40 protein-coding genes are annotated in these 52,527 nt (G+C 42.8%); 25 read left to right on the forward strand and 15 right to left on the reverse strand.

The window, feature by feature from the left end; genetic code table 11:
* Positions 1–220: 220 nt before the first annotated feature.
* The 4 genes from carB to glmS form a co-directional block, all read right to left on the reverse strand.
* Positions 221–3,454: a carbamoyl-phosphate synthase (glutamine-hydrolyzing) large subunit gene (carB, locus tag QVP90_RS09650; RefSeq protein ID WP_021936292.1), complete on the reverse strand. Its 3,234-nt coding sequence runs from the start codon at positions 3,452–3,454 to the stop codon at positions 221–223.
* A 9-nt stretch (positions 3,455–3,463) separates the two neighbouring features.
* A complete protein-coding gene (gene carA / locus QVP90_RS09655; RefSeq protein ID WP_021936293.1) occupies positions 3,464–4,627 on the reverse strand; it encodes a glutamine-hydrolyzing carbamoyl-phosphate synthase small subunit in 1,164 nt (387 codons plus the stop codon).
* A gap of 211 nt (positions 4,628–4,838) precedes the next feature.
* Positions 4,839–6,722, reverse strand: coding sequence for an amidophosphoribosyltransferase (locus QVP90_RS09660; RefSeq protein ID WP_264381103.1), 1,884 nt, complete (start codon positions 6,720–6,722; stop codon positions 4,839–4,841).
* Between the two features lie 147 nt (positions 6,723–6,869).
* Complete coding sequence (gene glmS / locus QVP90_RS09665; RefSeq protein WP_005923299.1) at positions 6,870–8,714, reverse strand: glutamine--fructose-6-phosphate transaminase (isomerizing); 1,845 nt, start codon at positions 8,712–8,714, stop codon at positions 6,870–6,872.
* A 365-nt stretch (positions 8,715–9,079) separates the two neighbouring features.
* Here glmS and gltB point away from each other — a divergent pair, with 365 nt between their 5' ends.
* The 4 genes from gltB to QVP90_RS09685 all read left to right on the forward strand — a co-directional run bounded on the left by gltB (position 9,080) and on the right by QVP90_RS09685 (position 18,298).
* Positions 9,080–13,696, forward strand: a complete 4,617-nt coding sequence (gene gltB, locus QVP90_RS09670) for a glutamate synthase large subunit (protein ID WP_021936295.1) — start codon at positions 9,080–9,082, stop codon at positions 13,694–13,696.
* 176 nt (positions 13,697–13,872) lie between these two features.
* Positions 13,873–15,204 (forward strand): glutamate synthase subunit beta, encoded by a 1,332-nt coding sequence (locus tag QVP90_RS09675; RefSeq protein WP_021936296.1) that lies wholly within the window; start codon positions 13,873–13,875, stop codon positions 15,202–15,204.
* A 138-nt stretch (positions 15,205–15,342) separates the two neighbouring features.
* Positions 15,343–17,121 (forward strand): asparagine synthase B, encoded by a 1,779-nt coding sequence (asnB, locus tag QVP90_RS09680; RefSeq protein ID WP_021936297.1) that lies wholly within the window; start codon positions 15,343–15,345, stop codon positions 17,119–17,121.
* Positions 17,122–17,536: 415 nt separating this feature from the next.
* A complete protein-coding gene (locus QVP90_RS09685) occupies positions 17,537–18,298 on the forward strand; it encodes a glycerophosphodiester phosphodiesterase family protein (protein WP_044094020.1) in 762 nt (253 codons plus the stop codon).
* Between the two features lie 117 nt (positions 18,299–18,415).
* Here the strand turns inward: QVP90_RS09685 and QVP90_RS09690 are convergent, their stop codons facing one another.
* Entirely contained in the window at positions 18,416–18,712 is a 297-nt protein-coding gene (locus QVP90_RS09690; RefSeq protein ID WP_007480512.1) for a thioredoxin family protein, read from the reverse strand.
* A 687-nt stretch (positions 18,713–19,399) separates the two neighbouring features.
* On the opposite strand from QVP90_RS09690, the gene dapF reads away from it, so the two are divergent.
* The 6 genes from dapF to QVP90_RS09720 all read left to right on the forward strand — a co-directional run bounded on the left by dapF (position 19,400) and on the right by QVP90_RS09720 (position 26,683).
* Positions 19,400–20,209 carry a diaminopimelate epimerase gene (gene dapF / locus QVP90_RS09695; protein ID WP_005923317.1) on the forward strand — a complete coding sequence of 270 codons (810 nt, stop codon included), beginning with the start codon at positions 19,400–19,402 and terminating at the stop codon, positions 20,207–20,209.
* 77 nt (positions 20,210–20,286) lie between these two features.
* Positions 20,287–21,519, forward strand: coding sequence for an LL-diaminopimelate aminotransferase (locus QVP90_RS09700; protein ID WP_005923319.1), 1,233 nt, complete (start codon positions 20,287–20,289; stop codon positions 21,517–21,519).
* 189 nt (positions 21,520–21,708) lie between these two features.
* Complete coding sequence (locus QVP90_RS09705; protein ID WP_005923322.1) at positions 21,709–22,422, forward strand: hypothetical protein; 714 nt, start codon at positions 21,709–21,711, stop codon at positions 22,420–22,422.
* A 37-nt stretch (positions 22,423–22,459) separates the two neighbouring features.
* Complete coding sequence (locus QVP90_RS09710) at positions 22,460–22,816, forward strand: P-II family nitrogen regulator (protein ID WP_005923325.1); 357 nt, start codon at positions 22,460–22,462, stop codon at positions 22,814–22,816.
* A gap of 84 nt (positions 22,817–22,900) precedes the next feature.
* The gene (locus tag QVP90_RS09715) at positions 22,901–24,352 is read left to right on the forward strand and encodes an ammonium transporter (protein WP_005923328.1); all 1,452 of its coding nucleotides are present in this window, start codon (positions 22,901–22,903) and stop codon (positions 24,350–24,352) included.
* Between the two features lie 141 nt (positions 24,353–24,493).
* The gene (locus tag QVP90_RS09720; RefSeq protein WP_005923331.1) at positions 24,494–26,683 is read left to right on the forward strand and encodes a glutamine synthetase III family protein; all 2,190 of its coding nucleotides are present in this window, start codon (positions 24,494–24,496) and stop codon (positions 26,681–26,683) included.
* A gap of 149 nt (positions 26,684–26,832) precedes the next feature.
* Here QVP90_RS09720 and QVP90_RS09725 read toward each other — a convergent pair whose 3' ends face one another.
* Positions 26,833–27,399 carry an HdeD family acid-resistance protein gene (locus QVP90_RS09725; protein WP_007480510.1) on the reverse strand — a complete coding sequence of 189 codons (567 nt, stop codon included), beginning with the start codon at positions 27,397–27,399 and terminating at the stop codon, positions 26,833–26,835.
* Positions 27,400–27,574: 175 nt separating this feature from the next.
* Between QVP90_RS09725 and QVP90_RS09730 the strand changes: the two genes are divergently transcribed.
* Positions 27,575–29,635, forward strand: a complete 2,061-nt coding sequence (locus QVP90_RS09730; RefSeq protein ID WP_021936298.1) for an RNA degradosome polyphosphate kinase — start codon at positions 27,575–27,577, stop codon at positions 29,633–29,635.
* On the forward strand, positions 29,635–30,540 hold the full coding sequence (locus QVP90_RS09735) for a Ppx/GppA phosphatase family protein (RefSeq protein ID WP_005923338.1): 906 nt from the start codon (positions 29,635–29,637) through the stop codon (positions 30,538–30,540). Before QVP90_RS09730 ends, QVP90_RS09735 begins: the two co-directional genes overlap by 1 nt.
* 336 nt (positions 30,541–30,876) lie before the next feature.
* Here QVP90_RS09735 and QVP90_RS09740 read toward each other — a convergent pair whose 3' ends face one another.
* From QVP90_RS09740 to QVP90_RS09750, 3 genes are all read right to left on the reverse strand, one after another.
* Positions 30,877–32,022 carry an iron-containing alcohol dehydrogenase gene (locus tag QVP90_RS09740; RefSeq protein ID WP_021936299.1) on the reverse strand — a complete coding sequence of 382 codons (1,146 nt, stop codon included), beginning with the start codon at positions 32,020–32,022 and terminating at the stop codon, positions 30,877–30,879.
* 627 nt (positions 32,023–32,649) lie between these two features.
* Positions 32,650–33,042, reverse strand: a complete 393-nt coding sequence (locus QVP90_RS09745) for a hypothetical protein (RefSeq protein ID WP_005923345.1) — start codon at positions 33,040–33,042, stop codon at positions 32,650–32,652.
* Positions 33,043–33,129: 87 nt separating this feature from the next.
* Positions 33,130–33,378: a hypothetical protein gene (locus QVP90_RS09750; protein WP_005923347.1), complete on the reverse strand. Its 249-nt coding sequence runs from the start codon at positions 33,376–33,378 to the stop codon at positions 33,130–33,132.
* 749 nt (positions 33,379–34,127) lie between these two features.
* Between QVP90_RS09750 and trpB the strand changes: the two genes are divergently transcribed.
* The 13 genes from trpB (at position 34,128) to QVP90_RS09815 (ending at position 48,210) form a co-directional block, all read left to right on the forward strand.
* On the forward strand, positions 34,128–35,300 hold the full coding sequence (trpB, locus tag QVP90_RS09755) for a tryptophan synthase subunit beta (RefSeq protein WP_007480507.1): 1,173 nt from the start codon (positions 34,128–34,130) through the stop codon (positions 35,298–35,300).
* A gap of 77 nt (positions 35,301–35,377) precedes the next feature.
* On the forward strand, positions 35,378–36,784 hold the full coding sequence (locus QVP90_RS09760) for an anthranilate synthase component I family protein (protein ID WP_021936300.1): 1,407 nt from the start codon (positions 35,378–35,380) through the stop codon (positions 36,782–36,784).
* Between the two features lie 5 nt (positions 36,785–36,789).
* Complete coding sequence (locus tag QVP90_RS09765) at positions 36,790–37,356, forward strand: anthranilate synthase component II (RefSeq protein WP_005923354.1); 567 nt, start codon at positions 36,790–36,792, stop codon at positions 37,354–37,356.
* Positions 37,357–37,360: 4 nt separating this feature from the next.
* Positions 37,361–38,356: an anthranilate phosphoribosyltransferase gene (gene trpD / locus QVP90_RS09770; protein WP_021936301.1), complete on the forward strand. Its 996-nt coding sequence runs from the start codon at positions 37,361–37,363 to the stop codon at positions 38,354–38,356.
* A gap of 12 nt (positions 38,357–38,368) precedes the next feature.
* Positions 38,369–39,157: an indole-3-glycerol phosphate synthase TrpC gene (trpC, locus tag QVP90_RS09775; RefSeq protein WP_021936302.1), complete on the forward strand. Its 789-nt coding sequence runs from the start codon at positions 38,369–38,371 to the stop codon at positions 39,155–39,157.
* 20 nt (positions 39,158–39,177) lie between these two features.
* Positions 39,178–39,801, forward strand: a complete 624-nt coding sequence (locus QVP90_RS09780) for a phosphoribosylanthranilate isomerase (protein WP_025819601.1) — start codon at positions 39,178–39,180, stop codon at positions 39,799–39,801.
* Positions 39,802–39,814: 13 nt separating this feature from the next.
* Entirely contained in the window at positions 39,815–40,585 is a 771-nt protein-coding gene (gene trpA / locus QVP90_RS09785) for a tryptophan synthase subunit alpha (RefSeq protein WP_021936303.1), read from the forward strand.
* Positions 40,586–40,734: 149 nt separating this feature from the next.
* Complete coding sequence (locus QVP90_RS09790) at positions 40,735–41,784, forward strand: asparaginase (protein ID WP_025819600.1); 1,050 nt, start codon at positions 40,735–40,737, stop codon at positions 41,782–41,784.
* Between the two features lie 823 nt (positions 41,785–42,607).
* A complete protein-coding gene (locus QVP90_RS09795; protein ID WP_005923366.1) occupies positions 42,608–44,908 on the forward strand; it encodes an LruC domain-containing protein in 2,301 nt (766 codons plus the stop codon).
* A gap of 223 nt (positions 44,909–45,131) precedes the next feature.
* Positions 45,132–45,497, forward strand: a complete 366-nt coding sequence (locus QVP90_RS09800) for a response regulator (RefSeq protein WP_005923369.1) — start codon at positions 45,132–45,134, stop codon at positions 45,495–45,497.
* A gap of 8 nt (positions 45,498–45,505) precedes the next feature.
* Positions 45,506–46,660, forward strand: a complete 1,155-nt coding sequence (locus QVP90_RS09805) for a sugar transferase (RefSeq protein WP_005923373.1) — start codon at positions 45,506–45,508, stop codon at positions 46,658–46,660.
* Positions 46,661–46,673: 13 nt separating this feature from the next.
* The gene (locus tag QVP90_RS09810) at positions 46,674–47,564 is read left to right on the forward strand and encodes a hypothetical protein (RefSeq protein WP_021936305.1); all 891 of its coding nucleotides are present in this window, start codon (positions 46,674–46,676) and stop codon (positions 47,562–47,564) included.
* A gap of 19 nt (positions 47,565–47,583) precedes the next feature.
* Positions 47,584–48,210, forward strand: a complete 627-nt coding sequence (locus QVP90_RS09815) for an acyltransferase (RefSeq protein ID WP_021936306.1) — start codon at positions 47,584–47,586, stop codon at positions 48,208–48,210.
* A gap of 183 nt (positions 48,211–48,393) precedes the next feature.
* On the opposite strand, the gene QVP90_RS09820 is transcribed toward QVP90_RS09815, so the two are convergent.
* From QVP90_RS09820 to QVP90_RS09845, 6 genes are all read right to left on the reverse strand, one after another.
* Positions 48,394–49,470: a hypothetical protein gene (locus QVP90_RS09820; RefSeq protein ID WP_021936307.1), complete on the reverse strand. Its 1,077-nt coding sequence runs from the start codon at positions 49,468–49,470 to the stop codon at positions 48,394–48,396.
* An 11-nt stretch (positions 49,471–49,481) separates the two neighbouring features.
* On the reverse strand, positions 49,482–49,880 hold the full coding sequence (locus tag QVP90_RS09825) for a hypothetical protein (RefSeq protein WP_021936308.1): 399 nt from the start codon (positions 49,878–49,880) through the stop codon (positions 49,482–49,484).
* Positions 49,877–50,440: an RNA polymerase sigma factor gene (locus QVP90_RS09830; protein WP_021936309.1), complete on the reverse strand. Its 564-nt coding sequence runs from the start codon at positions 50,438–50,440 to the stop codon at positions 49,877–49,879. Before QVP90_RS09830 ends, QVP90_RS09825 begins: the two co-directional genes overlap by 4 nt.
* 129 nt (positions 50,441–50,569) lie before the next feature.
* Entirely contained in the window at positions 50,570–50,833 is a 264-nt protein-coding gene (locus QVP90_RS09835; RefSeq protein ID WP_005923388.1) for a YtxH domain-containing protein, read from the reverse strand.
* Between the two features lie 48 nt (positions 50,834–50,881).
* Entirely contained in the window at positions 50,882–51,127 is a 246-nt protein-coding gene (locus QVP90_RS09840; RefSeq protein WP_007480498.1) for a GlsB/YeaQ/YmgE family stress response membrane protein, read from the reverse strand.
* A 159-nt stretch (positions 51,128–51,286) separates the two neighbouring features.
* On the reverse strand, positions 51,287–52,527 hold a 1,241-nt coding region (locus tag QVP90_RS09845; protein WP_288204228.1), incomplete at its 5' end, for an ABC-F family ATP-binding cassette domain-containing protein.

Raw genomic sequence — 52,527 nt, forward strand, 5'->3', positions numbered from 1 at the left:
GTTCCAACCTCTCTTATTCTCCTTTGGATGCTGTAGAGCTTTATGTTAAAGAAAATATTTCACTGAAAACTACTTTTCCTTCTATGGAGAGATACTTATTTTAGGAAGAAGTAACAATAATGAATTAAAGTTATGCCGACAGGATATGCCATAAAAAAAGCTGCGTGACAGTGGTCCGTCACGCAGCTTTTATTCAAAAGTATCTCAATCTCAATAAAGATTACTTATATTCTTCCCAGCTTTTTATAGCAATGTCATCGATGCTCATCGTACAAAAAGCATTGATAAATGCGCTTGCCAAACGAGCATTGGTAATTAACGGAATATTCAAATCAATAGCTGCACGACGGATTTTATATCCGTTGTCAAGTTCTCCGGCCGTAAGATTCTTCGGAATATTGACCACCATATCTATCTCCTTATTATGAAGCATTTCAAGAGCCTGCGGGTACTGATCCGTCTCGCTCGGCCAGTAAACAAGTGTACTTTCGATACCGTTTTCCGCAAGCGTACGATGTGTTCCTCCGGTAGCAAAGAGTTTATAACCCTTATCTACCAGCATCCGCGCAGCTCCCATCATATCTACTTTCTGCTTCGGAGTGCCGGTAGACAGAAGAATGTTCTTTTTTGGAATACGGTAACCCACGGAAAGCATCGCTTTCAAAATTGCACAGGAAGTATCACTTCCGATACAACCCACTTCACCGGTAGAAGCCATATCTACCCCCAGTACGGGATCAGCCTTCTGCAAACGGTTGAATGAGAACTGAGATGCCTTGATACCGACATAATCGAGTTCGAAAAGATTTTTCGAAGGTTTCTCTACCGGAAGACCGAGCATCACTTTTGTAGCCAGTTCGATAAAATTGATCTTCAACACCTTGCTGACAAACGGAAAACTACGCGAAGCGCGAAGATTACATTCGATCACCTTGATGTCATTCTCACGGGCCAGATACTGGATATTGAACGGACCGGAGATATTCAACGCCTTTGCAATCTCACGACTGATACGCTTGATACGGCGAACCGTTTCCACGTAGAGTTTTTGCGGTGGGAACTGAATGGTCGCATCACCGGAATGTACGCCGGCAAACTCGATATGTTCACTGATAGCATAAGCGATAATCTCGCCGTTTTGAGCCACAGCATCCATCTCCACTTCTTTGGCGTGCTCGATAAACTGGCTTACCACTACCGGATGTTTCTTTGATACATTGGCTGCCAGTTTGAGAAAACGTTCCAATTCTTCTTGGTTGGAACAGACGTTCATAGCCGCACCACTTAACACATAGGACGGCCGGACAAGCACCGGAAAACCGACTTCATCGACAAATTCATTGATATCGTCCATCGAAGTAAGTTCTCGCCAACGGGGCTGATCTACCCCGATGCGGTCGAGCATGGCAGAGAACTTCTCACGGTCTTCGGCATTGTCGATGCTCTTGGCAGAAGTGCCGAGTATATTGACCTTCTGCGCATCCAGCCGCAAAGCAAGATTATTCGGAATCTGACCACCGGTAGAGACAATGACTCCATGCGGATTTTCCAGTTCGAGAATATCCATCACACGCTCGAAGGTCAGCTCATCGAAGTAAAGACGGTCGCACATGTCGTAATCGGTAGATACTGTCTCCGGATTATAATTGATCATGACGCTGCGCCAGCCTTCCTTGCGGATCGTATTCAACGCCTGCACGCCACACCAGTCGAATTCAACGGAAGAACCGATGCGATAAGCACCGGAACCTAACACAACGATCGATTTACGATCGCCTAAATAGGTTACATCATTGGCCACACCACTATAAGTGAGATACAGATAATTAGTCTGTGCAGGATATTCGGCAGCTAAAGTATCGATCTGCTTCACAACCGGAAGCACACCTACACTTTTACGATGCTTGCGGATATAAAGAATACCCTCTTCCATATCGCCTTCATAGCCGATAGCACGGGCTATCTGAAAATCAGAGAAACCTTGCCGTTTGGCTTGCTTCAACAGTTCGAGAGGTAACTCTGCGATCTGTTTATGATTGTTTCCCCAGCTATGCAACTCTTCGGAAGTACGCATGATGTTCATCAACTTCTGAAGAAACCACTTATCTATTTTCGTCAGTTCGTGCACCTGATCGATCGTATAGCCGGCACGGAAGGCCTTAGAAATAACAAAGATACGTTTATCCGTAGGTTCCCGCAACGCTTTATCGATGTCGGCGATGACAAGTTCCTTGTTTTCTACAAAGCCGTGCATCCCCTGCCCTATCATGCGAAGCCCTTTCTGGATAGCTTCTTCAAAAGTACGGCCGATGGCCATCACCTCACCTACCGACTTCATGGAAGAACCCAACTCTTTATCGACGCCATGAAATTTACCTAAATCCCAACGGGGAATTTTGCAGACAACATAGTCCAATGCCGGTTCGAAGAAAGCACTGGTCGTTTTCGTTACAGAGTTCTTCAAATCGAACAATCCATAGCCGAGCCCTAATTTGGCGGCAACGAAAGCCAACGGATAACCTGTTGCCTTGGAAGCCAATGCGGATGAACGTGAAAGGCGGGCATTAACTTCGATCACGCGATAATCTTCCGATTCGGGATCGAATGCATACTGCACGTTACATTCACCCACGATGCCGATGTGGCGTATAATGCGAATGGCAAGCTCGCGCAATTTATGATATTCTTTATTCGTCAACGTCTGAGAGGGAGCTATAACGATAGACTCACCGGTATGGATCCCCAACGGATCGAAATTTTCCATATTACAAACCGTAATACAGTTATCGAACCGGTCGCGCACCACCTCATATTCCACCTCTTTCCATCCTCGCAACGATTTTTCTACCAGCACCTGCGGAGAGAAAGCAAAAGCTTTTTCCACAAGTACATTCAGTTCCTCTTCATTGTCGCAGAAACCGGAACCGAGTCCGCCAAGAGCATAGGCGGCACGGACAATCACCGGATAACCTAAAGCAGTAGCGGCACGACGGGCATCTTCCACATTCTCCACCGCTTCGCTCTTGATGGTTTTTACATCGATCTCATTCAGTTTTTCTACAAAGAGCTCCCGGTCTTCCGTGTCGATAATGGCCTGTACGGGTGTACCTAACACTTTCACATTGTATTTTTCAAGAGTGCCTTCCTTATAAAGAGCCACACCACAGTTGAGCGCGGTCTGTCCGCCGAAAGCGAGCATAATACCGTCCGGTTTCTCCTTCTGAATAACTTTCTCCACAAAATAGGGAGTGACGGGGAGAAAATAAATCTGATCGGCTACTCCTTCACTGGTCTGCACCGTAGCAATGTTCGGATTGATAAGAATCGTTTCTATCCCCTCTTCTTTCAAGGCTTTCAGCGCTTGCGATCCGGAATAATCGAATTCACCGGCTTCGCCGATTTTCAAAGCGCCGGAGCCGAGAAGCAACACTTTCTTTATATTTTGTTCTTTCATTATAGTCGGTTATTTTAGCAGATTTACAAATTCATCAAACAAGAACTCCGTATCCGTCGGCCCACTGGCAGCTTCGGGATGAAACTGTGCAGAGAACCAAGGATTTGTCTTATGCCGGATACCTTCGTTCGAACCATCGTTCATATTGATAAATAGGGGTTCCCAATCGGCACCCAATGTATTGTTGTCTACTGCATAACCATGATTCTGGCTGGTAATAAAACAACGTTCCGTCCCCACCATGCGTACCGGTTGGTTATGACTGCGATGTCCGTATTTCAATTTGTATATCCTGGCGCCCCCGGCTTTCGAAAGCAACTGGTTGCCCATACAGATACCGAAAATAGGTAGTTTCGTATTCTGCATCGCTTTACGGATGTTTTGTACGGCAGCATCGCAGGTATCAGGGTCGCCCGGCCCATTGGAGATAAACAGTCCATCAAATTCCAGTTCATTGAAATCATAATCCCAGGGAACACGGATCACCTCGACATCACGCTTCAACAAGCAACGGATAATATTCGTCTTTACACCACAATCTACAAGTACAACTTTCTTTAGTTGAAAGTTGAAAGTTGAAAGTTGACAATTAAGCTGCGCAATGGGGGTGGTTAATGGAAAAGAACGGGATGTTCCATCGGGAAGATAGGAGATTATTTCTTTGCAGGACACACGGTCTACATAATTCACGGTAGCGTAATTGTCCATTGTCAATTTCCCATTGTCAATTTCCCATTGTCCATTGTCGAAGACTATGCGCCCCATCATCACTCCATGTGCACGAAGAACTTTGGTCAGCTCCCGGGTATCAATCCCCGTAATGCCGGGCACTTGCTCACGCTTTAACCAATCGGCAAGGCTCTCCACTGCATTCCAGTGACTGTATTCCTCCGAATAATCACTTACAATAATGGCTTCCGCATGGATTTTTTCACTTTCCATAAAAGTAGCCAGTCCATTGGGCTCGACCGTAAAAGGAGGTACCCCGTAATTACCTACCAACGGATAAGTAAGAGTCATCAACTGGCCGGCATACGAAGGGTCGGTCAAACTCTCCGGATAACCTGTCATGGCGGTATTGAAAACCACTTCACCTGCCACCGGCTTTTCGTAGCCAAACGACTTGCCATGAAAACGGCTCCCGTCGTTGAGGATTAAAGTTACATTTCGCATCTTTTATATTTACGATTTGACGATTTACTATTTACGATTGAAATTACCTTTTGGATTTACGATTGGACGATTTACTATTTACGATTGAAATTACCATTTTATTTGTGACCGAAGTCCTTTTCTACTTGTTTATTTAAACAGTGACCTTAATCGTAATTCGTAAATCGTCTAATCGTAAATCTCCTCGATTGTATCTCCTCGATCATAAATCTCAAAATTGGTATACTTGTTCTATATAATTTATAAATGCTTCATTCAACAGCTTCACGCCACCCGGTGTAGGATAGTCCCCACTGAAATACCAATCTCCACTATGATTAGGGCAAGCCTCATGCAAACCGCTCAAAGGCTGATATACAATTTCCACTTTGGCTTTTGTGCCCTTCGGAGTAAGCAACTCCACCATCTTGGCAGAAATTTCTTCATCAGTGAACGGCGCATAAATTTCTTTCACATAGTTCACCATCTGCTCTTTCGGCAGTCCCGCCTGGTCTTTCGATTTACGGTAAGCAGCGGCGATCACATCTTTCATGTCCCGGTCTTTCAGTAATTCGACTGCCGCTTTAAAAGCAATAAACTCACTCATCTTTGCCATATCGATGCCGTAATAATCGGGATAACGTACTTGTGGAGAAGAACTCACAATAACAATCTTCTTCGGCCCCAGTCGATCGAGAATGCCGATGATACTTTGGCGGAGTGTTGTGCCCCGCACAATGCTGTCATCGATAATCACCAAATTATCAATACCGGCACGCAAACTACCGTAGGTAATATCATACACATGGGCCGCCAAGTCATTGCGACTGTTGCCTTCGGCAATAAAGGTGCGCAGTTTGATATCTTTGATAGCCACCTTTTCGCTACGGATACGCCGGGAAAGTATAAGTTCCAGTTCCTCCATGTTCGGATTATGCCCCAAAGAGGCTATCTGCCGTACTTTCTCTTCATTGAGATAGTTGTCCAGCCCTTCGAGCATTCCATAAAACGCCACTTCGGCCGTATTGGGGATAAAGGAAAAAACCGTATGGTCAAGGTCATTATTGATCGCCTTCAAAATACGCGGGATTAATTTCTCACCCAGCAGTTTGCGTTCCTTATAGATATCCACATCACCACCCCGGGAGAAATAAATACGCTCAAAAGAACATGCCCTTCTCTGACGGGACTTATTGATCTGAGTAGTACGGAGCTGGCCCGCCTTGTTGATAAGGAGTGCCTGCCCCGGCTGAAGTTCTTTAATCTCTCCGACAGGTACATTAAGGGCAGTTTGTATGACAGGCCTTTCGGAAGCCAAGACGGCAATTTCGTCATCCTGATACCAAAATGCAGGACGAATGCCCCACGGATCACGGATTGCAAATGATTCACCGCTTCCTGTCAATCCGCAAATGACATATCCCCCATCCCACTCTTTACTGGAAGAACGCAGCACGTTGGCAAGATCGATATGCTCTTCGATATAGTTGGTCACCCCCATACCTGTCAGTCCCTCCGCCTCTGCCAGATTGAAAAGACGCTCCACTTCACGATCAAGGCGATGTCCTACCTGCTCGAGCATGATATAAGTATCGGCATATTTACGGGGATGCTGACCGATAGCTGTAATACGGGCAAAAATCTCATCCACATTTGTCATATTGAAATTACCGCAAAGTGCCAGATTCTTGGCACGCCAGTTATTTCTTCTCAAGAAAGGATGAACATAAGAGATACCCGATTTTCCGGTAGTAGAATAGCGTAAATGCCCCATATAAGCCTCTCCGGCAAAGGGCAGATTACGTTTGGCAAAGCCGGCATCGTGCAACTGTTCGGAAGTCAGGTCCTTAAAATTGCCCTGTACCGTTTCAAATATTTCAGTAATAGCTCCCGACCCCAACGCGCGTTCACGGAACATATATTCCTCACCGGGATTGGCAGCGAGCTTCACACAGGCAAGTCCGGCACCTTCCTGCCCACGGTTGTGTTGCTTCTCCATCAAAAGATAAAGTTTATTCAACCCGTACATCCAAGTGCCATACTTTTTTTCGTAATACTCCAAAGGCTTAAGCAGGCGTATCATGGCGACGCCACATTCATGCTTTAATTGTTCCATAATAATAATGTGCCAATATGCCAATGTGGTAATGTGCCAATTGGCTGCGCACACAATATATTAATTATTGATATTATTTATTTTCAGTTCATTGGCAAATCCCTTCATTGCCACATTGGCTAATCGACAAATTGCCTCATTGGCACATTATTCTACCGTTACCGACTTCGCCAGATTTCTCGGCTGGTCCACATCCATACCTTTGCACACAGCTACATGATAGGCCAGCAACTGCAAAGGCACAGTAGTAACCAACGGATCGAGACATTCCAGTGTTTCGGGAAGTTCAATGCAATAATCGGCTATCTTGCTTATCACCGTGTCTCCCTCGGTAACAACAGCTATCACTCTTCCTTTACGGGCCTTGATTTCCTGTATATTACTAAGCACTTTTTCGTACATACCGTTTTGAGTGGCAATCACCACTACCGGCATCTCCGCGTCGATCAATGCAATGGGACCATGCTTCATCTCGGCAGCAGGATACCCTTCAGCATGGATATATGAGATTTCTTTCAGCTTCAAAGCGCCTTCCAAAGCTACCGGATACGAATATCCGCGACCAAGATAGATAAAATTATGCGCATACGTGAATATTTTAGATAATTCTGCTATTTCATCATTTAGTTTCAATACTTTTTTCATTTTTTCAGGGATGAAATTCAGTTCACGCACAACACTGAGAAAATGAGCCTCATCGATGGTCTGTTTTTCACGTGCCAATGTCAAAGCCAGCATTGTGAGTACAGTGACCTGCCCGGTAAATGCTTTAGTGGATGCCACGCCAATCTCCGGTCCTACGTGGATGTACGAACCGGTATGTGTGGCACGCGGAATGGATGAACCGATCGCATTACAAATGCCGTAAATAAACGCACCGCGACTTTTTGCCAATTCTACGGCTGCCAATGTATCGGCCGTCTCGCCACTTTGCGAAATGGCGATCACAACATCATCTTCACCAATCACCGGATCACGATAACGAAATTCAGAGGCGTATTCTACCTCCACCGGTATACGGCAGAAACTTTCGATCAGATGCTTGCCGATCAATCCGGCATGCCAAGAGGTTCCACAAGCCACAATAATAAAGCGTTTTGCTTTCAAAAGCCTTTCCTTATAGTCGATAACGGCAGAAAGCACAACACTGGTACCTTCCACATTGACACGTCCGCGCATACAATCATGAATGCAATCGGGCTGTTCGAAAATCTCTTTCAACATAAAATGTGGGTAACCGCCTTTCTCAAGCTGTCCCAGGTTAAGTTCCACTTTAGTCACTTCGGGTGTCATTTCCACATTATTAAGATTAACCACCTTTAGTTCCTTGCCCCTGTGTATGACAGCAATTTCCTCATCTTCCAGATAAACCACTTTATCCGTATATTCTACAATGGGCGTGGCATCTGAAGCCAGAAAAAACTCATCTTCACCAATACCCACCACCAACGGACTACTTTTACGGGCAGCAATGATCTCGTCCGGACGGTCTTTTTCCAATACGGCAATGGCGTATGCACCGATCACCTCACGCAGTGCCAGTTGTACGGCGGTCAGCAAATCCAGATGATTGGTCACCTTCATGTATTCGATTAATTGTACGAGTACTTCCGTATCGGTACTGCTTTTAAATGTATAGCCTTTGGCCTGAAGTTTTTCTTTAAGAACGGCGTAGTTTTCAATGATACCGTTATGGATGAGAGCGAGATTTTCGGAGGAGGAATAATGAGGATGAGCATTAGCAGAACAAGGTTCTCCGTGAGTGGCCCATCGCGTATGCGCAATACCGATATTGCCAGAAATGTCTTTTTGTGTGACAAAATTTTCAAGATCGGAGACTTTTCCTTTCGTCTTATACACATTTAACTGCTGGTTGTTACTGATTAATGCTACCCCGGCACTGTCATATCCACGATATTCCAATCGCTTCAAACCTTTTACAAGGATGGGGTAGGCTTCTTTTTTACCAATGTAGCCTACAATTCCACACATATTATCCTATTTTTTTGTTTTCGGGAGCAAATATACATATTATTAATAACACAAAGATTAGTTTTTCTATAAAATATAGACATAAGAATAGGAAAAAGTGATTTTTATATCAAAACGTTAATTTTTCTATTATTTTAATCTCAAAAAGAAAGAAATTACAAATTAAAACCAAAACAACTTTCCACACTTTCATATTAACGCAAAAACAAGACTGCCCACTTTCAAATTATCACCACTAAACGAGATCAATCGAAATCGTGTAACACAAAACCAAATAAATAGTATCATTATGAAATTAAATCCATATTTTTGCAAAACATTTTGATAGATAAAACTGGTATTATCATACAATAAAGCTAAAAAGAATGAGAAAAAGAGAACTTTTTATCAGCCAAACAAAGAAATCACCTTACCAACGACAACCCGAACAGTTGGGATTGTATGATGCAGCAAATGAACACGATGCATGCGGAGTTGGCATGTTGGTAAACATTCATGGAGAAAAATCGCATGATATCGTAGAGTCGGCACTAAAAGTGCTCGAAAACATGCGTCATCGCGGTGCTGAAGGAGCTGACAACAAAACAGGAGACGGCGCAGGTATCTTGTTACAGATTCCCCATGAATTTATCTTGTTGCAAGGTATCCCTGTCCCCGAAAAAGGGCGTTACGGCACCGGACTGCTCTTTCTGCCTAAAAACACCAAGGCACAGGCAGACATCCTGAGTATCATCATCGAAGAGATAGAAAAAGAAGGACTCACGTTGATGCACCTGCGTAATGTACCTACTTGTTCCGAAATTTTAGGAGAGTCGGCATTAACAGCAGAGCCGGAAATCAAACAGGCATTTATCACCGGATTCACAGAAACGGAAACAGCCGACCGGAAATTATATATAATAAGGAAAAAGATCGAAAACCGGATAATGAAATCAACAATCTCCGGGAAAGAAGATTTTTATATCGTTTCGCTCTCAACCAAAAGCATTATATATAAAGGTATGCTCTCATCGTTGCAATTGCGCAACTACTTCCCGGACCTTACAAACAGTTACTTCACCAGTGGGCTGGCATTGGTACACTCCCGTTTCAGTACTAATACTTTTCCTACATGGGGATTAGCGCAGCCCTTTCGCCTACTGGCACACAATGGCGAAATAAACACAATCAGGGGAAATCGCGGATGGATGGAAGCACGCGAAAGCGTACTCTCTTCTCCTGCCCTCGGCGACATCAAAGAGATACGTCCCATTATCCAACCGGGCATGAGCGACAGTGCATCACTGGATAATGTCTTGGAGTTTCTCGTTATGTCCGGACTCAGCCTGCCGCATGCAATGGCAATGCTCGTACCGGAATCATTTAATGAAAAAAATCCGATCAGTGAAGATTTGAAAGCTTTCTACGAATACCACTCTATCCTGATGGAACCTTGGGATGGTCCTGCCGCACTGTTATTTAGTGACGGGCGGTATGCCGGTGGCATGCTCGACCGCAATGGGCTGCGTCCGGCACGCTACCTCATCACCAAAAATGACATGATGGTAGTAGCCAGTGAAGTAGGTGTTATGGATTTCGAACCGGGAGATATAAAAGAAAAAGGCCGCCTGCAACCGGGAAAAATATTATTGGTTGATACGGAAAAAGGAGAAATATACTACGACCACGAACTGAAAAAACAACTGGCGGATGCCAAACCTTACCGTACTTGGTTGGCGACTAACCGTATTGAACTGGACGAACTGAAAAGCGGGCGCAAAGTATCACACAGTGTAGAAAGATACGAGCAAATGCTGCATGTATTCGGCTACTCCAAAGAAGATGTCGAGAAAATTATCACTCCGATGGCTACTACCGGAGCAGAACCTATCAGTTCTATGGGTAATGATACGCCGCTCGCTATACTTTCGGATCAGCCGCAATTACTATACAATTACTTCCGGCAGCAATTTGCGCAGGTGACCAATCCTCCCATCGACCCGATCCGGGAAGAGCTGGTAATGTCACTGACGGAATATATCGGTGCCGTAGGAATGAACATTCTCACCCCAAACGAAAGCCACTGCAAAATGGTACGCCTCAACCATCCTATCTTAAGCAATGCACAATTGGATATTCTTTGCAATATCCGCTACAAAGGGTTCAAAACGGTGAAGCTGCCTATGTTATTTGAAATTTCCCGTGGTAAGGCCGGCTTACAGGAAGCATTAACTACCATATGCAAGCAGGCGGAAGAATCAGTGGCGGAAGGTGTGAACTATATCATACTGACGGACCGGGATGTGAATGCCACGCATGCAGCCATTCCTTCGCTACTGGCAGTAAGTGCCGTACACCATCATCTTATCTCGGTAGGAAAACGTGTACAAACCGCTCTTGTAGTTGAAAGTGGCGAGATACGCGAAGTAATGCACGCTGCCCTGTTGCTTGGTTTCGGGGCAAGTGCCTTGAATCCATATATGGCCTTTGCCATACTCGACAAACTGGTTGCCCGAAAAGAGATCCAACTCGACTATGCCACTGCAGAAAAGAATTACATCAAAGCTATCTGCAAAGGATTGTTCAAAGTGATGAGCAAAATGGGGATCAGCACCATCCGTTCATATCGTGGTGCGAAAATATTCGAGGCCATAGGTCTGAGCGAGGAATTGAGCAATGCTTATTTTGGCGGTCTCCCGTCACGAATCGGCGGAATCCGGCTTGAGGAAATAGCAAGAGACGCCGTTTTTTCAGTTGAAAGTGGAAAATTGAAAGTGGAAAGTTCTATGCAGCAGGAAGACGTAGCAAACTCTCAAAACAGCTCTCAACCAAATAACTTTCAACTTTCAACTCTCAACTTTCAACTAAACAACAGGGGGTTGTATTCTTTCCGGAAAGATGGAGAAAAGCACGCTTGGAATCCGGAAACAATCAGCACACTGCAACTGGCTACGCGTTTGGGTAGTTACAAAAAATTCAAAGAGTTTACTTCTATGGTAGACAACAAAGAAGCCCCCATTTTTTTGCGAGACTTCTTTGCATTCAAACGTAACCCCATCAACATAGACCGCGTAGAACCAATAGAAAATATTATGCGCCGTTTCGTAACCGGTGCCATGAGTTATGGTTCCATTAGCCGTGAAGCACACGAAGCAATGGCAATAGCCATGAATAAAATTCACGGACGTAGCAATACAGGCGAAGGTGGAGAAGATGCAGCACGTTTCATCCCCCGTGCGGATGGAACAAGCCTGCGAAGTGCCATCAAGCAAGTAGCTTCCGGACGCTTTGGGGTAACAACGGAATATCTTGTCAATGCGGATGAAATACAGATTAAAATAGCCCAAGGAGCAAAGCCCGGCGAAGGCGGGCAGTTACCGGGATACAAGGTGGACCAGGTGATAGCTAAAACCCGCCATTCCATACCGGGCATCTCACTCATATCTCCCCCGCCCCATCATGACATCTACTCCATAGAGGATCTGGCACAGCTTATCTTCGATTTAAAAAATGTAAATCCGAAAGCCAAAATCAGCGTAAAGCTGGTAGCAGAAAGCGGAATAGGAACAATCGCCGCCGGCGTGGCGAAAGCAAAGGCCGATCTCATCGTGATATCGGGTGCGGAAGGCGGTACAGGCGCTTCTCCCGCTTCTTCCATTCGTTATGCCGGCATTTCACCGGAATTGGGACTGAGCGAAGCACAACAGACTTTGGTATTGAACGGACTGCGCGGGCAAGTCATGCTACAAGTAGACGGGCAGTTGAAAACCGGACGCGACATCGTACTAATGGCTATGCTGGGTGCCGAAGAATTCGGATTTGCAACTTCGGCATTGATCGTACTGGGTTGCGTAATGATGCGTAAATGTCACATGAATACCTGTCCGGTAGGCGTTGCCACTCAAAATGAAGAATTGCGTAAGCGTTTTCACGGCCGGAGTGAATATCTGGTCAACTTCTTCACTTTCTTGGCACAAGAAGTAAGGGAGTATCTTGCCGAAATCGGTGTGGAAAGACTGGATGATCTTATCGGGCGCACCGACCTCATCGAGCGCAAAGCCGATAATGGAAATCCCAAACATGCGCTCATCGACTTCAGTAAATTACTGGCACGAGTAGACAACAACGCTGCTATCCGCCATGTCACCGATCAGGATCACGGTATTTCTACCGTCAAAGATGTAGAAATACTTCATGCCGCACAAGATGCCATTGAGTATCAGAAGGAAATCTCACTGGAATACACGATTGCCAATACGGATCGCGCCGTAGGCGCCATGCTTTCGGGTGCAATCGCTGCCAAATATGGCGAAAACGGTCTGCCGGAACACACACTGAATATAAAATTCAAAGGTTCTGCCGGACAATCGTTCGGTGTATTTCTTACTCCGGGAGTCAACTTCAAACTGGAAGGAGAGGCCAATGACTACCTCGGCAAAGGATTGAGTGGCGGCCGCATATCCGTACTACCGCCGGTACGAAGCAATTTTGAAGCAGAAAAAAACACGATAGCCGGTAACACTTTATTATATGGTGCCACCAGTGGAGAAGTCTACATCAATGGACGCGTAGGTGAACGTTTCGCCGTCCGTAACTCGGGAGCCATCGCCGTAGTAGAAGGCGTAGGAGACCATTGCTGTGAATACATGACAGGTGGACGTGTAGTAGTACTGGGACAAACCGGACGAAACTTTGCAGCCGGCATGAGCGGCGGAGTAGCATACGTATGGAACAAAGAAGGGAATTTCGATTATTTCTGCAACATGGAGATGGTAGAATTATCTCTCATCGAAGAAGCAAGTTATCGCAAAGAATTACATGAGCTCATCCGGCAACATTATTTATATACCGGTAGTAAACAAGCACGTATCCTACTCGATGACTGGAACCGCTATGTAGACGAATTCATACAAGTAGTGCCCATCGAATACAAAAAGGTGCTACAGGAAGAGCAAATACGGAAATTGCAACAGAAGATTGCGGATATGCAAAGAGACTATTAGGATTTACGATTAGACAATTTACGAATTACGATTGAAGTTACTTCTTTAAATGAACAAGTAGAATGACTTCAGTCGCAAATAGATGGTAAATTCAATCGTAATTCGTAAATCGTAAAATCGTAAATCAAAATGGTAATTTCAATCGTAAATTGTAAATCGTAAAATCGTAAACCATCATGGGAGATTCAAAAGCATTTTTAACCATACACCGTCAGGAGGCCGGATACCGCCCCGTACACGAACGTATCACCGATTATGGAGAAGTAGAGCAAACCCTTAATACCCACGACCGGAAACTACAAGCATCGCGCTGCATGGATTGTGGAGTACCTTTCTGCCATTGGGCTTGTCCATTAGGCAACAAGCAACCCGAATGGCAGGATGCTCTCTACAAGGGAAAGTGGAAAGAGGCTTATGAAATCTTGGCTGCCACATGTGATTTTCCAGAATTTACAGGACGCATCTGTCCTGCCCTTTGCGAAAAAAGCTGTGTACTAAAGCTATCGTGTGACGAACCGGTAACCATTCGCGAAAATGAAGCCGCTATTGTAGAAGCCGCTTTTCGTGAAGGATATATCACTCCGGTAATACCCGTACGTAATGGAAAACGGGTAGCAATAATCGGTGCCGGCCCAACGGGATTGGTAGCTGCCAATCAGTTGAACAGAAAAGGATATACCGTCACCCTTTTCGATAAGGCAGAAGCACCGGGCGGCCTACTCCGTTTCGGTATTCCGAACTTCAAACTGAATAAAAACATCATCGACCGCCGCATGGAAATATTAAAAGCCGAAGGGATTCTGTTCAAAATGAATACAGCGATAGACACGGCTCATCTGCCCGAAGGATTCGATGCTTACTGTATTTGTACCGGTGCAGAAACGCCTCGCGATCTTTCCATACCGGGACGTGAACTGAAAGGAATCCATTTTGCATTGGAAATGTTATCACAACAGAACCGGATTATAGAAGGACAGACTTTTGCTAAAGATAAGATGGTGAATGCAAAAGGGAAAAAAGTACTTGTCATCGGTGGAGGGGATACCGGTTCGGACTGTATAGGTACCAGTGTACGACAAGGAGCTGTCAGTGTAACACAAATAGAAATCATGCCTCAGCCCCCTGTCGGACATAATGATGCGACTCCGTGGCCACAATGGCCGGTGGTACTGAAAACGACCTCTTCACATGAAGAAGGCTGTATGCGCCGATGGTCACTTGCTTCCAACCGATTCATCGGTAAAAACGGTAAAGTCACCGGTGTAGAGGTAGAAGAGGTAGAATGGAGCACTCCTGCCGCAGGTGGACGACCAGTCATGAAGCCCACCGGCAAAAAAGAAATCATTGAAGCCGATATGGTATTACTTGCCATGGGATTCCTGAAACCGGAACAGCCGGAATATCCGGAAAATGTATTCATAGCCGGTGATGCGGCAACAGGAGCCAGTCTCGTAGTACGTGCAATGGCAGAAGGACGCAGAGTAGCGAAACTGATTTATGATTTATAAATTAGAAATCATGACCGAAGCTATCAGAAGAAGCTATCAGAAAAGGAAAAGACCGGCTTAACGGGGGGCAGCAAAAAGCCATAATTCATAATTCACAAATCCAGAAATCATAATTCATAAACCATAAATCTCAAAATCATGTGTGGAATAGCAGGAATATTCAATATAAAGAACCAGTCGAAAGAATTGCGGGACAAAGCATTGCGTATGGCACAAAAAATCCGTCATCGCGGACCGGACTGGAGTGGTATTTATGTAGGCGGCAGTGCCATCCTGGCTCACGAACGTCTTTCCATCGTCGATCCGGAAAGTGGCGGACAACCATTGTATTCTCCGGATGGCAAGCAAATCCTTGGGAGTGGTATCTATGTAGGCGGCAGTGCCATCCTGGCACACGAACGCCTTTCTATCGTCGACCCGGAAAGTGGAGGGCAACCTCTCTACTCGCCCGACCATAAAGTGGTACTTGCCGTAAACGGTGAGATATACAATCATCGGGACATACGTGCACAATATGCCGGACGTTATGAATTTCAGACAGGAAGCGATTGCGAAGTGATACTTGCGCTTTATAAAGACAAAGGCATACACTTCTTGGAAGAGCTTAACGGTATTTTCGCATTCGCACTCTACGATGAAGAAAAAGACGAGTTTCTCATTGCCCGCGACCCTATCGGCGTTATACCTCTTTATATCGGGTATGATGCAGATGGAAAGGTGTATGTAGGCAGTGAATTGAAAGCTCTCGAAGGTTTCTGCGAAGATTACGAACCCTTCCTTCCGGGACACTATTACCATAGTAAAGAACAAAAAATGAAACGTTGGTATACCCGCGACTGGATGGATTATGAAGCTGTGAAAACCAACACTGCCCATGTATCCGATGTACATGATGCCCTTGAAGCAGCTGTACATCGCCAATTAATGAGTGATGTCCCTTATGGGGTATTGTTAAGCGGCGGTCTGGATTCCTCCGTCATTTCGGCCATCGCCAAGAAATATGCAGCCAAACGCATTGAAACAGATGGTGCCAGTGATGCCTGGTGGCCACAGCTACACTCTTTCGCCATTGGCTTGAAAGGTGCTCCCGATCTCAGTAAGGCTCGTGAGGTAGCCGAATATATCGGAACCGTCCATCACGAAATAAACTATACCATTCAAGAAGGGCTCGATGCACTACGTGATGTAATCTATTTTATCGAGACTTACGATGTGACTACCGTACGTGCCTCTACACCGATGTATCTGCTGGCACGTGTCATCAAGTCGATGGGAATCAAAATGGTACTTAGCGGTGAAGGAGCGGACGAGATATTCGGCGGTTATCTCTACTTCCATAAAGCACCGGACGCCCGTGCTTTCCATGAAGAGACCGTACGCAAAATCTCCAAGCTGTATCTTTACGACTGCCTGCGTGCCAACAAGAGCCTTGCCGCTTGGGGTGTAGAAGGACGTGTCCCATTCCTCGACAAAGAATTTCTGGACGTTGCCATGCGTCTCAATCCGGAGGCCAAGATGGCATCGGGAAAGGTGATTGAAAAGAAAATAGTACGCGAAGCCTTTGCACATATGCTACCGGAAAGTGTGGTCTGGCGTCAAAAAGAACAATTTAGCGATGGTGTAGGATACAACTGGATAGATACGCTGAAAGCCATCACCGCAACAGCCGTAAGCGACGAACAAATGGCACAGGCTGCCAAACGTTTTCCCATCCACACGCCACAGAACAAAGAGGAATATTATTATCGTAGTATTTTCGAAGAGCACTTCCCCAGCGCATCGGCAGCGAAAAGCGTGCCGAGCGTGCCCAGTGTAGCCTGCTCCACAGCAGAAGCACTGGCTTGGGATACCACCTTCCAAGGCAAAAACGAACCCAGTGGACGGGCCGTAAAAGGGATACACGAAGAAGCATATTGAAAGTGTCTCCAACAATGACCGTTATTTTCTTGCTTTTTATTTACATAAATGTAACTAATTGGTTTCATTTATGTAAATAAAAAGCAAGAAAACAGATATTATGCTCGAAATTAGTAGAAAGACGAAACAGATATGCAACTTTCCAGCTTCCTTTCTTTGTCTAAGGCATTGGGGATTAAATTGAAAACTGAATATTAGCGATCCATATTAAGAAACTAAAGACAGGCAGGTGGCTATGCACACATGTTAAAAACAGCCTTCGGAATCAATATAGCATGTTTTTATGGTGCGGCAGACATAGCTTTCTCCGTAAAAATGAATCTTGATATATTAACTAAGATTTAATAATGATGTAAAACAATCAAGACTTTCTTTCCTTACTTTTGCAACATAGTAAAAAAACTATTTGCATATGATGAAAATAAAAAAGATTCTACTTGCCTCCGCACTCGTCCTATCAACATGCGGCGTAATGGCCCAAACTCAGGTTATCGCCCATCGCGGCTATTGGAAAACAGACGGTTCGGCACAAAACAGCATTGCCGCTCTTCTTAAAGCCGATTCTATCGGCTGCTACGGTTCCGAATTCGATGTGTGGCTCACGGCAGATGATAAGCTTGTGGTGAACCATGATCCTGTTTTCAAGCTAAAAAGCATGGAACGCTCTACGGCAGCAAACCTTACTTCACTGAAGCTGGATAACGGCGAGAGCCTCCCTACCCTTGAACAATATCTCAAAGCTGCTCTAAAAACCAAGACACGCCTGATTCTGGAACTGAAAGAACTCAGCAGCCCGGAACGGGAAACGAAAGCCGTAGAAAAGATAGTGGCGATGGTGAAAAAACTCGGGCTGAACGACAGAATGGAATACATTACCTTTTCATTGCATGCCACTAAGGAATTTATCCGCCTGACTCCTGCCGGAACTCCTGTCTTTTATCTGGATGGCAAACTACCCCCGAAAGAACTGAAAGAGATGGGGTGTGCCGGACCGGACTATCATCTGAACGTCTTCCGAAAACATCCCGAATGGATAAAAGAATGCCACGATCTCGGCATGAAAGTAAACGTCTGGACAGTCAATAAAGAAAAAGACATGAAATGGCTTATCGAAAAGAAGGTTGATTTCATCACGACTAATGAACCGGTATTGCTGAATGAAATAATGAAAGAGTGAAATAATGAATTAGTGATAAGCGGATCAATGATAAGTGATTAGTGCCATGCAGCATATAGTGCAGCCTGTTTATCTCTTGTCATTAGTCCGCTTATCACACCAATTACATCACCAATTTCAGAACTCTTCCAATACCAGCCGGAATTCATCAACAGTCAGTTCCCCGATTTGCCGCCACAATTCCTTTCCACGGTGCAGTAACACAAAAGCCGGAACAGTTTCTATATTATAAGAATCTGCAACAGCTTTGTCACTTTCAATATTCACTTTTACAAGTTCGACGACTCTCTTTTCATATGCATTAATAACCGGTTCCAACCATTCATAGTGGGGAGACCAATCTGCATAAAATAAAATCAAAACCAGATGATTGGTCTGGGCTGCTTCTTCTAATCGTTTAGTTACATCGTCCATCATTTATTTACTTTTTTAATTATACTGCATCAACAAAAGAAATAGAAAAAGGTTTCATCATGCCTTATCGAATTTCAATAATTCATCCTTCGAACGCCTTATACACCGGATATATAGGGGATGAAACGTCGCTGGCAGAAACAACATGCCACACCGGTAAACCCAAGCAGGGTGCTTATCTTCTCTAAGCACTATCCATACAATCCATATGAACCGTGCAAAGCACTCCTGAGAATGGTGCTTAGCTGTGCTTTGCACGGTTCATAATAACTGGAACAAACTTTCCTCCTCAAACACCGACAAATAAAGAAATGCGGCAAAAAGGTCAAGATAGAGGAAAAAGATACATTCCATGTGATATTCCGCAGTTTCGAACCGCCTATACCACCAAACCGGCAACACATTGTTTCACTAAACGCCACCTCAGATTGATCTAAATCAAGATATTATTTCTTTCATATATACCGGAAAAATATGCAAAACAAAAAGGCCGGATAATAGTTTATTTAAATAGAAGGCTTTCTTGTTTCAAATTAAAAGAATAAAAGCCCCTATAAAAAAAGACTGAAAGTAGCAGAAAAATAAATAGATATTCGATCTAAATTCGAACCAATTACAGAGCAAAAAGTCATATCTTTGCATTATAATAAAACAAAAGGATAGGATAAACAATCAATAAACAACAAAATGACAAGAACAATTCAATTCACAAAAATGCATGGAGCGGGAAACGATTATATTTATATAAACGCCATCAAATATCCAATTGCAGATCCTGAAAAGCGTGCGGTTGAATGGAGCGCATACCACACGGGAATAGGAAGCGACGGACTTGTATTGATTGACACATCCGACAAAGCAGATTTTAGCATGCGCATTTTCAACGCAGACGGTTCGGAAGCCATGATGTGTGGAAACGCAAGCCGTTGTATCGGAAAGTATCTGTTCGAATATGGATTGACTACGAAAACAACCATAACACTGGATACGCTCTCGGGGATCAAACTGCTGAAACTCCAAGTAGAAGACGGCAAAGTGGCAACGGTAACAGTAGACATGAGTGAACCACAAGACACGGGAACTATTGATTTCAGAGACAAACTGCCTTATGTATCTACCACTGTGTCAATGGGAAACCCGCATCTGATTACTTTTGTCGAAAATATAGATGAGATAGACCTCCCGGAGATAGGTCCCAAACTGGAAAATGATCCGCTCTTTCCCGACCGCACCAACGTGGAATTCGCACAAGTATTAGACAAAAACAGAATAAGAATGCGCGTATGGGAACGGGGCTCAGGCATCACCCAAGCCTGCGGAACAGGAGCATGCGCCACCGCAGTGGCCGCCTTCATAGAAGGTAAAACCGGCAGAAAAACAGATATTATTATGGATGGCGGCACACTGACCATCGAATGGGATGAGCAGACAAATCACGTATGGATGACCGGCCCTGCCGTAAAGATTTTCGACGGTATCCTAAAAATAGAAGAATAGCAACAAAAAAATAAGGATAAAAAGACAGGTATCAGGATAACTAATTGAATAAAAACAAAACTTAAAACAAGAACAATATGGCACTCGTAAACGAACATTTTTTAAAACTACCGGGCAGTTATCTGTTCTCGGACATCGCGAAAAGGGTAAATACGTTCAAAATAACACATCCGAAACAGGACATCATCCGACTGGGCATCGGAGACGTAACCCGTCCGCTGGCCCCGGCGTGCGTCGAAGCGATGCATAAAGCCGTAGAAGAGATGGCACACGCCGAAACATTCCGGGGATACGGCCCGGAACAGGGATATGACTTCCTCATCGAAGCGGTGATAAAAAATGACTATGCCCCACGTGGCATCCACCTTGCCAACTCGGAGGTGTTTATCAACGACGGTGCCAAAAGCGATACGGGAAACATCGGAGACATCCTCCGTCACGACAACAGCGTAGGCGTAACAGATCCCATCTATCCGGTATACATCGACAGCAACGTGATGTGCGGACGGGCAGGCGTATTAGAGGAAGCTACCGGAAGATGGAGCAATGTGACCTACATGCCCTGCACCAGCGAGAACAACTTCATCCCCGCAATACCGGATAAGCGTATCGATATCGTTTATTTGTGCTACCCGAATAACCCGACAGGAACAACATTAACGAAAGCAGAACTGAAAAAGTGGGTGGATTATGCGTTGGCCAATGACACACTGATATTATTCGACGCCGCCTATGAAGCATATATACAAGAAACAGACGTGCCGCATTCCATTTACGAGATAAAAGGAGCGAAAAAATGTGCCATCGAATTCCGGAGCTTCTCAAAAACGGCAGGTTTTACGGGCATACGCTGTGGATACACAGTGGTACCGAAGGAACTCACCGCAGCCACCCTCGAAGGCGACCGCATTCCGCTAAACCGCTTATGGAACCGCCGCCAAAGCACCAAGTTCAACGGCACTTCCTATATCACCCAACGGGCGGCCGAAGCCATCTATACTCCGGAAGGCAAAAAGCAAATACAGGCAACCATCCAGTACTATATGGACAATGCCCGTATCATGAAAGAGGGACTGGAAAGTACTGGGCTGAAAGTCTACGGAGGAGTCAACGCTCCTTACCTCTGGGTGAAAACCCCGAATGGAACAAGCTCTTGGAAATTCTTCGACCAACTGCTTTACGAAGCAAACGTGGTAGGTACGCCGGGCATAGGCTTCGGGCCGAGCGGTGAAGGATACATCCGCCTTACGGCATTTGGCGAACGTCACGATTGCATAGAAGCCATGAGACGGATAAAGCAGTGGATTTAAAGATATAAAAGAAAACCGGAAAAAAGGAAACCGGAAAGTCAAGAATGAAAAAAACGAAAATAACACACCTCCACAACTTTTATCTTCCAATGGACGATTTACAGATAAAATGAGATAGTACTTGCGCGCTACTATATATAAAAGTTGGACCGTACATCCACAATTTTCTATCATAAAGGTAAAAAGACGATGAAAACGACAATTAACGGAAAATTAAGGGGAGTAGCAGTAGCGTTATTGAGCATGCTTATTCCGGCAACAGTGACGGCACAAGACAAATTTGAGATTTCACTGGGTGCCGAGGTAGTAAGCAAATATGTATGGCGTGGTTTCGACCAGGCATCGGGCACTTCTGTCCAGCCCTCTTTAGGACTGGCTTACAAAGGAATATCCTTATCAGCCTGGGGAAGTACCAGTGTCACAGACCTCGAACCCAAAGAACTCGATCTCACGTTGGCATATGGCATTGGTAGATTCGGCATTGCAGTGACCGACTATTGGTGGTCCGGTGAAAGTGGCAAATACGGGCATTACAAAGAGAGCCACTATTTTGAAGGCGCATTGAGTTACAACTTCGGCGATAAAGTTCCTCTGACCCTCTCGGCAGCCATGATGTTTGCCGGAGCAGACAAGAATCCGGATGGCGATCAGAATTTTTCAGCCTATTTCAATGCCGCATATGACATTGCCTGTCCGGGGAAGGTTACACTGACTCCCTCCGTAGGCATATCCACCAAGTCTTACATGTACACAGGTGAGAAGATAAGCGGCTTCACGGACATTTCGCTGAAAGCGGCCAAAGAGGTAAAAGTGACGGACAGTTTCTTGATCCCCATCTTTGTGCAGTTCATCGTATCGCCCGTTATGGACAAGACATATCTGATATTCGGTATGAGTTTCTAAGGATTTACGACAAAAACACATTAATTCAATAAGGTATATGAAAAAGATTGAAGCAATTATCCGTAAAACCAAGTTCGAGGAGGTGAAAGATGCACTTCTGGAAGCGGACATCGAATGGTTCTCTTATTACGATGTAAGAGGTATAGGTAAATCACGTCAGGGGCGCATCTACCGTGGCGTAGTGTATGACACAAGTTCCATAGAACGAATACTTGTTTCGATAGTAGTACGCGACAAAAATGCAGAAAAAACCGTGCAGGCCATTATCAAAGCAGCGCAAACCGGAGAAATCGGTGATGGCCGTATCTTCGTTATCCCCATAGCAGATGCCATTCGCATCCGTACCGGCGAACGGGGAGACATTGCACTTTATAATGCCGAACAAGAACGATAAACGGCAAAACACAGAAGTCCCGATATTCATCTCCGGGTTTTCCCATCAGTACTAACAGGTATTACAAATCAACAGATTAACATTATGGATACATATAGAAAACGCAGCATTACAACACTGCGTATAGCCGGTGCTATGCTTTTTGCACTGTGCTTCGCGACAGAAACACTCGCTCAGGAAATATCGACTGCCATCAACGATGCATCGGCAACGTCCACAATAGCTGTGACGGAAATAGCCGCCACAACAATAGAAGTTCCGGATACGGAAACGCCTCCGAACACCGTAGAAGAACTTGCCAACGGATTAAACACCGTATGGATGATGCTTGCAGCCATGCTGGTATTCTTCATGCAGCCGGGATTCGCACTGGTAGAAGCCGGTTTCACACGAGTAAAAAACACTGCCAACATCCTAATGAAAAACTTCGTCGATTTCATGTTCGGCTCCCTGCTCTATTGGTTTATCGGTTTCGGCCTGATGTTCGGCGCAGGCGGATTCATCGGGATACCACACTTCTTCGACCTTTCATTCTATGATGGCGGAGGATTGCCATCCGAAGGCTTTCTGGTGTTCCAGACGGTATTTTGTGCCACAGCAGCCACCATCGTTTCGGGAGCTATGGCGGAACGTACCAAGTTCTCCATGTACCTCATCTACACAGTCTTCATCAGTGTACTGATCTACCCCATCTCCGGGCACTGGACATGGGGTGGCGGCTGGCTGATGAACGGTGAAGCAGATTCTTTCATGATGAACCTTTTCGGAACGACTTTCCACGACTTTGCCGGTTCAACGGTGGTACACTCCGTAGGTGGCTGGATAGCCCTGACAGGCGCTGCCATTCTCGGTCCGCGTATCGGGAAATACGGAAAAGACGGAAAATCAAGAGCCATTCCCGGACATAACCTTACGATTGCCGCTTTAGGCGTATTTATCCTTTGGTTCGGCTGGTTCGGTTTCAATCCCGGCTCACAATTGGCAGCCGCCGCCACAACCGATCAGATAGCCATCTCACACGTATTTCTCACTACCAACCTCGCTGCTTGCGCCGGTGGATTCTTTGCCCTGACAGTGAGTTGGTGGCGATACGGGAAGCCGTCTCTGTCATTCACATTGAACGGTGTCCTCGCCGGACTGGTAGGCATTACAGCCGGATGTGACTGTGTATCGGCAACGGGAGCTGTACTGATTGGCGCTATCTGCGGTATTGTTATGATATTCTCAGTCGATTTTATCGACAAGGTGTTAAGGATAGACGATCCGGTAGGTGCAAGTTCGGTGCATGGTGTCTGCGGTTTTCTCGGAACGATACTCACCGGATTATTCTCCACAAGTGAAGGTGTATTCTATACAGGTACATTCGGATTCTTCGGAGCACAGCTATTCGGTGCCGTGATCGTAGGTTGTTGGGCGGCCGGCATGGGTTTCATCATCTTCAAGTCGCTCGATAAGATTCACGGGTTACGTGTTCCGGCACGTATCGAAGAAGAAGGACTCGACATTTACGAGCACGGAGAGTCGGCATACAACTGATGATTTATGGATTATGATTTATGAACTATGAATTGCTATGCAGATCAACAGCATAGGTTGTTCATAAATCGATAAACCATAATTCATGAACCATAAAAATCATAAATTCACAATTTCATAATTCATAAATCCCTAAAGCTTATGTCAAAACTTAGATTCAGAGTTGTAGAGACAGCTTTCAAGAAGAAAGCGGTGGAAGTGGTTACTCCCACAGAACGCCCTTCGGAATATTTCGCGAAGTATGTGTTCAACAAAGAGAAGATGTTCAAGTATCTGTCAAGCAGAGTGTACAACAAACTGACTGACGTAATTGATAACGGTGCTCCGCTGGATCGTAGTATTGCCGATGAAGTGGCTGCCGGAATGAAAAAGTGGGCCATTGAAATGGGAGCTACTCATTATACGCACTGGTTTGCTCCACTCACCGAAGGTACAGCCGAAAAACATGATGCTTTTGTAGAGCACGATGGCAAAGGAGGAATGATGGAAGAGTTTACAGGCAAATTGCTCGTTCAGCAAGAGCCGGATGCTTCTTCCTTCCCCAATGGCGGTATACGCAATACATTCGAAGCACGCGGATACTCCGCATGGGATCCCTCATCACCGGCATTCATCGTAGACGATACTTTGTGCATCCCCACTATTTTCATAGCTTATACAGGCGAATCGCTCGATTACAAGGCACCGCTTCTCAAAGCACTGAGGGCAGTAGATAAAGCGGCCGTCGATGTTTGCCATTATTTCAATCCGGAGGTGAAGAAAGTAATCGCCTACTTGGGTTGGGAACAAGAATACTTTCTGGTGGATGAAGGTCTTTATGCCGCCCGTCCCGATTTATTGATGACAGGCCGTACACTGATGGGGCACGACAGCGCTAAAAACCAACAGTTGGAAGACCATTATTTCGGTGCTATCCCTACCCGTGTGGCAGCTTTCATGAAAGATCTCGAAATTGAGGCCTTAAAATTAGGAATACCCGTCAAGACCCGTCATAACGAAGTTGCCCCGAACCAGTTCGAGTTGGCTCCCATCTTCGAAGAATGTAATCTGGCAAACGATCACAACCTGCTCATCATGTCACTGATGCGTAAGGTAAGCCGCCGTCACGGATTCCGCGTATTGCTACATGAAAAACCGTTCAAGGGTGTAAATGGCAGTGGAAAACACAACAACTGGTCATTGGGTACAGATACAGGTATCCTGTTGATGGGACCGGGTAAAACACCGGAAGACAACCTCCGTTTTGTGACATTTGTAGTCAACACGTTGATGGCCGTCTACCATCACAACGGATTATTAAAAGCATCCATTTCAAGCGCAACAAACGCCCATCGCCTGGGTGCCAATGAAGCACCTCCTGCAATCATCTCTTCCTTCCTCGGAAAACAGTTGTCACAAGTACTGGAACATATCGAGGAAAGTACGAAAGACGACTTGGTAAGTCTCGGTGGGAAACAGGGTATGAAACTGGATATTCCACAGATTCCGGAACTCCTAATCGATAACACCGACCGGAATCGTACCTCTCCTTTTGCCTTCACCGGAAACCGCTTTGAGTTCCGTGCAGTAGGTTCGGAAGCCAACTGTGCCAGTGCCATGATTGCCTTGAACTCTGCTGTTGCCGCTCAATTGAAAAAGTTTAAGAAAGATGTCGATACTCTGATAGAAAAAGGAGAACCGAAAATCTCTGCTATCCTCGAAATCATCCGTAAATACATTAAAGAATGCAAAGCCATTCACTTCGATGGCAACGGATACAGTGACGAATGGAAAGAAGAAGCCATGAGGCGTGGTTTGGATTGCGAGACCAGCGTACCCCGCATTTTCGACAATTATCTGAAACCGGAAACAATCTCCCTATTCGAATCGGTCGGTGTAATGACGAAAAAAGAACTGGAAGCCCGCAATGAGGTGAAATGGGAAACGTATACAAAGAAAATCCAAATCGAAGCCCGTGTATTAGGAGATCTGGCAATGAACCACATCATCCCGGTTGCCACCCGGTATCAAACGGATTTGATAGATAATGTATACAAAATGAAATCTCTCTTCCCCGAAGAAAAAGCCGCCAGATTATCTGCCAAAAATCTGGAACTTATCGAAGAGATAGCTGACCGTACCGCATTCATAAAAGAGCATGTAGATGCTATGGTAGAAGCCCGAAAAGTAGCAAACAAAATAGAGAGTGAACGCGAAAAAGCCATTGCCTATCACGACACTATCGTACCGGCTCTGGAAGAAATCCGTTACCACATCGACAAACTCGAACTCATTGTCGACAATCAGATGTGGACACTTCCCAAATACAGGGAATTATTATTTATCAGATAGACGTAAATAAGGAATAACAGAATAGGGATTAGTGATAAACAGCTACGCTATACATGAAGCATGACACTAATCACTATTTCTTATTTCTTTTGTTGGTTGTTTTAAGTTTGCAGAGGAGGATTGCCGTGAGGCAGGCCTCTTCTTATTTCTTATTCTATAATCTTTGCATCCTCTATATCATCCGATACAGGTTTCTGCGGTTTACGACGGGTAAACTTAAACCAATTGATCAATTCGGAAACTGCGTAAACAAGACTACTGATACCAATAATCATAAATGCCGTGTTACGTGCTCCTGTGGGATTGAACAACGCCACAATACCGGCAAGCAGGATAAGAGACGGCACCACATAGAATGCACCGGGCACTATTGTCCAACGGCGTGCCATCGAAAGTGAGGCAATCTGCTGTACACCTCCCAAAATCAATATGAATCCTAAAAGGAACATCAATACATCGGCAAAGAAAGCCGGCATTATTATCAACCAAAGGCCGAAAAGCAAGCTACCCGTTCCTTCTATCGGGAAACGGCGCGACACACCTTCCTCGGGTTTGGATCCGAAATAACTGATAAGAGAAATCAAACCGGGAATAAGAAACAATACCCCAAGTGTAATCACAAGATACTGCACCGCAACATCCGGCCAGAGAACAAGTACTAAACCGATAATCAATGCACAGACAATACGGACAAGAGAATAATTCATCGTTTTCATAATTTTCTATCTATTTTTAACAGGCTTCAGCCCAATCCTTTTGCGAATATACGTGTTTCTATCTACATATTAAAACAACAAACAAGTTTTGTAATAAGTTCATAGCAAAAATGTAATATTCATTACATCTCACTCCCGTACTTTTGCAAAAACAAATTTATAGATACTCACTCTCATGAAATCAGACGAAGAGAAATCTCAAAACCTCTATATAGAGCGGGACATCAGTTGGATGTACTTCAACCATCGTATCTTACTTGAAGCAACCCGACCGGAAGTTCCGATACTGGAACGACTCACCTTTTTAGGTATTTATTCCAACAACCTCGACGAGTTTTTCCGAGTTCGTGTAGCTACACTAAACCGCATAGTAGAATACGCCGATAAAAACATAAAAAAAGAGCAGAACATCGCAACCCAAACACTAAAACAGATAGGCAAACTGCATAACCGCTACTGCAAACAATTCGAAGACACCTTTGCTACCATTACGGAAGACTTAAAACAAGAAAATATATATATAGTAAAGGAAACCGAGTTATCAATAGAACAAGGCGAATTCATAAATTTCTTCTACCGTAACCAACTAAATGGCTCTACTAATCCGCTTTTCCTTACCAATTCCTGTTCACTGGGTGAACAAACGGATGAAGACATTTATCTTGCTGTCCGCCTTATACGACAAACCCCGGAAAAGAAAACTAAAGAAAAGGATTACGCCATTATCCCACTCCCTGCTACCGAATTCGGACGCTTTATCCGTCTGCCGGACTCTGAAGGAAAGATTCATCTAATGTTTCTGGATGATGTTATTCGTTATTGTTTACCAATGATTTTCGTCGGTATGAAATATACAGACTACGAAGCGTACACATTCAAATTCACCAAAGATGCCGAAATGGAAATGGACAGCGATCTTCGCACCGGAGTATTACAAAAGATATCAAAAGGAGTAAAAAGCAGGAAAAAAGGAGAACCAATTCGTTTCGTTTACGATGAAAGTATGCCGAAAGATCTGTTGAAAAAACTAACCCATCTATTAAATGTGGATAAAAGTGATACGCGTGTGGCAGGCGGACGATATCATAATTTCAAAGATTTGATGAAGTTTCCCGATTGCGGACGAAAAGATTTGAAATATCCCGTATGGCCGCCCCTTTTCAAATCCGAACTAAACGGAATGGAAAGCTTGATAACACTCATTCGCAAAAAAGACAGATCTTTACATTATCCGTATCATTCTTTCGATACATTCATACGAGTACTACGCGAGGCAGCTATCAGTAAAGAAGTGAAAAGCATCAAGATGACCCTCTACCGGTTAGCAAAAGATTCAAAAGTAGTAAAAGCGTTAATTGCCGCCGCTCGTAATGGAAAGAAAGTAACAGTAATCATCGAACTGCTGGCGCGTTTCGACGAAGCTTCCAACATAAATTGGAGTAAAAAATTACAAGACGCCGGAGTACATGTCATTTTTGGTGTAGAAGGGTTAAAAATCCACTCCAAACTTCTGCATGTCTCGACCAGATATGGAGATTTTGCCTGTATCAGCACCGGCAATTTTCATGAAGGAAATGCACGCATGTATACAGATTATACAATTATGACGGCACACCGTCCCATCGTACGGGAAGTAAACTACGTGTTCGAGTTCATAGAAAAGCCATATACCCCCATCGTATTCAAGGAATTACTTGTATCGCCCAATGATATGCGTAAGAAATTCATTACCCTTATCAATAAAGAAATAAAAAATAAAGAACAAGGCAAAGAAGCTTATATCTTGTGTAAGGTGAACCATATCACCGACAAAGTACTGATAGAGAAGCTCTATGCCGCATCTGCTGCTGGAGTTAAAGTAGACTTAGTAGTACGAGGCAATTGCTCACTTGTCACCGGAATATCGGGAATAAGTGAAAATATCCAGATTAACGGAATCATAGACCGTTATCTGGAACATTCGCGTATCTTTATTTTCGCCAACAATGGTGAGGAACGTTATTACATCGGTTCGGCAGATTGGATGCCCCGTAATCTGGACAATCGCATCGAAGTCATAACACCAGTATATGATAAAGAAATACAAAAGGACCTGAAACGCATAGTCGAATATGGACTTAGAGATACTGCAAAAGGTCGAATTGTAGACGGAAGCGGAGAAAATCGTCCGTGGCAAACGAAAGAACATACATTATTCCGTTCACAAGAAGAATTATATAAAAGTTATAAGATATAATGAAAAAAGTAAATTATGCCGCCATCGATATCGGCTCTAATGCTGTACGCCTCCTGATAAAACGTGTAAATGAAGAGGGTTCACCCGAAGGATTAATGAGTAAAGTTCAGCTTATCCGTATTCCCCTAAGATTGGGTGAAGACGCTTTTACTTCCGGAGAAATTTCCACAGAAAAAACAGAAAAACTCATCCGTCTTATGAAAGCCTACCGGCAACTCATGAAAATATATGAGGTAACCGATTATCGTGCTTGTGCCACATCGGCCATGCGTGATGCTCGCAACGGAAAAAGTATTGTTCGCAAGATAGAGAAAAAAACGGGAATACGTATCGAAATCATCGATGGACAAGAAGAGGCTCATATCGTGTATGATAATCACATCGAACAACTCTTCGAACCCGGAAAAAACTATCTATATGTAGATGTAGGCGGTGGCAGTACAGAAATCAACCTCATAAGTGAAGGAGAACTGAAAAGTTCCCGCTCGTACAATATCGGCACGGTACGTATGCTCAGTGGAATGGTGAAAAATGAAGAAAAAGAGCAGATGCATACCGATTTGGAAGTATTGGCTAAAGAATATGCCCCCATTCACATTATCGGTTCGGGAGGTAATATCAACAAATTATTCCGTTTGGCAGATAAAAAAGACAAGAAACAATTATTTCTTCCACTCGCTTCCTTACAAGATATATATCGAACTTTGAAAGATTTACCTAAAGAACAACGCATCAAACTGTTTAAGTTAAAACCCGACCGGGCAGATGTAATTGTTCCGGCAGCAGAAATTTTTATGGAAGTAGCGACAAGAGTACAAGCGAACGGAATCATCGTGCCTACTATCGGACTTTCAGATGGTATCATCGATAGCTTATATACAAAGAACAGACAATGGATGCAATAACTTTTTTTTCGGGATACGGGTGACAGTACCAACGTAATTGCAATATTGACAAGTTCGGACGCATTGTCTTTTCAAAGCAGGTAGGATAAGGGAATTTTATGAGAAATGGTATATAATTCAAAACACTATATATCATATATTTAAATTGGGAAATTTTCAAGAAAAGAATACATATTCATCAATGAAAGAAATTAATATTAAGTAAGTATTAAAATGCATTCTTTACCATAATAAATATGTATTCTTCTCTTAAGAATTTAACGTCTTGTTGAGCAGAAAACAATACTTGAAAAAGACGACTAACAAAATTAAGAGGAATGTCTTTAACGGGAAAGTTTACAATGCACTTTCCAATATTTCTTTGGCAACTTTACCTGTCACATCTTCATTCTCGCCGTATTTCGCTCCCCGGGCATTAAAACGCCGTTCTATTTCTTCAATCGTTTCTTTGCCGATACCCTCTTCACTTAATCGGGTAGTCAGACCCAATGAACGGAAAAATTCTTCCGTACGTCGGATAGCCTCATCAATGCGTTCTTCCCGAGTGCCGGAAATGATTCCCCATACTCTTTCGCCATATTGCAGTATCTTATCTCCTTTCGATTTACGCAGTACGCGTAAAGTAGCCGGATAAACGATAGCCAACGTATGACCATGTGTCAATCCGTGCAGAGCAGTCAGTTCATGACCAATCATGTGAGTAGCCCAGTCCTGTGATACCCCCATAGCAATAAACCCATTCAATCCCATCGTAGCCGAAAGCATGAAGTCTGCCATCAACTGATAGTCATGCTGGTTCTCGCGGATTTTCGGTGCAATCTCTACGAGTGTTTGCAGAATCCCCTCTGCCCAACGATCCATAAGGCGGCTTTGTCCCGGAGTCGTCATATACTGTTCTACTACATGTACAAAAGTATCAGCGATACCACAAGCCACTTGATGAGGGGGCAACGTAAATGTTACTTCGGGATCCAGAATCGAAAATAACGGATAATTGGCATAAAAAGGATACTTCTCCTTTGTTTCGTGCCTCGATATGACAGCACCGTTGTTCATCTCAGAACCCGTAGCAGGCAATGTCAGTACGGTAGAAAGAGGAACAGTATCCGTCACAGGACGTCCGGCTGTTACTAAATCCCAGGCATCACCTTCATACAACAATCCGGCAGAAATCAATTTCGTTCCGTCTATCACCGAACCACCACCTACTGCCAGCAGATAATCCACCTTATTTTCTTTCCCCAAAGCAATTGCTTTTCTTAATGTCTCAATAGCCGGATTAGGTTCTATCCCCCAAAACTCCACCGTGAAATAACCTTTAAGGGCCTCTTTCACTTGCTGGTATACTCCATTCTTTTTCACACTTCCTCCGCCGAAAGTAATCATGATCCGTTTATCGGACGGGATCTCCTTGCTCAACCGGGCAATCATCCCACGGCCCATAATGAGCTTAACAGGATTTTGAAAAATAAAATTATCCATCGTTTTTTACTCTTTATTTTAATAACAGATACAAAGATAGCAATCTTGCCACAATATCAGAACAGTTTCCTACAAAAACAATTGGCTACCCATTTCACGAGAAAAGCAGCCAATCATTGTATCAATTTACGGGAAGCCATGCATTTATATCTTCAGCTACAAAAAGCCAGTACAACAATAATAAAATAAAAATAACGACAGCAATTGCTATAAGAACTTTCCTTTGTTTCATAATTGGTTTCTGTTTTTAAATATGAATTGCATAAAGAAACAAATCTAAGAAAGAAAATGTTTATGCAGCAAGTTTATTTTTAAGTGATCACTTGTGCTGACAATATTTATAACAATTTAAGGACAATAAGTATAACAAACGATTTAGAAAAAATGATTTTTTTGAATTAAACAAAATTATTGCCATGTGAAGAATACAAAAAAATCACCAAACAAAGAAGCTAAAAAAGTACACGAATAAACAATTAAAAGAAAGAGTTTCCTCACGATTAAAATATTAAAAACATGGTATTCCACAATTATAGTATCATTGTTGTAAAATTAAAAGTTGTGTATAAAAACTTCAATTTCATCATATACAATATTTATACACAACTTTTAAAACATTACGATCTACTATTTACTACCATAAAAAGTATATGTATTAGATCCTGTAGCAAAAGTTAAATTTATATTCTGATCAATAACAGTTCCATTTACAGCTTTTGAACTAGAAGATAATTCATAGGAATTTCCATTCTGCATAATATCAAGAATAACAGATTTTAAATGCAAATCTATTTCGTCACAATCTACAACTACAGATATCGCGTTGTCCGACTTTCTAGTCAATGTTGCATAAGCAGTAAACTGTTCTGTATATCCTATAACACTTAATTTACCACTATAATCTCCAGCTATAGTGGTCGCTATATCTGTAGGGATATCATCATCATCTCCACAGCTTACCATACAAACACTCGTTACTACCATCACTAGTAACATAGATAAATACTTCATTGTTTTCATACGTTTTAATGTTTAATTTATTTTCTGCAAAAGTATGGCAAAGAAGTTAAAGAAAGAACAAAAACATATTGCAGAAATGCCACAGAATTATCGCGAATCATGCAGTTGTTCTTTCTCCTTTACGTAATCAGACAAATCAGAAAAGAAATCTTTACCTAAAAGAATAGAAATTCGGACAAGAAGATTCGTATCAATACTTTCTTTTTGAAACAGACGATAAATATTAGAACGGTCACAAGATAGTTTGCGTGCAAACCAAGTGATACTTCGTTCCTGTTTCTCTAATTCTTCCTTTATCAAAATACCAATAGGCTTCATTGTAACGAATAATCCCATACATACTCCCCATGTGTGGCAATTAGTTCAACTTCTAAGATAGGCATAATAAAAAACGTGGGAGTCTTTGTTCACTTATCCCACAAGTAGGCTTCTCGCATTGCCCTAGAAAAGGATAAGCAACACAAACAACCCACGTTCATACGATATTATTGAGCACACCAAAAATTTGGTGTACCTATAACACACATACGAAGGAGATGTTTCGTTGCGTTTTCTCCTTTTCTTAATAAATTTTGCGAGAATTTACTTGTAGAAGAATACGTTCAAAACGTCTTTCAAATATGTCTTATCTTTCTTGTTCCTAATATATAGGAAGGAAAGACTATGCAAAGATAGTACTTTCTATTATAATATACATATGAAAAAAACTTTAAAGAGGAAAATTTAAACAGGAACCAATATTTTTAACCAAAAAGATATTATTTGAGAACGAACTATATTGAGCATAATAAAAAAAAGACAGATTTTATTTGTAGTTTCAAACAATGTGCTTATATTTGCCCCCGTTAAACAATAAAAGACAATGAGAACAATGTTAGTAAATACATATTGGTGGTGGCGCCTATTACAACTCCGACAGTCGTAAGGGAGCAGTGCTCGTATGTATATACCTCAATAAAGATATAACAGATTTGAAAGGGCCCTGTCGCAACTTGCGGCAGGGCCCTTTTTATTTTCCGGCCATTATCGGAAACCGGGATTGCCGGTACTACCAAACAGAGTTCAATTATAAAAAAGAAAAATATATGAAAAGTTATCAAGTTGACAAAGACGGTTATTATGGAGAGTTCGGCGGAGCATACATCCCCGAAATACTTCACAAATGTGTAGAAGAACTGACAAACACTTATCTGACCGTATTGAATGACGAAAGTTTCAAGCAGGAGTTCGACCAATTATTGCGTGATTATGTGGGCCGTCCTTCCCCACTCTATCTGGCACGCCGCCTCTCGGAAAAATATGGATGTAAAATATACCTGAAACGAGAGGACCTCAATCATACGGGAGCCCATAAAATAAACAACACCATCGGGCAGATACTTTTGGCGCGCCGCATGGGAAAAACACGTATCATTGCCGAGACGGGAGCCGGACAACATGGCGTGGCAACAGCTACCGTCTGTGCATTGATGAATATGGAATGCATCGTCTATATGGGGAAAACAGATGTGGAACGTCAACACGTCAATGTGGAAAAGATGAAAATGCTCGGAGCGACAGTCATTCCGGTAACATCGGGAAACATGACGCTGAAAGATGCCACCAACGAAGCCATACGCGACTGGTGTTGTCATCCGGCAGATACATACTACATTATCGGTTCTACAGTCGGCCCTCACCCGTATCCGGACATGGTAGCACGTCTGCAATCAGTCATCAGCGAAGAGATAAAAAAGCAGTTGAAAGAGAAAGAAGGACGTGACTGTCCCGATTATCTGATTGCCTGTGTAGGCGGTGGCAGCAATGCAGCAGGTACTATCTATCATTATCTGGATGACGAACGTGTGCGCATCGTATTGGCCGAAGCCGGAGGAAAAGGTATAGAAACCGGCCAGACTGCGGCTACTATCCAACTGGGTAAAATGGGTATCATCCACGGAGCACGAACTTTCGTTATCCAAAATGAGGACGGACAAATCGAAGAACCGTATTCCATTTCTGCCGGACTGGATTACCCCGGCATCGGCCCGATACATGCCAATCTTGCCTCACAACACCGGGCTACGGTAGTGGCAATTAATGACGATGAAGCCATAGAAGCCGCATACGAACTGACAAAACTCGAAGGCATCATCCCGGCACTGGAATCTGCACATGCCCTCGGAGCATTGAAAAAAATTAAATTCAAACCGGAAGATGTGGTGGTATTAACCGTTTCGGGACGAGGAGACAAGGATATTGAAACCTATTTAGTTTGAATAATCCATGTATAGTAGTCAAGTAGTCAAGTAGTTAAGTAGTCAAGTAGTCAAGTAGTTAAGTAATAAATGAAATCGTGAAAACATTTTCCTATAAAACCAATAGCAAACAGGTGCTCGGTGATTTACATACACCGGTCAGCATCTATCTCAAAGTGCGGGATATGTATCCGCAATCAGCACTAATGGAAAGTTCGGATTTCCATGCCGGAGAAAACTCCATGTCTTACATTGCCCTTTGCCCCTTGGCGAGTATCGGTATCAACAACGATGTTGTTACTACCATCTGTCCCGACAATAGCCGGGAAGAAAAGCCACTGACAGAGACATTCACTGTGGAAAAGGCTATCGACGGATTTATCTCCCTTTTCCAGGTGACAGGAGAACATCGGGAAGCATATGGTCTTTATGGATATACCACATTTAATGCCGTAAAATACTTCGAACATATTCCAATCAAAGAGAGTCACGATGAAATGAATGATGCACCGGATATACTGTATATCCTTTATAAATATGTCATCATCTTCAACCATTTCAAAAATGAACTGACTCTGGTAGAAATACTCAGCGAAGGAGAAGAAAGCAGATTGCCCCAACTGGAAGCCGCCATCGAAAATCGGAATTATGCATCGTATAATTTTTCCATAACCGGTCCCGTGAGAAGTCCCATTACAGATGAACAACACAAAGCAAACGTCCGTAAAGGGATTGCACACTGCCTTCGGGGAGATGTGTTCCAGATCGTACTGTCCCGAAGATTCATCCAGCCTTATGCCGGAGACGACTTCAAAGTATACCGTGCACTACGCAGCATCAACCCTTCTCCATATTTGTTTTACTTTGACTTCGGCGGTTACCGGATTTTCGGCTCTTCACCCGAAACACATTGTAAAATCGAAGGGAAACAGGCTTGCATTGACCCGATCGCCGGAACAACCCGCCGTACCGGCGATTCCATAAAAGACAAAGAACTGGCTCAAGCACTGCTTGCCGACCCGAAAGAGAATGCGGAACATGTAATGTTAGTGGATCTGGCACGAAATGACCTTAGCCGGAATTGTCACGACGTACAGGTGGTATTCTACAAAGAACCGCAATATTATAGCCACGTCATTCATCTCGTCAGTCGTGTCAGTGGAATATTGGACGAACCAAGCAGTTCGATGAAAACTTTCATCGACACTTTCCCGGCAGGTACACTCAGTGGTGCACCCAAAGTGCGCGCCATGCAACTTATCAGCGAAATAGAACCTCACAACCGTGGTGCTTACGGCGGTTGTATCGGATTCATCGGATTGAACGGCGACTTAAATCAAGCAATTACCATTCGCACTTTTGTCAGTCGTAACAATGAACTATGGCTGCAAGCCGGAGGAGGTATTGTAGCCCGTAGTCAGGATGAATATGAATTACAGGAAGTAAACAATAAGTTAGGAGCATTGAAAAAAGCAATCGATCTGGCAGAAACACTCAAAAACTGAAAACAATGAAAATTTTACTTTTAGACAATTATGACTCTTTTACCTACAACCTGTTGCATGTGGTAAAAGAACTCGGATACACCGATATAGAAGTATTTCGTAACGACCGGATAAGCCTTGACGAAGTGAACCGCTTCGACAAAATCATTCTCTCCCCCGGCCCTGGCATACCCGCAGAAGCCGGCCTGCTTTTACCTATTATAAAACAATATGCACCGACCAAAAGTATATTAGGTGTCTGCCTCGGACATCAGGCTATCGGTGAAGCATTCGGTGCCACACTCGAAAACCTGGTGGAAGTATATCATGGCGTACAAACCCTCATCGATATAACCGGGAAAGATATATTATTTCAAGATTTAGAACACGAGATTCCCGTAGGACGTTATCACTCTTGGGTGGTCAGCCGCAATCATTTTCCCGACAGTCTGGAGATCACGGCAGAAAGCAAAGAGGGACAAATCATGGCATTACGCCATTGCACGTACGATGTACATGGCATACAGTTCCATCCCGAATCAGTACTCACACCACAAGGAAAGATTATCATCCACAATTTCTTAAAAGCATAAATGTATGAAACAGATTCTATATAAACTTTTCGAACATCAATATCTGGGACGGGAAGAGGCCCGTATCATCCTGCAAAACATAGCACAGGGAAAATACAACGATGTACAGGTAGCTTCGCTGATCACCGTTTTCCTGATGCGTAATATTTCCGTTGAAGAATTATGCGGGTTTCGTGATGCATTATTGGAAATGCGACTGCCGGTCGACCTCAGCGACTTTTCTCCGATCGATATCGTTGGTACGGGAGGAGATGGCAAAAACACATTCAATATTTCGACAGCAGCCTGTTTTACTGTGGCCGGAGCCGGATTTCCGGTTGTAAAACATGGAAATTATGGTGCAACATCCGTCAGTGGCGCCAGCAATGTGATGGAACAACATGGAGTGAAATTCACAAACAATGTTGACAAACTGCGCCGTTCCATAGAGAAATGCAACATCGCTTATTTGCATGCCCCCCTCTTCAATCCGGCATTGAAGGCAGTAGCTCCGGTACGAAAAGCATTGGCCGTACGTACTTTTTTCAACATGCTCGGCCCACTGGTAAACCCGGTATTACCGCAATACCAATTGTTAGGTGTCTACAATTTACCACTACTCCGTTTGTATAGCTACACTTATCAGGCAAGTAATATAAAATTCGCCGTAGTTCACAGCCTCGACGGATACGATGAAATTTCACTGACTAATGAATTTAAGGTAGCAACCAGTGAAAGCGAGAAAATCTACAGTCCGGAAAGTCTCAATTTCCATCGTTACACAGAAAAAGATCTGGATGGAGGAAATACCCCGGAAGACGCTGCCAAGATATTCGATAACGTCATGGCAAACCGGGCTACCGAAGCACAAAAAGAGGTAGTGATAGTAAATGCCGCCTTTGCCATCCACGTGATTTGTCCGGAAAAACCGATAGAAGAATGTATCGGTCTGGCACGTCAGTCATTAGAGAGTGGCAAAGCACAAGCCACACTCCGGAAGTTTATAGAACTTAATCAATAAAAAAGGAAAACAATGGAAGATATATTATCAGAGATTATCGCAAACAAGCGTAAAGAAGTAGATTTGCAGAAACAGGCAATCTCAATCGAACAGCTTTCCGAGGGTATTGGCGACCTCCTTCCCACCCGTTCCATGAAGCAGGCCATCGCCTCTTCTCCAACAGGCATCATTGCTGAATTTAAGCGCCGGTCGCCCTCCAAAGGATGGATAAAAGAAAACGCCCGTCCGGAAGAAATCGTTCCTGCGTATGCCGCTTCCGGTGCTTCGGCTGTTTCCATTCTTACAGATGAAATATTTTTTGGCGGTACCCTGCGGGACATCCGCACAGTACGCCCTTTGATAAATCTGCCCATTCTGAGGAAAGATTTCATCATTGACGAATACCAACTTTACCAGGCCCGTATCGTTGGAGCCGATGCAGTACTTCTGATTGCAGCCGCATTAGAACAAACCCAATGCCGTGCTTTAGCGGATAAGGCCCATGAACTCGGCTTAGAAGTACTGCTTGAAATTCATAATACTGACGAATTACCTTATATATATAAAGATATCGATATGGTAGGTATCAACAATCGCAACTTAGGCAGTTTCCATACAGATGTAGCCAATTCTTTCCGTTTGGCGGAACAGTTACCACAAGATACGATACTGGTATCTGAGAGTGGTATTTCCCAGCCGGTAACCGTCTCTAAACTCCATGACGCGGGTTTCAGAGGTTTCCTTATCGGAGAAACTTTTATGCGGACCGAGAAACCGGCCGAAACCTTGAAAGAATTCATTTCACAGGTAAACAAGCAGTAACAACCAATCTTTTATAAATTATGATAAACGGCAAATTAATAAAAATATGCGGCATGCAGGATGGAGAAAATATCCGTAAGACGGAAACGCTCAACATCGATATGATCGGTTTTATTTTCTATCCTAAATCTCCTCGTTATATCTATGAAATGCCCGACTACATGCCCGTACATGCCCGGCGTGTAGGTGTCTTTGTGAACGAACCCAGACAGACGATAGAAATGTTCGCCGATCGTTTCGGATTGAACTTCATCCAACTTCACGGACATGAGTCGCCGGAATACTGCCGTTCACTTCAATCAAACGGCTTCAAGTTGATCAAAACCTTTTCCATCTCCTGCATAAAGGACTTACATTCTGTTTACGATTATGAAAAATACTGCAACTATTTTCTTTTCGATACAAAATGCCAACAATACGGCGGTTCGGGCAATCAATTCGACTGGAGCATTCTACATGCCTATAATGGCAATGTCCCTTTTCTGCTTAGTGGCGGTATCAACCCATATAGTGCGAAGGCCCTTCGTGAATTCCATCATCCCCGCTTAGCAGGTTATGATCTTAACAGCCGTTTCGAAACAAAACCGGGAAGGAAAGATACGGAACGTATCCGCCTATTTCTAAACGAATTACGTCAACAATAAAAAAACAAAGTATATGAACCGAATTAATCAACTTTTCAATAGTGATAAAAAAAATCTGTTATCTATCTATTTTTGTGCAGGCACTCCCACTCTGAACGGTACAGCCAACGTTATCCGTACGCTTGAGAAGCACGGTGTAAGCATGATTGAAATCGGCATTCCTTTCAGCGATCCGATGGCCGATGGCATTGTGATACAAAATGCAGCTACACAGGCCCTTCGCAATGGAATGTCATTAAAATTGCTCTTTGAACAACTCCGTGACATTCGTAAAGATGTAAATATCCCACTCGTTTTCATGGGATACCTAAATCCTATCATGCAGTTCGGCTTCGAAGAGTTCTGCCGTAAATGTGTAGAATGCGGTATCGACGGAGTCATTATCCCCGATCTCCCCTTCCGTGATTATCAGGAATACTATCGCCCCATTGCCGAACACCATGATATCAAAGTAATCATGCTTATCACTCCCGAAACCAGTGAAGAACGTGTCCGGGATATCGATGCCCATACGGATGGATTTATCTATATGGTATCCTCGGCAGCTACCACCGGTGCACAACAAGATTTTGATACGCAAAAACGAGCCTATTTTAAAAAGATAGACGGAATGAAACTACGCAACCCACGCATGGTAGGTTTCGGCATCTCCAATAAAGCGACTTTCCAAGCCGCATGCGACAATGCCCGTGGGGGTATTATCGGAAGCCGTTTCGTCACCTTATTAGATGAAGAAAAAGATCCCGAAAAAGCCATCCTCCGTCTATTAGAAGCCATCCGATGATTGATGAATCAAGAATTATGATTGATGAATTACCAATGAAGAATCATGCATAGACGACCATAAACTCCGTGCGCTAATTCATCAATCATAATTCATAAATCATAATTCTTTTGTATCTTTGCCGTCGATTTAACAAGAAAGCCACAAATATGATAGCCAATTACCCTTCCGTTTTGTTAATATATACCGGAGGAACTATCGGAATGATAGAAAACCCGGAGACCGGTGCTTTGGAAAATTTTGACTTCGACCATCTGTTAAAACACGTCCCCGAGCTAAAACGCTTTAATTACCGAATCTCCTCTTATCAATTCGATCCTCCTATCGACTCTTCGGATATGGAACCCCTCTACTGGGCCAAACTTGTGAAAATCATCAACTACAATTACGATTACTTCGATGGTTTTGTCATTTTGCATGGAACGGATACAATGGCTTACACAGCTTCGGCATTGAGCTTCATGCTCGAAAATCTAAGTAAACCGGTTATTCTTACAGGTTCTCAACTCCCTATAGGAACATTACGAACCGATGGAAAGGAGAATCTGATAACGGCAATTGAAATAGCAGCTGCCAAAAATGCAAACGGCACAGCAATGGTTCCGGAAGTATGCATCTTCTTTGAAAACCATCTGATGCGTGGAAACCGTACAACCAAAATTAATGCTGAAAATTTCAATGCTTTCCGCTCTTTCAATTATCCGGCGTTAGCACGTGTCGGAATCCATATCAAATATGAACCTAACCTTATTCACAAACCGGACCCGACAAAAGCCTTAAAGCCACATTACCTGTTTGATACCAATGTGGTAATATTAACCCTTTTTCCCGGCATACAAGAAAGCATTATCACCTCCTTACTCCATGTAGAAGGACTGAAAGCCGTAGTATTAAAGACATTCGGTTCGGGCAATGCCCCGCAAAAGCCTTGGTTCATAGAGCAACTGAAAGCAGCTACCGAACGAGGAATCATTATTGTTAATATTACCCAATGCTCTTCGGGAGCCGTAGAAATGGAACGTTATGAAACAGGTATTCAGCTACTACAAGCCGGTGTCATCAGTGGCTACGACAGCACACCGGAATGTGCTGTAACAAAACTAATGTTTCTACTCGGACACGGTTTAAGCAATAAAGAAATCAGATATAAAATGAACTCCTGCCTGATTGGAGAAATAACAAAACCTAATCAACAATGAAATAGCGTTATAACAAGGCAACATTAATGGCTATTGTATCAGAATAGCTACCTAAAAAGAGTATTCATAACAAAAATATTCAAGAAAGCCGTATCCCTATTTTAAATAGTAAATACATACGGTTATTTACATTTGTGTTAACATTATTAATTCTCTATCTTTAAACCGATTCCCTGTATATTCAAATACACATCTCAACAAAACAATATCATAAGCCCCTTCATCAACCTAAAAATTATATTCAACATCACACAAAGCACATACTTTTACAAAATAAGCAAACGCAATTTATATTTCATTTATCATCCTATCAGATTTACAGAAAGACGCTAAAGGCTAACCAATTTATAATCAACAAAAACACTATACAATCTACAAATAACACCATAATCCTGATACAAACCGTCAAATTACAGACAATCCCAATTATTTTACACACAAGCATCTTATATAACTTTCTTCACAAAAAATCAAAATACAACCCAAATATCGTATAGCAAACGAGTGTCCATCCTATTCATTCTCATTTTACAAATACACACAACACAAAATAGACAGAATATACAATTATAGAAATAATAAAAGAAATAACAGATACTGCAATTAAATCATATTTTATTAATAAACAAATAGTTACATTCAACACACAGATCACAATAAAAAGTTGCAATATCCATCCAACAACCATTTAAAAGATGTTAATAAAAACACTTTTCCTCTCACAACACGTTAGTATATTATAAATTAATAGATACCTTTGTGACCAATAACAAACTAAGACTTGTTATCTATTTAATAGTAATAACAGAGCAAGCAATTAATTATGAAATTCAATCTTTGCAAGTCAAGTACTGTTTCACTCCTTGTGGGAGCAGTCGCATTTACCAGTTGTGTAGATAATGACAAAAATCTCTTTGATGTGGAAAAAACCAAAGAACTTTATCAGAGTTCTTTTCCTGTACAAAACATCGATCCAAGTATGGATTGGAAAACGACTCAAGGCGTTAATGTATCCGTCAGTGTGAATGAGGATATGGGAACTAATTACAAAGTGCAATTGTTCGACGCCAACCCATTAAATAAAAACAGCAATGCCAGACTCTTAGCAGAAGGATACGCCAATCAAGATATGAAACTTGAAACAACGATGGATTGTCCGACTGCCTTAACTACCGTCTTCGTTGCCCGAGTAGACAACAAAGGACGTTACATCGTAAAACCGGCAAACATCAGTAATGGAAGAGTTGCAGTTGCTTTTGGTAACGGCAATACCATCGTTTCCCGGGCTACCCGTTCTGTGGACTTCACAGTCCCCACAATGGAAGCGCCTTATAGCGAACAGGAAATAGCAAGCAAATTGCAAGAAGCTACCGAAATTCAGCAAGATTGGAATCTGGGAGCTATGCAAAATTGGGATAAAAACAAATACGAAGGCTATGATATATTCAATACACCGAATAATCAACCACGTTTTTTCAAAATAACCTCTCCTTGCACCGATATATTATATTCTTCGGGAAGCGCCACCATTAAAGTAATAGTGGCAACCAAGTTAACTTTGACTAAAACACCCGATTTATCAGGTCACGTAGAACTAATCGTCGTTGCAGGAGGTGAAATTGTCATATCCGATGGATTAAAATTAAGCCGTACATCCCAAATAACCGTATTAGGCGATGGGAAAATAACAGGAGAAAAGCTTGAACTCACCAATGTAGGTTCTGCAAATCCCAATTACAATGCAGGAACCATCGAATTGGACAAGTTCACAATGAGCGAACCTAACGGACTGATTTATAATTGCGGTACATTCAAAGTCGACAATCTGGATATAAGAAATAACACCACTAAATTAGTCAACCAAGGAAAAGCCTATATCGAAGAAACACATACCCGTTGTACAATTGAAAACGGCTGTTACCTTGAAGTCGAAGATTTTGACGGTGTTCTCAGATTAGGTGAATTATCTTCTGCTACCATTGAAACTTACAATAAAAACAGAGGTGACAACCCGGATTTGACATTAGGCAAAAATTCCATATTGAATATTGAAAAAGCATATTTGACAGAAGAACACTTCCACGGCCCTTCAAACGGATATGCATTGGTAAAAATCGAAGAGGTCGAACAGTTAAACAACTTCCAGTCAGCAGGTAACATCTATTATGAAATAAAGGAATTTGATGATGACATCAGTACAGAAAAATGGATGGACCGTTTCTACGATGCGCTGAAAAACTCAGAAGGAACAATCTCTAAGTTCGGAGAGTCTCCTATCACAATCCCTGCCGGAGATTGCACAGGAGAAGGTAATACTCCGAACGAAAGCGGTGAAGAAATCGAAGTGAATCCGATGAACTATACCTACGCATTCGAAGACAATTATCCTTCAGCAGGCGACTACGACTTTAACGATATCGTGTTGAATGTTTCAACTGAGTATACAAAAGAAAAATCTACAAACGCAATAAAGTCTATACAGTATAACATCACATTAAGTGCTGTTGGAGCAACCAAACAATTAGGAGCTGCCTTACGCTTGGTAGACGTTAATAAAAGTGCTATTGCAAGCGTTTCATTTGACGGCAGAACAGAGATGCGTTCGACATTGGCTAATTCCATGTTCGAAAACAGTGCAATAGAAAGTAACGGCAACGAAGTTGTCATACCTCTCTTTGGAGATGCGCACCAAGTATATGGATTCGGTGGAAATTCACGACCGATGCTTAATACCGACCAGCAACGGACCAATGAAGTTTATACCCTGAAAGTAATCATTACACTTACCGATCAAAGTAAAACAGCACCGGTTTTGACCAAAGACAATCTTGATTTCTTTATAGCATACTCTATGGGTAACCAAAGTCCGAGAACTGAAATCCACCTATACGAGTTCAGAAAATACGGTGCTACCGCTAATGGCAATGTACATAAAGAAAATCTGGATGCTGCCGGTAATCTGACTTGGGGAATTTCCGTACCGGAATTTAAGTACCCGACAGAGATGACCAAGATCACCGACGCTTATCCACAATTTGAAGCATGGGCACAAAATCATACAAGTAACTTAGATTGGTACAAGTATCCTACTGATAAAACTGATAAGAAATATATCTTTGAATAATCCGAGAGTCTTTCTTAAAAAATAAAATAAAAGCCGGAATTAAAACTTACCGGCTTTTATTTTGTCCCAAATAACAGACTTTATATAAAAATGGGCAAATTACTCTATTTTATAGAGCGCAGTTATTAAAATAATATATATATTTGCACGGATTGAGAAAGGGAATCGTGTATTAATCGTAATATTAACGAAGCAAACAAAGTAAAAAGGTTCGATTACTGATATGAAAAAAAAGATATTACTCATCGATGATAAAGCATCCATAGCCAAAGTAGTTTCGATCTACTTAGGTAAAGAATATGATTTCACATATTGCGAAAACCCAATAAAAGCCATTGAATGGTTACACGAAGGAAACATGCCGGATCTTATTATTTCAGATATACGTATGCCGGAAATGATGGGAGATGAATTTCTACTTTACATGAAACATAACGAATTATTCAAATCGATACCTATCATTATGCTTTCAAGTGAAGAAAGCACAACCGAACGGATCAGATTATTGGAAGAAGGTGCAGCCGATTATATTCTAAAACCCTTTAATCCTCTTGAGCTTAAAGTCCGCATAAAAAAAATCATTGACTAAGATTCCCTATGTTACATCTTGTCTATATCGGAAGATACGAAAGAACTATCGAACATTTTTCAAAACAGGTAAAAGAATCATTCTACCATGTATTGACATATGCCAAAGCTACAAAAATTATAGACAAGATACGGGAGAAATACGATATTATCATATTATTCGAACAAACTGACATACAGAAAGACATCCTGGACATCGAATATCTACGGAAGAAATATCCCGGAATATACATGGTACTTGTGATGGATTCACTCACCAAGGAGGAGAGCCTGCAATATTTGAAAGCCGGAATCAATAATACAATACCATTCGAAGCTCCTCAAGAAGCCATCGAAAGCTTGATCAATTTTCAGAAACGTAGAAAGCAGCAAAAAATAAAAGATATTCAAAAAAAAGGAGAGAACATACAAACGTTTAAACTCCCCGTCTGGAAAAGATGCTTCGATATCGTTTCTTCCGGTTTTGCACTGATTATCTTGTCCCCTTTGTTGATCATTACCGCCATAGCGATCCGCATGGAAAGCAAAGGGGCAGTCATCTACAAATCCAAACGTGTAGGAAGCAATTATCAGATATTCGACTTTCTGAAATTCCGCTCTATGTACACAAACGCCGATAAGCACCTTAAAGATTATAATTCATTAAATCAATACCAGACAGATAGCATAGAAGAGGATATCATCTGGGAAGAGACACCCGATTTCGAAGAAAATGAAAATGAAATCGTTTTAATCTCCGATGATTTCGTGATTTCTGAAGAAGCGTATATTAATAAAAAAACACAGGAGCAGAAAAATGCGTTCGTCAAATTGGAAAACGACCCCCGTATTACACGGATAGGACGTATCATCCGCAAATATAGTATCGATGAACTACCTCAGCTTATCAATATTCTGAAAGGAGACATGTCCGTCGTAGGCAATCGTCCCCTTCCTCTTTACGAGGCAGAATTACTGACCAGCGACGAATACATCGACCGTTTCATGGCTCCTGCCGGATTAACAGGACTTTGGCAAGTTGAGAAACGGGGGAATTCTGGAAAGATGTCAGCAGACGAACGTAAACAATTAGATATTAAATATGCAAAAACATTCTCTTTCTGGCTGGATATGAAAATTATCCTGAAAACCGTGACAGCATTTATCCAAAAAGAGAATGTATAATATGTATGTCTGAATGATAGCCCCCCTTTTTCATATCGCAAATGATTTCTTTTTCTTCTGTATTATATTATCCGGTATATATCTGTTTATTTTTGCCCTGATAGCGTTATTCAGACATTCCGGTAAATATCCTGCAACAGAAAAAAAATATCGTTTTGCCTTATTAGTTCCCCTGCAAACTCATATTGAAGATTTAAAATATCCGAAAGAGTTATATACTGTCATTACATACAACGATCCCGTTTTAGCCGTCAGAGAACTTGATGAAAACCAATATGACATTGCAGTGATACTGGGAGAAACCACTCATGTTTCCCCGCTTTTGCTACAAGATATCAATGATGCATATGATGCAGGCGTAATGGCTATGCAGTTGCATCACATTATCGAACACCGGCCCACCGGAAAGATTCGCCGGAAAGCCATTCGTGAAGAGATCAGAAACTCAATCTACAGACAAGGGCATGTGCAGGCAGGCCTTTCTTCCGCACTCGAAAAAACAGATATTGCCATAGACGCCAAATGGCTAAAGCAAAATCTGAAAAGTCCGAAAAGCAATCTTGAAAGCAGACTCCTAATGCAGAATATTTTCATAGAATATCTGCACTATGCACATGTATACAGTGATTCTCCCCGTCCACTTCCCTATTCCATGTCCAAATGGAAGGCACTATCCAAACTTCCGGTAACACTGCTTGCAGGAAACTGGGATTATGCCGACAAACTGTTCCGACAATTGGTTCCCTCCTGGAGAGTCTTGTTCTTGATTTGCAGCATTTGGTGCATCATCGCCACATGCTACGCCTGGACTCTCTCTTTAAGATGGTGGTTCTTATTATTCGGCCTACTGTTTACCCTATGCCTGGCCATCCCCGACTACTTGATAGAAAAGAAAAAGAAATAACCCTAAAGTCTTCAATGATATGAATATCGGAAAACTTAAAAATAACATCAAGCAACATGCAGGCTTAAAGAAAGCCGTACACCGATTTATTATGCACCCGGTAAAAACAAGACCTAATTGGTGGATCCGATTATTCTACTTCACTTATCTGAAACGAGGAAAAGGCTCGGTGATTTACCGTAGTGTACGTAAAGATCTCCCCCCCTTCCGCCGTTTTTCATTAGGAAGATACTCGGTTGTAGAGGATTTCTCATGCCTCAATAATGCCGTGGGAGATTTAACTATCGGGGATTATACCCGTATCGGATTGGGTAATACTATCATAGGACCGGTACAAATAGGCAACCACGTCAATCTGGCACAAAACGTAACCGTCACCGGATTAAATCATAATTATGCAGACGTCGACAAACCGATTGACGAGCAAGGGGTGACTACCCTACCGGTCATCATCGAAGACGATGTATGGGTAGGCGCGAATGCTGTAATACTGCCGGGCGTCACGCTTGGCAAGCACTGCGTTGTAGCTGCCGGCAGTGTAGTCAGCCGTCCGATACCGGCTTACACAGTATGTGCCGGAAGCCCCGCACGTGTCATCAAACGTTATGATCCGGTAACCAAAGAATGGAAAAAAGAACAAAAGTAACTATATATAGTTAGAGGAGCTATGTAATATACCTTATTCAAGGGATTGTGCCACTGCCTGGAACGCCCTATCTTTGCAGTATCAGAATTTAATTAATTAGTCATAATTTTATTACGTAGCCACATTTAAGTAAAATGAAACAGTGTCCTGTCGAAGTGATTTCGCCAGGATTTTGTTTTATTTCTACTTTCGGTAAGCTCTCCACGAAAGCCAGAAAGCAAATAAAATAGCCAATAGCGTGGCAGCAAATGCCCAATAGTTAGGAATACGTGATTCTGCTGCAAGTTCATAATCGCCTGCCAAAAGGCGAAAAGCATCTACCTTCCAGATTACAGCCGAGTCTCCCTGTTGAAACATCGCATTAGAAGCAATCACTTTTCCCGGCATAATCAATTCATTCCGCATCGTATATCCGAACAATTCCACTATCCGCCCACGGTCTTCAGCCATCTTGTCGATATCCTTCTCATTGGCTTTATATACATTCGAGAAATATTTCGTTTGCCATAAATCATTTAAAAAGTCACATACTTCTTCCGGAGTACTCTCCTTCTCTTTCTTAGAAACATACTTGCTATAAATATCTTCCTTAGATTCTTGCAAACGCCGTATATAAGACGTATCACCTTGCAGGGATGTAAAATGCGCCACGACTTCAAAACTGATTTCATACTGACTACGATTATACCATTCCCAAAACTTATTTTCAATATCATCCAGCCGATTATTCAATTCAATACCGTTCCATCCGGCAAAAGCATTCTCATCACCGCGAAACCAGATCTGCCGTTCTTCGTCACTAAAATATCGGTCCAAAGGTACAGGACCTTTATCCGGGAGTTCCGAATAAATAGCTTTGTATGAATAATAGGTATAGAACCAACGGAACTTCTTCTCTAAAATTTCCTGCGGAACAGCTAAGGGAGCAGCATATTCTTTTGTATCCGATACCTCGAAATACTCCCCGGACATTCCCGGAATATCCCGGCATACTTTTACATTCAGTTCCTGTTCGTTTCCCCAAAAATTAAATTTGATTGAAGAGCCCAATCCAACCAACTGCCAAGTATCAGAATCTATCTGAAACAAAAACGGGTTTTCTGCCCTGTCACCCGCCAGAAAAGCAGAATCGCCATAAGCATACACCTCTCTATACAGGCTGCCATCCGTTTTTACACGGGAAACCATACGGTAAGAAGTTTGACACGAAGCCATACTGAACAGGATAACGATTGCCGCTATTAAATTATTTGTCTTCATACTATATCTGTTTAATCTGTTTTATTCATAATTTCCGACATGCGCTTTTGTTTCTGCTGCTTATGCTTTATATAGCGGACAGAGCAGTAATTCCCCTTTTCCATAAGGCTCATCTTTTTCCAGTTTTCCGGCAAGGAGAAAGAGGTACATTGCCAAGCGCTGTATTCCTTTTCTGCCCCATCAGAGAAAGAGGGAAAGAAGGTCTCACCTAAAAGCAAACACAACCATACTGCGGCAACTGTTCCCAAGACCCAACTTCTAATTATAAAATTCCGCTTTTTCCTCTTTGAAACCGTTTGGCTTATCCTCTGTACAATAGCGGAGGTCAAGTCTTCCGGATGGTCCAATACCGGTTGCCCGCTTCTTATTCCAGACAACCATTCTTCATAACGCTTATCTTCCTGTCTCATAAATCGGGGTCTGTTTGATTCATTTTATTTCGTATATTCTTACGTGCCAGATAAAGATTCGTCTTGATCTTCCCGGCAGAAAGCCCGGTTATCTGCCGCACCTCCTCCACTTCAAGTTCTTCTACATCCCGCAACATAAAAACCAACCTCTGCCGGGGAGTAAGTTCATCCGTATATTTCAGAATGAGTTCCTTCAATTGTTTATTAGACACATTTCTTTCAATATTATCTCCGGATGCCATATCGATAGAAGTCGAAGCATCCGAACTGTTATCCAAAGGCGAATGCCGCATCGAGCGTAACCGGTCATAGCAGGTATTACAAGTTATCTTGTAGAGCCAAGTGGAAAAACGGCATTCTCCGTTATATTGTCCCAATGACAGCCACACCTTCACAAACGTCTCCTGCACCATATCTCTGGCCTCGTCTTCATTGCACAATAACCGGAAAGCAAGCCGGAATACAAGCGGTTGAAATTCGGAAACCAAAAGAGCAAAGGCGGCCGTGTCCTCTTGTCTGCTCTTATCTACAAGTACTTGTATTCTTTCCTGCTCCATCATTATAACATCTTGTTTATAATATGATACGTAACAAAACGTATCCGGTCGATTGTGAAGTACCAAATATACAAAAAAAATCCCCGGACAAATAATTTTATCCGGGGAGAACATATATAATTAAGGTACGGCTTACTGGCCTACCTCACTCAATTTCTCTTTCACATCATTGGCTTTATCGGCAACTTTACCGGCTACTTTCACACCCGCCTTCACAGCTTTTGCCTTGGCATCCTCCATTGCAGTTTCCGCATCTGCCTCTATTTCTCGAAGAGCATTGAACACATCATTTTTCAGTTTCTTAGCTTTTGCAGTGCGCGAAAAATGATAAACCAGCGCACCAATAGCAGAACCGATCCCGAGTCCTACTAAAAATTTAGTACTTCCACATTCCATAATCAAATCAATTTATGTTAGTTAATATAATAAATGTATCGCAAAAAATTAGCGGGAATGACTGAATAATGAAGCAATCCACAGAAACAAGATGGCACCCACAACGGAAGTTATCAAACTGCCGATGATGCCTGTTGCCGCAAGTCCGAGCAGAGAAAACACCCAACCGCCCAACACACCACCGATTATCCCCAAAACAAGATTAACCAGCAGACCAAAGCCACCGCCTCTTGTTATTTTACCGGCCACATAGCCGGCTATTATTCCTATCAGAATATACCAGATAAAGTTCATAATATTCTTTTTTGTATGTTTATACGATAGGAACACATCTGTTCGGAGAAAGGTTCGGAACAACAAAAGGGAATTAACGAGAATTTAGAGTAAGACATAAAAAAACAGTGTAGAAGTTTCCTTCTACACTGCCCTATCTCTTATAAAAATAAGAAAATCTTATTTATTATTACCGTACATTCTTGCCCGCAACTCTTTAATATGATCCGAAGTGATATATTCGTCATACTCCATCATCTTATCGATAATGCCATTAGGAGTCAACTCTATCACACGGTTTGCCACGGTCTGAATAAATTCATGGTCATGTGACGAAAACAGGATATTGCCCTTGTAAGTCTTCAAATTATTGTTGAATGCCTGAATAGATTCCAAATCGAGATGATTGGTCGGTGTATCCAAAATAAGACAGTTGGCATTGCGAAGCTGCATACGGGCAATCATGCAACGCATCTTTTCACCTCCCGAAAGCACACTTACTTTCTTCAGCACCTCTTCACCCGAGAATAACATACGTCCCAAGAAACCTTTCATATACACCTCATTTCCTTCACCATACTGGCTCAACCAGTCTACCAGATTCAAGTCAGTATTAAAGAAACCGGTATTGTCCAATGGCAGATAAGCGGTAGTGATAGTCACTCCCCAGTTAAAACTTCCGGCATCAGGTTTCATATTCCCATTAATAATCTCGAAGAATGCAGTCATAGCACGCGGATCACGTGACAGAAATACAATCTTATCCCCCTTCTCCACATTGAAGTTCACGTCGTTGAACAGCACCACTCCCTCTTCGGTCTTCTTGCTCAGTCCGGAAACTTCCAAAATCTGATTACCCGGTTCGCGTTCGGGCGTAAAGATAATGCCCGGATATTTGCGTGAAGAAGGTTTAATCTCTTCCACGTTCAGTTTCTCCAACATCTTCTTACGGCTTGTAGTCTGCTTACTCTTTGCCACATTGGCACTAAACCGGCGGATAAACTCTTCCAATTCCTTCTTCTTCTCCTCAGCTTTCGCCTTTTGGTTCTGCTGCTGACGAAGTGCCAACTGGCTCGATTCATACCAGAAACTATAGTTACCTGCAAACATATTGATCTTTCCATAATCGATATCGACCGTATGCGTACATACAGAGTCGAGGAAGTGACGGTCGTGACTAACCACCAGCACGGTATGTTCAAAGTTCGACAGGTAATCTTCAAGCCACATCACGGTTTCCATATCCAAGTCATTGGTAGGTTCGTCCAGCAACAGATTGTCCGGATTACCGTAAAGCGCCTGCGCCAACATCACGCGTACCTTTTCCTTACCGCTCAATTCACCCATCAGTGTATAGTGCTTGTCTTCCTTCACTCCCAGGCCACTGAGCAACATGGCGGCATCACTTTCGGCATTCCAAC

Origin of the sequence: Bacteroides sp. CAG:189, from assembly GCF_000432295.1 — a bacterium.
In the GTDB taxonomy this organism is placed as follows: domain Bacteria; phylum Bacteroidota; class Bacteroidia; order Bacteroidales; family Bacteroidaceae; genus Bacteroides; species Bacteroides salyersiae.

Excerpts from the sequence above, each read along its gene's own strand:
- QVP90_RS09660 (WP_264381103.1), bottom strand. The coding sequence starts at position 6,722 with ATGGAACAATTAAAGCATGAATGTGGCGTCGCCATGATACGCCTGCTT.
- QVP90_RS09825 (WP_021936308.1), bottom strand. The coding sequence starts at position 49,880 with ATGAGACAGGAAGATAAGCGTTATGAAGAATGGTTGTCTGGAATAAGA.
- QVP90_RS09735 (WP_005923338.1), top strand. The coding sequence starts at position 29,635 with ATGAAAAAAGTAAATTATGCCGCCATCGATATCGGCTCTAATGCTGTA.
- QVP90_RS09690 (WP_007480512.1), bottom strand. The coding sequence starts at position 18,712 with ATGGACGATGTAACTAAACGATTAGAAGAAGCAGCCCAGACCAATCAT.
- QVP90_RS09810 (WP_021936305.1), top strand. The coding sequence starts at position 46,674 with ATGATAGCCCCCCTTTTTCATATCGCAAATGATTTCTTTTTCTTCTGT.
- carB (WP_021936292.1), bottom strand. The coding sequence starts at position 3,454 with ATGAAAGAACAAAATATAAAGAAAGTGTTGCTTCTCGGCTCCGGCGCT.
- QVP90_RS09675 (WP_021936296.1), top strand. The coding sequence starts at position 13,873 with ATGGGAGATTCAAAAGCATTTTTAACCATACACCGTCAGGAGGCCGGA.
- QVP90_RS09705 (WP_005923322.1), top strand. The coding sequence starts at position 21,709 with ATGAAAACGACAATTAACGGAAAATTAAGGGGAGTAGCAGTAGCGTTA.
- QVP90_RS09795 (WP_005923366.1), top strand. The coding sequence starts at position 42,608 with ATGAAATTCAATCTTTGCAAGTCAAGTACTGTTTCACTCCTTGTGGGA.
- trpA (WP_021936303.1), top strand. The coding sequence starts at position 39,815 with ATGAACCGAATTAATCAACTTTTCAATAGTGATAAAAAAAATCTGTTA.
- QVP90_RS09730 (WP_021936298.1), top strand. The coding sequence starts at position 27,575 with ATGAAATCAGACGAAGAGAAATCTCAAAACCTCTATATAGAGCGGGAC.
- QVP90_RS09840 (WP_007480498.1), bottom strand. The coding sequence starts at position 51,127 with ATGAACTTTATCTGGTATATTCTGATAGGAATAATAGCCGGCTATGTG.
- QVP90_RS09765 (WP_005923354.1), top strand. The coding sequence starts at position 36,790 with ATGAAAATTTTACTTTTAGACAATTATGACTCTTTTACCTACAACCTG.
- QVP90_RS09750 (WP_005923347.1), bottom strand. The coding sequence starts at position 33,378 with ATGGGATTATTCGTTACAATGAAGCCTATTGGTATTTTGATAAAGGAA.
- QVP90_RS09685 (WP_044094020.1), top strand. The coding sequence starts at position 17,537 with ATGAAAATAAAAAAGATTCTACTTGCCTCCGCACTCGTCCTATCAACA.
- QVP90_RS09830 (WP_021936309.1), bottom strand. The coding sequence starts at position 50,440 with ATGATGGAGCAGGAAAGAATACAAGTACTTGTAGATAAGAGCAGACAA.
- QVP90_RS09780 (WP_025819601.1), top strand. The coding sequence starts at position 39,178 with ATGATAAACGGCAAATTAATAAAAATATGCGGCATGCAGGATGGAGAA.
- QVP90_RS09745 (WP_005923345.1), bottom strand. The coding sequence starts at position 33,042 with ATGAAAACAATGAAGTATTTATCTATGTTACTAGTGATGGTAGTAACG.
- QVP90_RS09800 (WP_005923369.1), top strand. The coding sequence starts at position 45,132 with ATGAAAAAAAAGATATTACTCATCGATGATAAAGCATCCATAGCCAAA.
- QVP90_RS09725 (WP_007480510.1), bottom strand. The coding sequence starts at position 27,399 with ATGAAAACGATGAATTATTCTCTTGTCCGTATTGTCTGTGCATTGATT.
- trpC (WP_021936302.1), top strand. The coding sequence starts at position 38,369 with ATGGAAGATATATTATCAGAGATTATCGCAAACAAGCGTAAAGAAGTA.
- QVP90_RS09740 (WP_021936299.1), bottom strand. The coding sequence starts at position 32,022 with ATGGATAATTTTATTTTTCAAAATCCTGTTAAGCTCATTATGGGCCGT.
- QVP90_RS09715 (WP_005923328.1), top strand. The coding sequence starts at position 22,901 with ATGGATACATATAGAAAACGCAGCATTACAACACTGCGTATAGCCGGT.
- QVP90_RS09790 (WP_025819600.1), top strand. The coding sequence starts at position 40,735 with ATGATAGCCAATTACCCTTCCGTTTTGTTAATATATACCGGAGGAACT.
- carA (WP_021936293.1), bottom strand. The coding sequence starts at position 4,627 with ATGCGAAATGTAACTTTAATCCTCAACGACGGGAGCCGTTTTCATGGC.
- QVP90_RS09820 (WP_021936307.1), bottom strand. The coding sequence starts at position 49,470 with ATGAAGACAAATAATTTAATAGCGGCAATCGTTATCCTGTTCAGTATG.
- trpD (WP_021936301.1), top strand. The coding sequence starts at position 37,361 with ATGAAACAGATTCTATATAAACTTTTCGAACATCAATATCTGGGACGG.
- glmS (WP_005923299.1), bottom strand. The coding sequence starts at position 8,714 with ATGTGTGGAATTGTAGGCTACATTGGTAAAAAAGAAGCCTACCCCATC.
- gltB (WP_021936295.1), top strand. The coding sequence starts at position 9,080 with ATGAGAAAAAGAGAACTTTTTATCAGCCAAACAAAGAAATCACCTTAC.
- QVP90_RS09805 (WP_005923373.1), top strand. The coding sequence starts at position 45,506 with ATGTTACATCTTGTCTATATCGGAAGATACGAAAGAACTATCGAACAT.
- QVP90_RS09720 (WP_005923331.1), top strand. The coding sequence starts at position 24,494 with ATGTCAAAACTTAGATTCAGAGTTGTAGAGACAGCTTTCAAGAAGAAA.
- QVP90_RS09835 (WP_005923388.1), bottom strand. The coding sequence starts at position 50,833 with ATGGAATGTGGAAGTACTAAATTTTTAGTAGGACTCGGGATCGGTTCT.
- trpB (WP_007480507.1), top strand. The coding sequence starts at position 34,128 with ATGAAAAGTTATCAAGTTGACAAAGACGGTTATTATGGAGAGTTCGGC.
- QVP90_RS09815 (WP_021936306.1), top strand. The coding sequence starts at position 47,584 with ATGAATATCGGAAAACTTAAAAATAACATCAAGCAACATGCAGGCTTA.
- QVP90_RS09710 (WP_005923325.1), top strand. The coding sequence starts at position 22,460 with ATGAAAAAGATTGAAGCAATTATCCGTAAAACCAAGTTCGAGGAGGTG.
- asnB (WP_021936297.1), top strand. The coding sequence starts at position 15,343 with ATGTGTGGAATAGCAGGAATATTCAATATAAAGAACCAGTCGAAAGAA.
- dapF (WP_005923317.1), top strand. The coding sequence starts at position 19,400 with ATGACAAGAACAATTCAATTCACAAAAATGCATGGAGCGGGAAACGAT.
- QVP90_RS09700 (WP_005923319.1), top strand. The coding sequence starts at position 20,287 with ATGGCACTCGTAAACGAACATTTTTTAAAACTACCGGGCAGTTATCTG.